A 54,268-nucleotide genomic window follows, 5' to 3' on the forward strand; every position below is an offset into this window, starting at 1 on the left:
GCCGAGATAGCAATCCTCGACATAGTCCTTCTCGACGCCGGCGCGCTTCACCGCGTGCTGGATGGCGTGGGCCGCGAGCGACATCGGCGGCGTGATGTTGAACCCGCCGCGGCCGGATTTTGCGAGGCCCGTGCGCGCATAGGAAACGATGACGGCTTCACGCATGTGTTTCTCCCTTGTCGAACGATTTTGAACGGAGCGTGGATACGAGGCGTTCTGGCCGCCATTGGTACACAAAGATTGGAGGCTACGGAAAACAAAAACGCCGCCTCCGGCGATGGAGGCGACGTTGTTCCGCGGGTCGGAATATATGATACGCGTCATTCCGGAAGGCGCGCCCCGCTCCATCCACCCGTCATGCCCGGGCTTGTCCCGGGCATCCACGTATTCATTGGCGGATGCGCGTGGATGGCCGGATCAAGCCCGGCCATGACGACGGAGAGACCTTGGTCAGAACGTCAGCGCCTTGGCCTGCTTGACCTGCGGCAGCGCCTGCACCTTGGCGAGGAGGTCCGCCGGCACCGCACCGTCGACCTCGACGAGGGCAATGGCATCGGCGCCGGGGGCGACGCGGCCGAGATGGAAGGTGGCGATGTTGAGCTTGGCATCGCCAAGCAGGCTCGCGAACTTGCCGATGAAGCCCGGCTTGTCCTCGTTGGTGATGTAGATCATCGACTTGCCGAATTCGGCGTCGACGCGGATGCCCTTGATGTCGACGAGCCGCGGCTTGCCGTCGGCATAGACGGTGCCAGAGACCGAACGCTCCTGCCGCTCGGTGGTCACCGTGACGGTGATCAGGCTCTCGTAGTCGCTCTGGGCGGCGCGCACGATCTCATCCACCACCATGCCGCGCTCCTTGGCGATAACAGGCGCGGATACCACGTTGATCTCACCCAGCATCGGCCGCAGCAGGCCCGACAGCACCGCGGAGGTGATCGCCTTGATCTTCATCTCGGCGACATGGCCCTCATAGGTGATTTCGACCTTGAGGATGCCACTCTCGGTGAGCTGTCCCGCGAACGAGCCGAGCTTCTCGGCGAGCGAGATGAACGGCTTCAGCTTCGGCGCTTCTTCCGCCGTGATCGAGGGGAAGTTGACCGCGTTCGAGATCGCGCCGGTGAGCAGGTAATCCGACATCTGCTCGGCGACCTGGAGGGCGACGTTCTCCTGCGCTTCGGTGGTGGAGGCGCCGAGATGCGGCGTGCAGATCACGTTGGGATGGCCGAACAGCACGTTCTTGGTGGCGGGCTCCTCGACGAAGACGTCGAAGGCGGCGCCCGCAATGTGCTTGGAATTGAGCGCGTCGACCACCGCCTGCTCGTCGACGAGGCCGCCGCGGGCGCAGTTGATCAGGCGCACGCCCTTCTTCATCCTGGCGATTGCGGCCGCATCAATGATGTTTTTGGTCTTCTCGGTCAGCGGCGTGTGCAGCGTGATGAAATCGGCGCGTTTGAGCAGATCATCGAGCTCGACCTTCTCGACGCCGATGTCCTTGGCGCGCTCCGGCGACAGGAACGGATCGAACGCGATCACCTTCATGCGCAGGCCGAGCGCACGGTCGGCGACGATCGAGCCGATGTTGCCGCAGCCGACGACGCCGAGCACCTTGCCGGTGATCTCGACGCCCATGAAGCGGTTCTTCTCCCACTTGCCGGCCTGGGTCGAGGCGTCGGCCTGCGGGATCTCGCGCGCGAGCGCCAGCATCAGGGTGATGGCGTGCTCGGCGGTCGTGATCGAATTGCCGAACGGCGTGTTCATCACGATGATGCCCTTGGCCGTGGCGGCGGGAATCTCGACATTGTCGACGCCGATGCCGGCGCGGCCGATCACCTTCAGCTTCGCCGCCTTCTCCAGGATCTTGGCGGTCGCCTTGGTCGCGGAGCGGATCGCGAGGCCGTCGTAATTGCCGATGATCTCGGCGAGCTTGTCCTTGTCCTTGCCGAGGTTTGGCTGGAAGTCGACCTCGACGCCGCGGTCCTTGAAGATCTGCACGGCAGCGGGCGAGAGCGCGTCGGAAATGAGAACTTTGGGTTTGGTCATGGGAATGATCCGTGGTGCGTGCTGCAGTTACGGGACGTCATCCGCGGGTAAAAGCGCGAAGCGCGTGTTCGCGCTGGAGACCCGCGGATCCATTCTTTCGATGGATGGCCGGGTCAAGCCCGGCCATGACGAGATGAGGTGACGAGCGAAGCCTGCTTACGCCGCCTTGGCGAGCGTGGCCTTGGTCTCGGCGAAGGCCCAGTCGATCCACTGCGTCAGGATCTCGACGTCCTTGGCCTCGACGGTGGCGCCGCACCAGATCCGCAGGCCGGCCGGCGCATCGCGATAGTACGCGAAGTCGTAACCGGCGCCTTCCTTCTCGACGAGGGCAACCAACTTCTTGGAGAAGTCAGCCTGTGCGTCATCCGAGAGCGAGGTGATCGCGGGATCGGTGAACTTCAGGCACACCGAAGTGTTGGAGCGGATCGCGGCGTCCTTGGCCAGGAAGTCGATCCACGGCGTCTTCGCCTTCCAGTCGGCGAGCACCTTGGTGTTGGCGTCGGCACGCGCGATCAACGCCTTGAGGCCGCCGATCGATTTGGCCCAGTTCAACGCATCGAGATAATCCTCGACGCAGAGCATCGACGGCGTGTTGATCGTCTCGCCGACGAAGATGCCTTCGTTGATCTTGCCGCCCTTGGTCATGCGGAAGATCTTCGGCAGCGGCCAGGCCGGCTTGTAGGTCTCGAGCCGCTCCACCGCGCGCGGCGATAGGATCAGCATGCCATGCGCGGCTTCGCCGCCGAGCGCCTTCTGCCAGGAGAAGGTGACGACATCGAGCTTGGCCCAGTCCAGCGGCTGCGCGAATGCGGCCGAGGTGGCGTCGCAAATGGTCAGGCCTTCGCGGGTCGCGCTGATCCAGTCAGCGTTCGGCACCCGCACGCCGGAGGTGGTGCCGTTCCAGGTGAAAACGACGTCGCTGTTGGGATCGACCTTCGACAGATCGGGAATCTCACCATAAGCAGCGTTCAGCTTGGTGACGTCCTTGAGCTTCAATTCCTTGACGATGTCGCTGACCCAGCCTTCGCCGAAGGATTCCCAGGCGAGGGTGGTGACGGGCCGCGCACCGAGCAGCGACCACAGCGCCATCTCGACCGCGCCGGTATCCGACGCCGGCACGATGCCGATGCGATAATCGGCCGGCACCTCGAGCACTTCGCGCGTCAGATCGATCGCGAGCTTGAGCTTGGTCTTGCCGACCTTCGCGCGATGCGAACGGCCGAGGGCTGCATCCTTGAGATTTTGGGCGTTCCATCCGGGGCGCTTGGCGCAGGGGCCGGAGGAAAAATGCGGCACGTTCGGCCGCGAAGCGGGCTTCGCTACAGTCATATTCTACCCTTCCAGATAGTAAGCCTCCCGTTGGGGGGAGGTGTCCCGCCGCGGCTGATACGGGAAACGGGAAGAGTCGTCAAGGAAGTTCCGGGGCCTCACGCGCGAGTGATGGCTGATCCGGTGCAATATCGGGGGATTCGACGGCGGCAACCGCATTCAGCAAGCCGGTGGCTTCGCTGATTAACTGCGCGGCACGACGGCGGCTGCCGACTTTCAAAATGCATTTGTCATTGGCCTGCACAACGTAGTCGTTGCCGACCTTGATCATCGAATAGCTTGTCATCGAAATCCCCGAACCGACCGAGCCCGGTTTGCAGACGCTGGCGTAGCACCGTTCGTTCCCGGTTCCACGTGAACGAGGGCTGGGTAGTTTACCCACTCTTAATATGAACGAACGCGCGATCCGATTTCCCTGATCGCGCAACAGCCGCGAGGTGTTGGCTCAAAAGCGAACAGTCATACCGACATGGCTCGATGCAAATCCGAGCCGCTTGTAAAAGCGCTGCGCGTCGACGCGGCTCGCATGCGTCAACAATTCGACCAGATTGCAGCCGCGCGTCTTGGCTTCCGCGATCGCCCATTGCACCAATCGCTCGCCGATGCCGCGACTGCGACAATCGGCGGCAACGCGAACGTCTTCGAGCAGGCCGCGCACGCCGCCTTGCGAGCTGATGCCCGGCAGGATCGCGAGCTGCAGGCAACCGACCACCCTGCCCTCGCTCTCGGCAACCACGAGCGTGAGATTCGGATCGCGCTCGACCCGGGCGAAGGCATCGTAGTAGGCGGCGGGCAACGGATCCTCGACGCGCTCGCGCGCGCGGCCGAGATGATCGTCGGCGAGCATCGCCACGATTGCTGGAACATCGTCGCGGCGCGCGCGACGAATGGAGACGGATTCGGCGGTCATGTCAGACTACTCCAACCTCATTGCGCCGGCGGGAGGCCGAGAAACGCTTCGACCTCGCCGATCCAGCGTCGGAGGGCGGCATAACGGCCGAGATCGAAGCCGCCTTCATGCGCCAGGCGGGTATAGGCGAGCAGCGAGACGTCGGCGAGCGAAACCTCTTCGCCGGCGAAGAAACGGCTGGCCGCAAGATGCTGCTCCATGCGGTCGAGCGCCGCATAGCCGCGCTTGACCTTTTCGGGGTCGAGCTCGGATGCGTCCTTGCCGAGATAGACCAGCTGGAAGCGGCATACCGCGATATGGGGCTCGTGGCTGTACTGTTCCCAGAACAGCCATTCGTCCATCTTGGCCGCCGTGAAGGCGTCGCGAGGAACGAGCGCGCTGTCGCGGGCGAGATAGCGGATGACGGCATTGGACTGCGCCAGCGTGCGGCCGTCGTCGAATGCGACGGTGGGCACCTGGCCGGTGCCGTTCATCTTCAGGAATTGCGGCGTGCGCGTCTCGCCCTTGCGGGTGTCGATCTCGATCCACTGGTAGGGCAATGCGAGATGATCGCAAACCCATTTCACCTTCAGGCAATTGCCGGAATTGCTGTCGCCGTAGATCTTCATCGCTGCCACCCCCGCTTCTGGAGCGGCAGAGCATCAGGGCTCGCGGGCGCTGTCAATCGGCGCCATGCGCGCCGGTCAGAACTTGTAGCCGAGCCCGGCGCGGACGGAATTGACGTTCGACTCGATGTCCGACGTCACCCGCTGGTATTCGTATTCGGCACGGAGGAACAGGCCGCCGACCACCATGACGTCGACGCCGAGGCCGGCGGAGTATCCATAGACCAGCTTGCTCTTGCTAGCGAACGTCGTCGCCGGCTGCACCGGCGACGGAGACGCCGAAGCATAGCGATCGACGGTCTGGCTGCCGACCCCGCCGCCGATGAAAGCGTAGGGCAAGAAGCATCCCCAGGCATAGCCGGCCCGCGCGCGCAGCGATCCGAAGTCGGACACGCCGACCACCGCGGATGTCGCGGCGGTGGCAATGACCGCATTGGCGCCGTTGAAGGTCTGTCCGACCGAATTCGACGTCGACTTGAAGCCACCGTGAATGTAGTTCGCCTCGATACCGAGCACGACATCGTCCCATTGCCCGTTATAGCCGGCAAACGCGCCATAGCCGGCGCTGTTGCTGTGCGCAAACGCGAGCGATTGCCAGTTGTAGGCCGGTCCCGGCGAAACGAAGGTCGACTGGATGTCGCTGTTGATGCCGGGAGCGACCTTCGACGTGATCGCGCCGTACTCGCCCTGGCCGCCGACATAGTAGCCCTGCCAGTTGACGCTGGAGTTGCTAAGCCCGTCTGTGACGCTGCCGCGCAGGATCGGCAGATCCGGCATGTCGGCCGCATGCGCGGCAGACACCGTCCCCAACATCGCCGCCGCCAACAAAAGCCCACGCATCGCAACGCTCCATCGAACTCGAACTTTCACCCGTGATCATGGCTTGTTAACCTTAACCAATGGTTGCGCCGGGCACTTTCATCGCTACTCGCCATGAAAAATACGCACAGCAAAACGGCGCGGGATGATCCCGCGCCGTTAAGAAGTCTTAACCGATCAGCCTGCCGATCAGCCCTTGGTGACGAGCGGGGGCATGTAGGCGGGCGGGCTGTTGAGATCCCAGCGCACGCCGATCTTGACGTCGTGCGAGGTGATGTCCCTGACCTTGATCGAGGTGGGGCCCGAAGCGCTGTTGTCGAACAGACGGTAGTTGCCGGGCGCGCCGTCGCCGAGATTCATGTAGCTGTAGGCCAGTTCGACGGTGAAGCCGGGATTGACCTTGTAGGCGAGACCAGCGTGGGCGGCCCAGGCCAGGTTCCACTTTCCGTTGTCGGCGAAGTAGGCGACGCTGTTGTTCAGACCGGGGCTGTACGACACGCCGTCGTCGCGGAAGCCGCTGATCTTGTTGTAGGAGCCACCGACACCGGCGCCGATGAACGGGGTGATGCACCACCAGGTGCCGAGGTCGACGTAGGCGTTGGCCATCACGACCCACTCGGACTTGCTGCCGGTGTAGTTGTTGACGCCGACGAAGCCGGGACCGACGACGTTGTCGCTGCCGTGCAGATTCGATTTGCCACGGTACTGGCCGATCACGTCAGCGCGGAACCAGTTGTTGAAGCGATAGCCGACGCCGAGATCGAACAGTCCTGCCGAGTCGAAGCCGAGGCCCTCCGTCGTCTTCGAATATCCAGCCGGCAAGGCGCTTTCGATGCGCTTCGCGCTCTGGTTGGTCATGCCGACGTCGCCGCGCAGATACCAGCCGCCGAAATCGGCGGGCGGAGCCGGCGGCGCGTACATCGGAGGGGGCGCCGCGATCGGCATGTCGGCGGCGAACGCCATCGACGAGATCAGGGTTGCCGCACCCGCGGCAAGGAGAGACTTAACGCTACGCATTGGCTTCGTCCTTTTGGCCGGTGAGGCAAATACACAGGCCTCACGTTCTGGAAACTCACGAAGCGGACGATGCCAGCAAATGTTTAAGCGCCACTTAACCCTAATTTTTAAGGTTGATTTTTCCTGACTGCACGTACGCATGGACGGCAAGCGTTGCAAAAATGCAGCGCCTCGCCGCAATTGCTAACGATGCGTAAAGCCGCAATGCAGCGGAAGAGATTCCGTTAACGCGCGTGCCGCGGCAGCTTGGGCAGGAACACCGCGAGCAGGCCGATCGCCGGCAAATAGGCGCAGACCTGGTACACGAACTCGATCGAGGTGTGGTCGGCGACCTTGCCGAGCACGGCGGCGCCCAAGCCACCGATGCCGAACGCAACGCCGAAGAACACGCCGGAGATCATGCCGAATCTGTGCGGCACCAGCTCCTGCGCGAACACGATGATCGACGACGTCGTCGAGGAGATGATCAGGCCGATGACGACTGAGAGCACCGCGCTGCCGACGAGCCCGGCATAGGGCAGCGCCAGCGTGAACGGCAGCGCGCCCAGGATCGAGATCCAGATCACGATCTTGCGGCCGAAGCGATCGCCCAAGGGACCGCCCAGAAATGCGCCGACTGCGTTCGCCGCGAGGAAGATGAAGAGATACATCTGCGCGGCCTGCGTCGACACGCCGAACCGGTCGATCAGGTAGAAGATGTAATAGCTCGACAAGCTCGAGACGTAGAGCTGTTTCGAGAACAGCAGCGCCACCAGCACGAGCAGCGCCACGACAACGCGGCGCGAGCTGGGCGCGTCGGGATGGGCCTGCACCGCCGCCGTCTTCTTCGCCTTGATCTGCGGCGCGTACCAGCGGCCGATGCGCCAGAGGATGAGGATCGCGAGGAACGCGATCGAGGAGAACCAGGCGATGCTGCCTTGCCCGAACGGCACAACGATCAACGCTGCCAGCACCGGCCCCATCGAGGTGCCGAAACTGCCGCCGAGCTGAAACACCGATTGTGCAAAACCGTGGCGCCCGCCGGAGGCAAGCCGCGCGATGCGCGCGGACTCCGGGTGGAACACCGCCGAGCCGAGGCCGACCAGCGCGGCGGCGACGAGAATGACGAGATATTGGTGCGCGGCGCTGAGCAGCAAGAGGCCGAAGAAGGTCGAGGCCATGCCGATCGCCAGCGAATAAGGCTGCGCCTTCTTGTCGGTGTAGTGCCCGACCACCGGCTGCAGCAGCGAGGCCGTGAACTGGAAGGCCAGCGTGATCATGCCGATCTGCGCGAAGTCGAGCGCGTAGGTGTCCTTCAAGATCGGATACACCGAGGCGATCAGCGATTGCATGGTGTCGTTGAGGAAGTGCGAGAAGCTGATGCCGGCGAGCACGACATAGGCGGGCCCGGCGGCCTTCGCAGCAACAGGCGCCACGTCGTCGACGACGACGACGGGCTCGGTCAGCGTTTCCTGGGAGACGACGACGGATTTGTTCACTGCAGCGATCCCGGCGCGGCAGATTGCCGCGACCTGCTCAATACGATGCAGGCGGCGGTGGAACCACCGTCAATCGCAAATGGCTGGGATGCGTGTGTCCGCGAGTCCAGTTTCGTAGGTGGGCAAAGGCGCACTTGCGCCGTGCCCACGACCTGTTCGATACGGCAACATAAGCGTGGGCACGCTTCGCTTTGCCCACCCTACAGGACTGTGGTTGCCGCTACGCCGCGGCTTGGCCCAGCGCCGAGACGATGGTGTCGACGACGTCCTCGACCAGGATGCGGTCCTCGCCCTCGCCCATGACGCGGATCACCGGCTCGGTGCCGGAGGAGCGGATCAAGAGGCGGCCGTGGCCGTTGAGGCGCTTCTCGCCGTCGGAGATCGCCGATTTGACGTCGGAATCGTCGAGCGGCTTGCCGCCCTTGTGGCGGACGTTCTTGAGGATCTGCGGCAGCGGATCGAAGCGGTGGCAGACCTCGGAAACGGGCCGGCGCAGCTTCTGCACCACCGCGAGCACTTGCAGCGCAGCGACAAAACCGTCGCCCGTGGTGGCGTAGTCGGAGAGGATGATGTGGCCCGACTGCTCGCCGCCGAGATTATAGCCGCCGTTCAGCATCTGCTCGAGCACGTAGCGATCGCCGACCGGCGTGCGCACCAGATCGAGCCCCTGCCCTTTCAGGAAGCGCTCGAGCCCGAGATTGGACATCACGGTGGCGACGATGCCGGGACGCGACAGGCGGCCGTCTTCCTTCCAGCTCTGCGCGATCACCGCCAGCAGCTGGTCGCCGTCGACGACATGGCCGCGCTCGTCGACCAGGATGACGCGGTCGGCGTCGCCGTCCAGCGCGATGCCGATGTCGGCGCGCATCTCGCGCACCTTCCGCGACAGTGCTTCCGGCGAGGTCGAGCCGCAATCCTTGTTGATGTTGAAGCCGTCGGGCTCGACGCCGATCGGCACCACGTCGGCACCCAGTTCCCACAGCGCTTCCGGCACCACCTTGTAGGCGGCACCATTGGCGCAATCGATCACGACGCGCAGGCCATCGAGCGAGAGGTCGCGCGGCAGGGTACGCTTGGCGAATTCGATGTAGCGGTCATGCACGCCGTCGATACGGCGGGCGCGGCCCAAGCTCGCACTTTGTGCGAGCCTCTTCTCGATGGGCTCGTCGAGCAGTTGCTCGATCTGCTTCTCGACGTCGTCGGAGAGCTTGAAGCCCTGCGGGCCGAACAGCTTGATGCCGTTGTCCTCGAACAGATTGTGCGAGGCCGAGATCATCACGCCGAGATCGGCGCGCATCGACTTGGTCAGCATCGCGACCGCCGGCGTCGGCATCGGCCCGACCAGCAGCACGTCCATGCCGACCGAGGTGAAGCCGGCGACCATGGCGTATTCGATCATGTAGCCGGACAGACGGGTGTCCTTGCCGATCACGACCCGGTGGCGGTGGTCACCGCGCTGAAACGCAAGGCCTGCGGCCTGGCCGACCTTGAGCGCGAGCTCCGGCGTGATCAGTCCGTTGGCGCGGCCCCGAATCCCGTCCGTCCCGAAATATTTGCGGCTCATATCGTCCCCCAAGCAACAACCAGGGGATCCCCTCTACAACCACGGGCTGCCCGAACGGGGCCCGCATCCCTGATTTGCTGGGATCTTATAAGCCTTGCGCGGCTAACTTGGCTTCAAAAAATATGATGAATCATTACGGAACCGGGGGTGCCGCCGCTCCGGTAAGATCTTGTTAACATTATATTTCCCGCCCATGGCGCCAAAACAGGGCGGAACCCGCTTCAACCGCTGCGCTTCACATGGCCGTCGCCGCGGCTCGGAGCCGGCTGGGTGACGTTGACGGGATCGGAGCCGGGAAAGGTCTCTTCCAGGCCCTCTTCCAGGGCTTCTTCGAGATCATGCTTCTCCTTGATCTCTTCCGGCGAAGGTCCAGCGTGCGGCTTCGTCATGACGCCCTCCTGCAAAACGGTCTGCAAACGGATTTGGCTGTGCAGCCAACCATGCTAGATGACGCCGAAATCTTCCGATGCAAGACTCTGGGTAGAAGACGGGCCGGGGAACGATCATGAAGCATATCACCTGTATCGACGATCTTCGCGCGCTGCATAAGCGCCGCGTGCCGAAGGCGTTCTTCGACTATTGCGACCGCGGCTCCTATGCCGAGGAGACGTTACGGGCCAACCGCGAGGACATGCAGGCGATCAAGTTCCGCCAGCGCATCCTGGTCGACGTCTCCAGGCGCGACACCTCGACCACGATCCTCGGCGAACCCTCGACCATGCCGCTGATGCTGGCGCCCGTCGGCCTGCTCGGCATGCAGCATGGCGACGGCGAGATCCACGCCTGCCGCGCCGCGCAAGCCGCCGGCATCCCGTTCACGCAATCGACCATGTCGATCTGCTCGATCGAGGACATCGCCGCCAATGTCGAGAAACCGTTCTGGTTCCAGCTCTACGTCATGAAGGACCGCGGCTTCATCAAGGAATTGATCCAGCGCGCGATGGCGGCCAAGTGCAGCGCGCTGGTGCTCACCGTGGACCTCCAGGTGATCGGCCAGCGCCACGCCGACATCAAGAACGGCATGACCGTGCCCCCCGAGTGGTCGCTATCGAAACTGCTGGATTTCGCCAGCAAGCCCGCCTGGGTCTCCGGGGTGCTGCAAGGCAAGCGCCGCACCTTCGGCAACATCGCCGGCCACGTGAAGAATACCGAGGATCTCAATCGCCTCGCCGAGTGGACGGCCTCGCAGTTCGACACCTCGCTGAACTGGAAGGACGTCGAGTGGGTCCGCAGCATCTGGCCGGGCAAGCTCGTCATCAAGGGTATCCTGGACGTCGAGGACGCCGAGGAAGCCGCCAAGACCGGCGCGCAGGCCCTCGTCGTCTCCAACCATGGCGGCCGTCAGCTCGACGGCGCGCCGTCCTCGATCGAGGTGCTGCCCGAGATCGCGGATGCGGTCGGTGACAGGATGGAGATCATGTTCGACGGCGGCATCCGCTCCGGCCAGGACGTGATGCGCGCGCTCGCGCTCGGCGCAAAGTCCTGCATGCTCGGCCGCGCCTACGCCTACGGCCTGGGCGCCGGCGGCCAGGCCGGCGTCGCCAAGGCGATCGACATCATCCAGAAGGAGCTGCTCACCACCATGGGCCTGTGCGGCGTCAACCGGATCGACGAGATCGACGATCACGTCATCGCGATGTGAGGCATTGCGTAGGACCGTAGGGTGGGCAAAGCGAAGCGTGCCCACCACCTTTCGCAGCGCTTGAGAAGCAAGGTGGGCACGGCGCAAGAGCGACTTTGCCCGCCCTACGAGTTCTTCGCTTGTCCGGGACGACAGCGAGAATGTGGCGGCCGTAACCGCCTCACATCGGCGGCGTAATTCCATCGCGGCCGACATTGATGCGGTTCGCTTCCAGCGTTCCATCATCCTTTTTCGCCGCGCCGAAGATGATCAGCTTGGCGCCCGGCTTCACTTCCGATTTGTCGGTGGCGATGAAGGTGACGATCGGCGTGTCCGGCGGCACCACCACTTTTTTCTCGCCGTCCTTGTATTTGACCGTGACGTTCTGGCCGTCGGTGCCCTTCACCGTCTGCGCCACGGTGGCATTGGTCATGGTCGAATTGGCACGCGCGTCCCAGGGACGGAAGCCCTCGGCGGCGCCGCGCTGGTTCTCCGGGAAGATGTGGACCGCGATCGCCTTCTGGGTGCCGTCGGGCTCGGGCATGCCGGTAACGCCGATGTAGGAGCCATCCTTGATCTCGGACAGTGAGGTCTTCACCACAGCGAAGACGGCGACGTTATCGGTCATCCTCACCTTCACATCGGTGCCCTCGCGGGTCTTGATGGCCAGAGTGTTGCCGTCAACGCTCTCGATGGTGCCGCGGATGCGGACCGCTGGCGCCTGCTGCGCGAAGGCAGATGACGCGAGAACGCACGCGGCGAATGCCGCCACGACAAGACGTGACACACGATTGTTCGACTTCAGCATGACTGTTCCCTTCAGGGCGTGGCGGCGGTCAAACATGGCAACCCCACCCACCCCCAGCTATTCCAGGCCGCAGCGATCACATCGGCGGCGCGAGGCCGTCGCGACCGACGCTGACGCGGTTGGTCTCGAACGAGCCGTCCGGCAATTGCTTCATGAAGGCGATGACCTTGGCGCCCGGCTTCAACTCGGATTTGTCGCTCGGCACGAAGGTCACCACCGGCGTGTTGTCGGCGACGAAGACTTTCTTCTCGCCGTCCTTGTACTTGACGAGCAGCGTATGCCCGTCATTGCCGACGACGCTTTCCGCCACCGTCGCATTGGTCATGCTCGAATTCGGCTTGAGGTCCCAGGGCCGCGAGCCCTCGCCGGTGCCACGCATGCTCTCCGGAAAGACGTGCACCTCGACGGCGTTCTGGCCGCCGTCCGGCCCCGGCACCGTGGTCGCACCGATGAACGAACCCGGCTTGATGTCGGCGAGTGAAATCTTGGTAATGCCTGACACGTTGACGTCAGGCGCGATGCGCAGCTTGACGTCCTCGCCGCTGCGCGACTTGACCTGCATGGTGTCGCCATTGACGGCTTCGATGGTGCCGCGCACCCGCGTCGGCACCGGCGCCCTTTGGGCGAAGGCGCAGTAGGTCGAGACGGCCACCATCGCAACGGCGATCAGTGGACGTGTGAAAGTTGCACGTTGAACAGACATGACGGTCTCCGATTGTCCCACGACGGTAGAACTCCGGAGATGGTGCGCTATTCGCCGCGCCCCGCTCAAGTCTTTGTGAGATCGGCTTCGACCAATGCGCGCAGCTCGGCGGTGACCTCCGGCCTCCGGCCGAACCAAAGCTCGAAGCCGCGCACCGCCTGATGCAGCAGCATGCCGAGCCCGTCGGCGGTGTTCAGGCCACGCGCATTTGCGGCGGCGAGCAGCGGCGTCACCAACGGCACATAGACGAGGTCGGCCACCACCGCCGCCTGCGGCAGGCGCGCGACATCGACATCGAGTGAGGGCTGACCGTGCATGCCGAGCGAGGTCGTATTCACGAGAAGTTTTGCGCGCGGCAGCACGTCGTCGATCCCCTCCCACGTCACGGGATGCACGTTCGGCCCGAACTGTCCTGCCAGCGTCTCGGCCCGCGCGATGGTGCGATTGGCGAGATGGATGCGCTTGATCCCGCGCTCGAGCAAGCCGAACACGACCGCCCGCGAGGAGCCGCCGGCGCCGAGCACCAGCGCCTCCTCAGCGACATCCCAGCCGGGCGCGCTGGCGTCGAGATTGCCGATGAAGCCTTCGACATCGGTGTTGGTCGAGCGCAGCTCGCCATCGGCAAACCACAGCGTGTTCGCCGCGCCGACGGCCTTGGCGCGCGCGTCGGGCGCCGACAGCGCCAGCACGCCTTCCTTGTGCGGGATGGTGACGTTGGCCCCGACGAAGCCGCGCAGCGACAGCCGCAGCACGAAATCCCTGAGATCCTCGGGCGGCACCGCCTCGATGACGTAGCCGCCCTCGATGCCCAACGTGCGCAGCCAGTAATGATGGATCAGCGGCGAGCGCGAATGCGCGGCCGGCCATCCGATCAGACAGGCTGCAGGAGCTTTGAGCACGGTCATCGTTTCCTCGGGGTCGTATCCGAGGCGATCCATTTCGCGTCGCGCCCGCTCTGTCAAGCGCGCCCGTCAGCTCGCGGCAGTCTCCTCGCCCGCGCCGCCCTTGATGTCGGCAATGGCCCGTTCGAGGCTCTGGCGATAGCGCGCCCGCGGCGGCGTCACGCCATGGGTGAGCAGCGCGCGGCGAACCGTGGGCGAGGCCCCCGTGATGAACAGCCGGATGCCCTGCCGGTGGGCCTTGGCGGCGACGCGGCCGAGCACGTTGGCGGCCGTCGAATCCAGGAACGGCACCGCGGCGAAATCGACCACGAAGGCCTTGCGCTTGTCGGCGACCTCGTCGAGCACGCCTCCGATCGCGGAGGCCGCACCGAAGAAGAACGCGCCGGTGATGCGGTAGACCAGCACGTCGCGATCGACCGCAAGCGCGGGATCGTAGCGAACGCGATCGCCGTTGCCGTCGTCGGGACGATCGCCGGCGACCAGTGGCGAGCGTTCCTCGATGCCCGTCATCTCCGCCATGCGATGGATGAACAACACCGCGCCGAGCGCGAAGCCGACCAGGATGCCTTCGGTCAGATCGCGGAAGATCGTCAGCAGGAAGGTCGCGAGCAGCACGACGGCATCGCCCCATGACGAGCGTACGAGCGTGGCGAATTCGTGCTTCTCCGCCATGGTCCAGGCTACCACGACCAGCACCGAGGCGAGCGCGGCCAGCGGAATGTAGCTTGCGAGCGGCGCCGCGATCAGCATGAACAGCAGCAGGAACACGGAGTGCAGCATTCCTGCCAGCGGCCCGCGCGCGCCGGCGCGGATGTTGGTGGCAGTGCGCGCGATCAGGCCGGTGACGCAGATGCCGCCGAACAGCGCCGAGCCGATATTGGCGGCGCCTTGCGCCACCAGCTCGCAATTGGAGCGATGACGGCGCCCGGTCATGCCGTCGGCCACCACCGCCGACAACAGCGATTCGATCGCGGCCAGCAGCGCGAACGAGATCGCATCCGGCAGCACGGCGGTCGCCTTCGCAACCGAGAAGGCCGGCAGCGCCGGCGAAGGCAATTCGCGCGGAATGCCGCCGAAGCGCGAGCCGATGGTTTCCACCGGCAGCGACAGCACGGCACAGGCAACGGCGGCGAGCACGACCGCGATCAGGATGCCGGGCCAGGACGGCCGCCAGATCCGCAGGGCCGCGATGATGGCGATGCTGACGATGGCGATCGCGACGGCGGATGGATTGATGGTGTTGAGGCCGCTGGCGAGCGCGACCAGCTTTGGAACGAACTCGCTGGGCTCTTTCCCCGCGAGCGTGATCCCGCCGAGATCACGGAGCTGGCTAGCGAAGATGATCACGGCGATGCCGGCGGTGAAGCCGACCGTCACCGGATAGGGAATGAACTTGATGTAGGTGCCGATGCGCAGCAGGCCCGCGGCGATCAGGAACAGGCCCGCCATCAGGGTTGCGAGAATGACGCCGTCGGCGCCGTGGCGCTCCGCGGTCGCTGCGACCAGAACGATGAACGCGCCGGCGGGTCCGCCGATCTGGAACCGGCTGCCGCCGAGCAGCGAAGCGATGAAGCCGCCGACAACGGCGGTGTAGAGGCCGCGGTCCGGCGTCACGCCCGAGGCGATCGCGATTGCCATCGACAGCGGCAACGCCACGATCGCAACCGTCAGGCCCGCGAAGACGTCGGCGCGGAAGTCTGCGACGTCGTAGCCTTCACGCCAGACGGTGACGAGCTTGGGCAGATAAAGCTCGGTAAAGCTCGGTTGACGAAGCTGGTGCAGCTTGCCTGCGTGTTCGCCCGTGATGCTCATGTCCACAATGCTCCGATACATCGTGCGGCCGCGTGCTTCGGCGCGACGGTGCGTTATTTCAACCTGCTCCGAAGCATGATCATCGCGGGATCACGCTCCCACCCGACGCGGTGGCCCCGGCTCTTTCAGCCGAACGCCGCGGCCGCCGCTTTCGCTGCGAGCCTGTTCGCCGATCAACTCGACGCCGGCCCGCTCGAACGCATCGACCACCTTGATCAGGGTCTCGACCACGCCGCGCACATTGCCGGTCGAGGCCTCCATCCGCTGGATGGTCGGCAGCGAAACGCCGGCAAGTTCGGCCAAGGTTCTCTGGTCAATGCCCAGCAGCGCGCGGGCCGCCCGCATCTGGAACGACGTAATCACCGTGGCCTCACGTATCAACGGTTATAAGTGATATCTGGAACATGTACAATGATGTATAATACATCATCTTGAACCAAGCGCAATCGTCCTCCTCCGTCATTGCGAGCGCAGCGAAGCAATCCAGACTGCCTCTGCGGAAACAGTCTGGATTGCTTCGTCGCTTCGCTCCTCGCAGTGACGGTGGGGAGGAAGCTGCGTGAGGTCAACTTTCACTAGTCGTCCGGACACGTCGCCTCACCGCTCCCTCTCTCCGTGAAGAACGGGGAGAGGGAGGCAGAGAGTTGTGCCTCACTTACGAACTCACGCCGCGTGCTGATGCGCGGCGATGATCTGGTCGGCGGCGCGGCCGGTGACTTCGGCCATGTGATCGAACGTGCGGGTGAAGCTGCCGGCGCCGGCGGTGGCCGAGCGCAGCTCCACGATCAGCTCGCCGATCTCGGCTTCCGGCATCATGGCGCGGACGCAGTCCCAGCCGCCCCAGCCGTCACGCGTGTCGAAGCCGAGGATCTGGCCGCGCCGCGCCGACAGGATCGCGTTGATCTTGGCGGTGGCCTCGGTTGGACAGACGATCTCGACCACGTGGATCGGCTCCAGCAGCACCGACTGGCACTGCGGCAGGCCTTCGTTCAGTCCGATCCGCGCCGCCGTGCGGAAGGCGAGGTCGGAGGAATCGACGCTGTGATAGGAGCCGTCGGTCAGCGTCACCTGCAAATCGGTGACTGGGAAACCGAGCGGACCTCGCGTCAATCCGTCGACGACGCCTTCCTCGACCGCGCCGATGTAGTTGCGCGGCACGGCGCCACCAACGACCCTCTCGGCGAACTTGAAGCCCTCGCCGCGCGGCAACGGCCTGATGTCGAGCACGACGTCGCCGAACTGGCCGTGGCCGCCGGACTGCTTCTTGTGTCGGCCGCGCTGGACGATCTGCTTGCGGATGGTCTCCTGATAGCCGATGGCGGGTGGATGCGAGGTGATCTTGACGCCGAAGCGGTCGCGCAGCCGCTCGCCGGCGACACGCAGATGCATTTCGCCCTGCCCCCACAGCACGGTGTCGTGGGTCTGGGCGTTCATCACGATGACGAGCGAGGGATCCTCCTCGTGCAGCCGCGTCAGCGCCTGGCCGAGCTTGACGTCGTCCTTGCGATCGGTGGCCGCGACCGAGATCGCGAGCACCGGCGGCGTCGGCTCCGCGACCGCGAGCGCCGCCGGCGGGGTCTTGCCGCTCGAGACCGTGTCGCCTGTCTTGATCGGATCGAGCTTGGCCAGCGCCACCGTGTCGCCGGCTTCGGCCGCGGCACGCTTGGTGTCGTAGGCGCCGTTGACGGCGAGGATGCCGGAGATGCGGCCCGCCCCTCCGGAAGCGGATTGCAGCGTGGCGCCGTCGTCGAGATGACCGGCGAGCAGCCGCGTCAATGACAGCTTGCCGCCATGCTGCGAATGCAGCGTCTTGAACACGAAGCCGAGCGCATCCCTGGTCTCGGCAACGCCGAGACGCTTTGCGGTCTCCGCTATTCCCGGCGCCTCGTGGCGCAGCGCCTTCATCAGGCGCAGGACCCCGTTCTCGCGCGCGGCAGCGCCCAGCAGCACGGGGCAGATCAGCCCCTCGCGCAATTCACGGGCGAGATCGTCGAACACGGCATCACGCGGCGGCTGGATGTCTTCGAGCAGCTGCTCCATCAGCGCGTCGTCGTGATCGGCGAGCTTCTCCAGCATCGAGAAGCGGGCTTCCTTCTCGCGATCGAGATCGCCGCCTTCGAGCGCGACCACCTCGGAGGCCTTGTGCTCGCGATAGACGAAGGCGCGTTCCAGCGCGAGATCCACGAAGCCCTCGATCAGCTCGTCCTTCCAGATCGGGATCTGGCGCAGCACCAGCGGCACGCGCGAGGCGGGCTGGAGCGTTGCGAGCGTCTCGCGGATGCGCTTGTTGGCGCGGTCGATCTTGTTGAGGAACAGGAAGCGCGGGATCTTCATCTCCTCCAGCTCGCGCAGGATGATTTGAAGCTGCGGCAGCTTCTTCTCGTCGGCCTCGCAGACCACGATCGCGGCATCGACCGCGGGCAGCGCGGCGCGCATATCGTGGGCAAACTCGACGGAACCGGGACAATCGAGGAAGGTGTAGCTGTCGCCCATGAAACTCGTGGTGGCGGCAGTCAGGCCGACGCTCATCTTGTGATGACGGGCCTCGGGCGTGGCGTCGCCAACAGAGGTTCCGGCATCGACGCTGCCGGCGCGCGGGATTGCGCCCGTTCGCGCCAGTATTGCTTCGAGAAGTGTGGTTTTACCGCTTTGGAAAGGGCCCACCAGCGCAATGCACCGTGGACCTCGGGGACTTCTGACGTCTTGTCCCATTCGCCGCCTCCTTGGTGTGGAGCTCGGCCCATGATTGGGTCGGCAAGCGCAGATGCTCTGCCCGTCCCCGAGATTTGGCAAGCGTCAAAAATCGCTGCGGTGCGTCGTCAATTGGATCAAGTCTTATAATGCCGCGATCGCATGGCGTTCCACCTCTCCTCCCGGGAGAGATGGAAAGAGCCGAGCTCGCAAATCCTCAACGGCCCGGGCGAAGTTCCAGGCTCTCCAGACCGGCGGCGACGTTGATGCCGACCTGGCCCTGCAGGCTGAGCGGCTGGAGCGAGATCGAATTGTTGGAGCCGCCGACCAGCACGTTGCCGCCACCGCCGACGCCGAGCGAGGCGCTGCCCTGCGCACCCGCATAATTGCCGGCGAGGTCGCCGGGGCCGAGCCGGTCGACGGGTGCGAACACGCCCCATGCCAAAGCCGTCTCCTGGGTGATGCCGATGTCGAGACCGACCTTGCGGATCGTCGCGACGTAACGATCGTCGGGCAGGCCGTCGGCACGCAGCACGCAGCCGAGATGGGTCACCGATCCCACGATGAAGCCGACGCTGGCGCCGCCGCGGCATTCGAGCACGCCGACCCGCGCCATCCGCTGCTGCGCATTGCCGCCCACGCTGGAGGCAACGAGACTCGCGGCGGCGAGCCCGGCGAAGATGAACGAACGGCGCATGACATATCTCCGGCAATGATGGGCATGGAGGGCGCGGCAGACGCCGCGCGATGGTCTATGCCACAACCGTTCGGGTGGCGCCAGATCGCGCAAGCGTGAAAGAAAAAGGGCCCGCGTCGCGCGAGCCCTTTCACGTCCCGTCGTTGCTGCACGCCTACCGCAAATTACCGCAAAAACGCTGGATGCGCTTGCAGGCGTCTTCGAGGTCCGAGGTCTTCGTCGCGTAGGAGATGCGGAACGCAGGTCCAAGGCCGAAGGCCGAACCCTGCACCACTGCGACGCCTTCGGTCTCGAGCAGTTCGGTGACGAAGGTCTCGTCATTGTCGATCACCTTGCCCGACGGCGCGGTCTTGCCGATCGTGCCCGCGCAGGACGGATAGACGTAGAAGGCGCCTTCGGGACGCGGGCACTCGATGCCCTTGGCCTGGTTGAGCATGGAGACGACGAGGTCGCGGCGCTCCTTGAACACCTTGTTGTTGGCGGGGATGAAGTCCTGCGGACCGTTCAGCGCTTCCACCGCGGCCCACTGGGCGATCGACGACGGGTTCGAGGTCGACTGCGACTGGATCGTCGCCATCGCCTTGATCAGATGCGCGGGGCCGCCGGCATAGCCGATGCGCCAGCCGGTCATGCAATAGGCCTTCGACACGCCGTTCACGGTGAGCGTGCGGTCGTAGAGCTTCGGCTCGACCTGCGCCACGGTGGTGAAGACGAAATCGTCATAGACGAGGTGCTCGTACATGTCGTCGGTCATCACCCAGACATGCGGATGCTTGACCAGCACGTCGGTGAGCGCCTTTAGCTCGGCCCTGGTGTAGGCCGCTCCCGTCGGGTTCGACGGCGAGCACAGGATGACCCATTTGGTCTTCGGCGTGATCGCGCGTTCGAGCGCCTCGGCCTGGAGCTTGAAGCCGGTCGCGGCGGTGCAGACCACCGGCACCGGCTCGCCGCCGGCGAGCGCTACCATCTCGGGGTAGCTGACCCAATACGGCGCGGGAATGATCACCTCGTCGCCCGGATTGATGGTCGCCATCAGCGCGTTGTAGAGCACCTGCTTGCCGCCGGTGCCGACGATGATCTGGTTCGGCTTGTAGGTGACGCCGTTCTCGCGCTGAAACTTCGCGATGATGGCTTCCTTCAGCTCGGGAATGCCGTCGACGGCGGTGTACTTGGTCTTGCCGGCTTCGATGGCGTGGATTGCCGCCAGCTTGATGTTGGCGGGCGTGTCGAAGTCGGGCTCGCCGGCACCCAGGCCGATGACGTTGCGGCCCGCCGCTTTCAGCGCACGTGCTTTATCCGTGACCGCGATGGTCGCGGACGGCTTCACACGGTCGAGCGCAGCGGCAAGGAAGGACATCGTCATCTCCTGACAAGCGTCGAAAAGCCCTGGGCCTCACGACTCTGATTGTGGGAATGAGACACCCTAAAACGTGTGCCGCTGCACCGCAAGAAACTTCGGCCCGATCCCGGGAAAACTTACGCATCTGGGGCGGTTCAAGCAGCCATTTCCGGCAATTTTCCGCAACTTTGCCGCGGGAATCGCTCATATTTCGGAAGGCTTGTCCTCGGAGCAATTTTTGCGCGTTGCGTGCCGTCCTGAAATCGATCGCCGTCATGCCAATGCTTATCCTGGCCATGGCGAGTTCAGACACATATCGTCCAACCGCACACGATCACGCGAAGCGATGCGTCGCATGTTGACGCAAGCGTGAACTGCGTTGCATGGCCGCACGGAAATGAACTTCCGCCGCATTGCAGTGCGGTAGGGTTTTCGAGTTTTTCTATTGGCCGGCCCTTGCGGCGGATTCGCATCGGCATCATTGTTTAGCCGCGTCGCGGGGCAACAAGCGCCGCCCCTCCCCGTCTTCCGGAATCATTCCCAGAATGTACAAGCTCTATTCGATGCAACGCTCGGGCAACAGCTACAAGGTCCGCCTTGCGCTGGCGCTGCTGAACCTGCCTTACGAAGCGATCGAGGTGGACATTCTGCGCGGCGAGAGCCGCACGCCTGACTTTCTGACCAAGAACCCGTCGGGACAGGTGCCGCTGCTCGAGGTCGGCGACGACCGCTTTCTCGCCGAGTCCAACGCCATCCTCTGGTACGTCGCCGTCGGTACGCCGCTCGCACCGGAGAACCGCATCGACCGCGCCGAGGCGCTGCAATGGATGTTCTTCGAGCAGCACGCACTCGAGCCGAATATCGGCGCAGCCTATTTCTGGCTGTCGCTGGTCAAGGGCGGCCGCGACCTCCAGACCCATTCGCTGGAGGACTGGATGGAGCGCGGCTATGGGGCGCTCCAGGTGATGGAGAACCACCTCAAGACCAACGCCTATTTCGCCGCGCGCCAACTGACCGTCGCCGACATCGCGCTGTACGGCTACACCCACCTCGCCGACCGCTGCGACTTCGATCTTTCGACCTTCCCGGCGATCCGGGACTGGCTGAAGCGGGTGGAGGCTGCGCCAGGCTTCGTGTCGATGGACTGGCGGCCGGCCGACGTCGACGACCGCGCCAGCATTGCCGCCGGCGCCTGAGTAGGCCACGCGCTCCTGCGAATAGCGGGTACAAAGGTAACATTTGCCGCAATCCCGCCATTTTCGGGGCGCTAGCCGCCGCAATATTGCCGGTTGAAACTGGGAAATTCCAGACGGTCGCGGGTGATTCGCTCGCGCGTTGAAGGATTTAGACCATGATACGGGCGTCCGGCACGGCAGGCTTTCAGGGCCAACCCGCACCCGTCGCATCCTCCCGGTTAACTCATGCCGTCGCGGCGTCGCTAGCCGTCGCCGCGCTCTCGCTGTGCCTGATCGTCACCCTGACGGTGCTCTCGACCAAGGCGACCATGGCGATGGGCCTGCCGGTCTGATTTCCGTTTCATCCTGGTTGAGCCTTCAAAGCGCCGAGCGACCCGCGCCGAACGGCATCGTAACGGGACGTCGATGAAGTCACCTGTGGTAGTCGTTGCAATCGCGCTGACTGCGGCCATTCTGGTCGCGGCATCGCTCCTGATCGTCGTCGGCACCCGCAAGGGTCCGGGGACGTCGACGCTGAATGCGCCCGCGCTGCAGCAGCCCCTCAAGCACGCGCATCTGGTCTAAAATCCTCTGAAAGCCTTACGCTTGTGCGCAAGCCCGGCTTAAGCACATCGCGCGAAAACGCATCGCATTGGCGGAACGTTCAGCCAGTGTTGCCGCCTTAGCTCGTTCGGGGAGGAGCGAGACTGGTCGATGCGATTCCGATGGCGTGCGATCTCCGGTCCAGTGCTGACGGCAGCAACCCTGCTGCTGGCGATGGTGTTCGATCGCTTTATTCCCGCAGTCTCGCCCGCACCGCTGCTCGTCGGCATCGTGGCGTTCGCCGGCGCGTTGTCGGGTCTCGCCTCCGCCGTCACCAGTGCGGCCATCGCTGTGGTCGGCGCGGCGCTGCTCCTCCTCGGCCGCCACGGCGTTTCCACCGCCGATCTTGTCCCGCTCGGCCTCGTGGCGATCGCGGCTGCCGCCACCGCCGGGATCACCGGCGTGATGCGCGCGCGGCTGCTCGGCACGTTCGCGACCGAGCGCCGGAGCCACGCCACCGCGGCGCGGTTGTCAGCCGCGCTCGACCAGGTCGATATCGGCATCGTACTGCTCGATGCCGAAACGCGGGCCGAGTTCATCAACCGCGCATTCCGCGATTATTTCGCGGTGCCGGACGAGATCGCCGACGGCAAGCCGCCCTTCGTCGCGCTGATGTATCACGGCCGCGACACCGGCGCGTTCGAGCTGCCCGCGGACGAGCTCGGCACCTTCATCGCACAGCGCATGGAGATGGTGCGGATCGGCGATGCCACGCCGATCAACATCGCACTGCGCACCGGCGAGGTGCTGCGATTCGTCTGCACGGCACTGCCCGACGGCGGGCGCATGCTCAGCTACACACCGGTGACCGACCTCGTACGCCACACCGACTCGCCTTCACGCGCCGACTATTACCGCTCGCTGCGAGATCCCGCCGGCCGCAGGCTGATCCGGTATCTGCGCGTCGCGGAGTGATGCGACCCGCGATTGATCGGCACGCCCGTCTTCACGTATGAAGGACGTCCCATCGTTCGCAGGAAATCCACATGTCGCTCACCATTCGCGCCGTCACCAGGCAGGACTATGATCAATGGCTGCCGCTGTGGGACGGCTACAACGCCTTCTACGGCCGCTCCGGCCCGACCGCGCTGGCGGGCGAGATCACCGCGGCGACGTGGCAGCGTTTCTTCGATGCTTACGAGCCGGTCCATGGGTTGGTCGCCGAGAGCGACGGCAAGCTGCTCGGCATGACGAACTACCTGTTTCATCGCAGCACCACGGCGATCGAGCCGTCGTGCTATCTGCAGGACCTGTTCGCCTCCGAGGGGGCGCGCGGCAAGGGCGTCGGCGCGGCGTTGATCCACGGCGTGTATGAGCGGGCGAAACTGGCGGGATCGCCGCGCGTCTACTGGCAGACGCACGAGACCAATGTCACGGCGCAGCGACTGTACGACAAGGTCGCGGAGCGTTCCGGCTTCATCGTCTATCGCAAGCTGTTCTGACGCCAGCGCGCACCCTGTGGATAACTCCGCCTGTCACCCGCGCGTAACATAGCGGGACTACGCTGCACCTGCGTCTGATCAAGCCCCCGTCACCGATCAAGCGCCCCAAGCGGTCCCCGTCAGTCGCCGCGTCTGACAGGGGCCGCATTTTTTTGTCCGCCCTGTCGGCATGGCAGCAGCGCGGCGCGCGCCTTGCTGCTGCGGCGCACGATGGTCACAATGGGTGGCTGCTCTCTCTGACAGGATCCACCATGGAAATTCGAAATCTCGGCGCCTCCGGCCTTCGTGTGTCCGCGGTCGGGCTCGGCTGCAACAATTTCGGCCAGCGCACGGATCTGGAGACCTCGCGCAAGGTGATTCATCGCGCGCTCGATCTCGGCATCACGCTGTTCGACACCGCCGACATCTATTCGAACATGGGCGGCTCGGAGACCGTGCTCGGCGCCGTGCTGGGCGATCGCCGCAAGGACATCGTGCTGGCGACGAAATATTCCAAGCCGATGGCCGAGGACGGCACCAGGCAGGGCGCCTCGCGCCGCTATATCATGGACGCCGTGGAAGCGAGCCTGAAGCGGCTCAAGACTGATTACATCGATCTCTACCAGCAGCACGACTATGACCCGCTGACGCCGATCGAGGAGAGCCTGCGTGCGCTCGACGATCTCGTCCGCCAGGGCAAGGTGCGCTACATCGGTAATTCGAACTTTCCGGCCTGGCGCGTCGCTGAAGCCGAGTACGTCGCGCGCGCAATGAATGTCAGCCGCTTCGTCTCCTGCCAGGACGAATACTCGCTCGTCGTGCGCGACATCGAGAAGGACCTGCTGCCGGCGGCAACGGAATACAAGCTCGGCCTGTTGCCGTTCTTCCCGCTCGCGAGCGGACTTCTGACCGGCAAGTACCGCAAGGGCGAGGCCGCGCCCGGCGATACCCGCTTCGGCAAGGTAGAACGGCTGCGCGACCGCTACGTCACGCCGCGCAACGAGGACATCGTCGAGAAGCTCCAGGCCTTCGCCAAGGCCCGCGGGCACAGCATGCTCGAGCTCGCCTTCTCCTGGCTCGCCGCCCGCCCGCAGGTGTCGAGCGTGATCGCCGGCGCCACCCGCGTCGAGCAGATCGAGCAGAACGTCAAGGCCATCGCCTGGAAGCTTAGCGCCGAGGAGATGGCGGAGATTGACAAGATCACCCTGGGCTGATCTTACGGAGCCACGCGTTACTTCGCGCCGCCCACCGTCTGTATCACCTCGAAGCCCTCAAACTGGGGATGGCCGAGATAGGTCGGCTTGGTGTCACCCGCCCGCGCATGCGCCGCGCGAAACGCCTCTGACTTGGTCCACGCCTCGAATACAGCGTGGTTCGCCCAGATCGTGTGCGAGGCATAGAGCGTGTGGTCCTCGAGTTCGGGCCCGCGCAGCAGATGGAATTCGACGAAGCCCGGCACCTTGTCCAGATGCGTGTCGCGCGTGAGCCATATCTGCTCGAAGTCGGACTCGGAGCCCTTGGCGACGCGGAAGCGGTTCATGGCGATGTACATGGGTGGTTTCTCCTGATGCGGCTCATCATGTCGTCATTCCGGGACGCGCCGCAAGGCGCGCGCCCGGAATCCATTTGGCAACAGAACATGTGGAGGGATGGATTCCAGGTTCGCGCTGCGCGCGCCCCGGAATGACGGCTAGGCAACCAGCCCCTGCATCGGCCGTGCTCCCGCGCTGTCCGGAAACACCGTCTCCGCCAACACGCGGTCGGACAGGCCGAACTGTCCTTGCAGCACGCCCTTGATCACGGAACGCAGATCGGCGGTGGGCTTGAGGTCGCGCCCTTCGTAGAGATTGGCGAGCTTGAGACCCGGCCAGTCGGAGATGACGCGGCCGCCTTTCACGGCGCCGCCGGCGAGCAGCGCGATCGTGCCGGTGCCGTGATCGGTGCCGTCGGTGCCATTGATGCGCGCGGTACGGCCGAATTCGGTGGCGACGACGACGACGGTGTCGCGCCAGCGCTCCCCCAAACCGCTTTCGAATTCGGCGAGCGCGCCGTCGAGCCCACCGAGCAGGAAGGCGAGACGACCGACCGGGCCGCCCTCGTTGGCATGCGTGTCCCAGCCGTCGAAGGCGAGCGCGGCGATGCGCGGACCGTCATCGGCCGCCATCAGCTTGGCCGCGCCGCGCGCGACCTGGCGCATCTGCGCCACCGCATTGCCGGGCTTCGGCTTCATGTCGTCGCCGCTCGCGGCCTTGTCGAGCTGAAGGCCTTGCGACAGGGCCATGGCCAGCGCGGGATCGCGATGACGGTAGAGATCGACGAGGCGCATCGCGGTATCGTCGTCCGCCTGCGGCAGCGCCACCGGCGCCCAGCCGACGGTCGGCGCATTGCCGCGCAGCACCAGCGGCGTGGTCGGCCCGACCGCAAGAGCGCTCGATACCCGCTCGCCGCGCGGTAGCGCTTCGAGCGCGCGATTGAGCCAGCCGGACTGCACGCGGCCCGGCCCGGCATAGCCGCTTTCGAGCACGTCCTGACCGTCGAAATGCGAGCGGTCGCGATAGGGCGTCGCCACCGCATGGATCACCGCGGCATGCTTGTCGCGATACATGCGCGCAAATTCCGGCATTGCCGGATGCAGCGCAAAAAAGGAATCCAGCATGATCGCGGGATGCGCTCCATCCGCCGCGAGCGCGATCGCGCCGTGCAGCCCGGCATAGTCGGGATCGCCGATCGGCGCGACGGTCGAGAGACCGTCGAGCGCGCCGCGCAGGATCACCACGATCAGCCGGGGATCGCGGCCATCGGCGGCACGTGCGAATTTCGGCAAGTAAGCCCAGGCTGCAAACGAGGCGCCGCCGAGCAGAAGGCTACGACGCGAGGTGATGAGGCGGTTCTCGACGCAGTCGATCATCGTCATCTCCGCTGCATTTCCGGCGACATCAGCAGCAGCGCCAGGGCCTGCTGGCGCGACTCCGCGCGCTCGACGGCTCGCCGCGTTTCGATGGAGGCCGCATCGGCCGCCGCGAATTCCAAGAGGTCAAGCGGATCGATGTTGGTGCCGAGCCGCGCCCCGATCTGCGCGGCGATATCGAGCCTGAGTTTCATGCCCTCGGGTGCGGCCCAGGCGGCATTTGTATCGGCGAAGCCGTTGGGGCCCGACGGTGACCATAACGGTTGGCCGAGCAGGTTGAGACCATTGAGATAGCGGCCGGGATCCTCCGGCACGCGCGCGAGCAGCCGCCCGCTCGCGACCAGGAAATCGTAAGGACTGCGCATCTTGGTCAGCGGCGCCTTCCAGGCCTCGTCGGAATCGACCAGTGCCGTCGCAAGCGCCTTGAGGTCACCGTCCGTCTTGACGAAGATGTCGCTCAATCGCGCGACCAGCGCCGGCGGCGGCTCGTCGGCGACGAAATGGCGGACGAATTTGGTGGCGATGAAAATCGCGGTCGACGGATGGCGTGCGATGTCGGCGAGCGCGGTTTCGCCTTGCGCAAGGCCCGTCGCCTCGTAGCTCTTGCCGAGCAGCATCTGCGCGCCGGGCTGGTGCGCATTGGTGTTGAACACGAAGGAGCCCGGCGTGCCGAGCTGCCCCTGCCGTCCGGCAAAGGTCCAGCCGGTGATGATGCGTGCGAGCGCGGTGACGTCCTCCTGCGAATAGCCACCGCCGACGCCAAGCGTGTGCAGCTCCATGATCTCGCGCGCGAGATTTTCGTTGAGCCCGCGCTTGCGATTCTGGCCCGCGCGCGAATCCGGCCCGAGCGATTGCTGGTTGTCGAGGAAGAACAGCATTGCCGGATGCTGCTCGACCGCCTTCAGCATGTCGGCAAAGCGTCCGAGCACATGCGGCCTGATCGCCTCGCGCTCGAACGCGCCGGCCCAGATCCTCGCCAGTTCGCCCTTGGTCGCGGAAATGCAGAAATGGTTGGACCAGAACACGACGAGGCGCTCGGTGAAGCCGCATTCGACCAGCGTCGCGCGCTGCAACCGCGCCAGCGCCTCGGTGCGGAAGGTCTTTTGAATCACGTTGAGCGGCTGTGGCGCGGGCTTTGCGGCCGGCGGCGCGGCCGCGTTGGGCTGCATCGTCTCCGGCTTTGCCGCATTGTCGGCCGGTTTCGCCTCTGCCATCTGGCCGGCGATCTCGGTCGCGGCCCCGTTGAGCGAGAGATTGCGACGCAAGACCGGCTTCTGTTCGCCGGTCGGCTGAGCCTCGATCGGCGCGGCAGCCTTCGCCGCGGCGTCGCGCGCCTGCTTGACCTGATCCTGATAGGCGAATACGGCCCGGCCGAGCTGCGGCGTGGACTGCAGGCCCGGCGCTTCCAGCAGCACGCCGTTCGGGCGACCGAGCTCCGCCTTGACGAAACCTCTGGGATCGGAGGCGGCGTTGACGAGATCGCCCGAGGCCCCGCCGCGGGCGCCGAGGCCGAAGCGGTTGAGCGCGACGAGCGCGGCTTGCGAATCGCGGGCCATCAATTTGTCCTTCGCGTGCCGGGAGCCGCTTTCGGAGTCCGCGCGCGACGTCTAATATACCGCAGCGACTGATGAACCCGACATGAAAATCACGGCGAAGCTTCGACGTAAATCATGACAAATCCGCAAGACTCCCCGCCGCCGGAACCGCGCCGCCTCACCTGCGCGCGCTGCGGCACCGAGTTCGGCTGCGACCTCTCGGGCAGCTGCTGGTGCACGGAGGAAACCGCGAAACTGCCGATGCCGGTCAAGGGAGAAGATTGCCTGTGCCGGGAATGTTTGAGGAAAGCGGCGGAAGAAGCCCGGAGCCCGGATGGAGCGCGAGCGTAATCCGGGAAGCGTTCCGTAGGCGGAGGCCCCGGATTTCGCTGCGCTCATCCGGGCTACGAAACTAGACTGCATGCCCCGGCGATTTCCGCGCCATGCCGTCGAACGCGTCGAGCAGTTTCTCGCGCCAGGCATAAACCGGATCATCCGGCTCGAGCAGCTTGAACGGGCTGACCACGCGCGCCCATTGAAAGCCGCCGAACACGATGTAGTCGGCATAGTTCGGCGCAGCACCGCCGATGAAAGGCTGCTTCTTGACGGTCTGCCGCATCACCTCCAGCGATTTGCGGAACGCGACCACGCCGGTGTCGCGGCTCGCCATGACCTGTTCCAGGCTCCTGCCGCCGAAGCGCGCCTCGCGCGACTGGCGAAAATAGGCGGCATCGACCTCGGCGAGATTGTTCGGGATGTCGGCAACGATCAGCGGGAAGATGCCGCCGACGATCGCGATGTCGCCGAAGGCGTTGATCATGCGCGCCAGGGCGCGGCCGCCCTCGCCGCCGAAGAGCGACGGACGGTCCGGGAAATTGTCCTCGAGATAATCCGCGATCGTCCAGGAATCGACGATCGGCTCTTCGTCATGCAGCAGCACCGGGACCTTCTCCGAGCCGTGCGGCGCGATCGCGCTCTTCTCGGTGAAGCGCCAGGGCAGCGATTGCGCGGACAGGCCTTTATGCGCCAGCGCCATCCGCGTGCGCCAGCAAAACGGGCTGAACGGGCGCGAGGGATCAATGCCGACGAGTTCGTAAAGCTTGAGTGACATGGTGGTCTTTCGTCATTGCGAGCGCAGCGAAGCAATCCAGATTGCCGCCGCGAAAGACATTCTGGATTGCTTCGCTCGCGCTCGCAACGACGATGTGGAGACGTTACCGCCCGTTGGTTCGCAAAAACCTTTCGCCGCCTTCCGTCACTGCGATGATCAGCCCGATGCCGGGCAGCGTCTCGCGCGCGACATAGCCGTGCTCCGCGGCGTCCTCCCAGATGGTGAGGCGCGGGCACGAGGTCTTCCAGGTCGCAATCACCTCGGCATAGGCGCGCGGCTCGCGCGCGACCCATTCGACGAAGTCCAGCACCAGCGGATCGGCAATCTCGCTCATTGCAAACCTCCCTTGTCGAAGGCGGCCAGCACGGGTGTGCGAACCATCAACCAGCCGCCATAGGCGATGTAGTAACAGGCGATGGTGGTGATCAGCTTGTTCGACCAGGCCACGAATTGCTGGTCGGTCATGGCTTCGAGGATGCGCCGCGCCAGCGTGGTGCCGAGCATCGAGGCAAGGATGGCGACGCCGGCGAGCACGGGGTCGAGGCTCGCCGCCTGGTCGATGATGCCGCCGAAATAGAGCAGCTTGGTGAAATGGCTGACGAGCTGGCACATCGCTTTGGTCGCGACCTTCTCGCGCCGGCCAAAATCGCCGCCGAGGAAGAAGGTGTCGAGCAGCGGGCCCGACACGCCGGTCATCAGCATCAGTCCCATGCAGATTGTGCCATAGACGGTGCCTTGCCAGAGGCTGTCAGGATTGGGCTTGATGTTCGCTGGCAACAGCCGTGCCATGAACGGGGTGATGCCGAGCAGCAGCAGCGCCATCGGCTTGTCAGGTACGTAGCGGGTGAGCGACCAGGCCGCGAGCGCGACGGCAGCGCCGACCATATAGTTCGCGACCGGCCGCCAGCGGATATGCGCACGCCAGAGAAACGCGCGCCAGCCGTTCGAAGCCATCTGCGTGATCGCATGCAGCACCATCGCGGTCGGCAGCGGCATCAGCGCCAGCAGCACGCCGATCAGGATCAGCCCGCCCGCCATGCCGAACAGCCCCGACAGGAACGCGGTGCCGACCATCAGCAATCCAAGGGCAGCTATCATGAAGGGCATCAAGAGAGGAATCTCCTGCAAGTGAGTAAGGGACGAAGGCTGCTTCACTCCCTCGCCCCGCTTGCGGGGAGAGGGGTGGGGTGAGGGGAGTCTCCGCAGGGACAGCGAGAGTTGGACTCGTGGAGAGTCCCCCACAGCCGCCACGCTACGCGTGTCGGCCTCTCCCCGCACGCAGGGAGAGGCGAAAGGAAACGTGCCTCGCTTGCCCCGGCTTCGCAAACTGAGTTATCTTGCCCTGGCATCAGCTTTCCTGAGGGTGAGACAATTGCGGCGTCTGCTGTTTCTCAACGGCATCAAGGCGTTCGAGGCGGCGGCGCGGACCGGCAGCTTTGCTGCGGCCGGGCTCGAATTGAACGTGTCGGCGGCCGCGGTCAGCCGCATGGTGCATCTGCTGGAAGAGCGGCTCGGCGTTGCGCTGTTCGAGCGCAAGGCCAACAAGCTGGTGCTGACCCAGGCCGGCCGCGCCTATCAGAGCGGGCTGACGCCGATCTTCGACGCGCTGGCCAGCCTCACCGCGCAGGTGACGGCGCCGGCAAGCGTGCGCGTGCTCACCATCGGCGTCGGCCACACTTTTGCGATGCGCTGGCTGATCCCGCGCCTGTCGGAGTTTCGCACCGAGGAGCCCGACATCGAGGTGCGCTTCACCACCGGCGGCGCATCGGTGCCGTTCGGCGAGGACTGGAGCTGCGGCATCAAGCTCGGCACCGGCGACTGGCCCGGGCTGGTCGCCGAGCCGCTGTTCGCCGGCGATCTCACCCCGGTCTGCGTGCCGCGGCTGGCGACCGGCCTGAAGCGCCCGGCCGACCTCAAGGGCCCGAGCCTGATCCGGGTCGAACATTCACCCGAGGACTGGCCGATCTGGCTGAAGGCCGCGAACCTCCCTCGCATCAATCCGCGCGGGCCCGAGTTCCAATTCTACGGCCAGGCGCTGCAGGCCGCTGCCGACGGGCTCGGCATCGCCATGGGCATCCGCCCCTATATCGACGACGACCTCGCCGCCGGTCGGCTGGTCGCCCCGTTCGACCTCTCGGTGCCCAAGGGCATGCGCTGGTATCTGGTCTATCGCAGTTTCCAGACCGAGCAGCGCGACTTCGCCGCGTTCCGCCGCTGGATCATGCGCGCGGCCTCGGAACCCGCCGCCCGCCCCGTCAAGCGGACGGGCCGTGTCACCGGGCGGAACTGACGCCAACAGGCAAAAAAGCTCGCCGCTTGTGAACGGCTTCACATTTCGCAATCCGCAAATGTGGTCCCCTGACCCTCCGAAAAGAAACGTGGGACCGACTGGAATGACGACCCTTTACGACGGTTTTGACATTGAATCCTTCGAGGCCGGCAAAGGCCTCTGGCACGCCCGCATCCGCCGCGCCGACCTCAGCCCCGTCGCCATCGACGGCGTGCTGTTTCCGGCGATGGAAGTCGGTTTCGCCTGGCCCGATCAGAGCGCCGCGATCGCCGATGCCAAGCACCATATCGACCGCTTCCGTCGCCGGGCCGACAGCGACGACGAATAAGCGGGCGGGACAGCAAGCAAACCAGGGACAACGCAGCGTCGAGGGGGGAACCGGGTCATGTCAGTCATCGAAATCGAAGACAGGTCGCGACCGAGGATCTACAGCCGCGATGTGTTGTCGACATGCCCGGAATGCAGCGGCGATCTCACGGTGCTCCGTGTGATCGGCAGCCGCACCGGATGCGAGTACTGGGCCATGCGCTGCGACGAGTGCGGCGGCATCCACCTCGATATCCTCGAGCCAAATCTGGCGAGCGGGGATGAGGATCCGCTGCCGGCGGCGTGAGCCCTGCCCTGCTGCCAACATGCTGTCAGCAGGCTGCATGGCGACGGTCATTCGCCCTTTTCTGAGGGGCAGACTCGCCCCATATTCGCCCCATGGCTAAGAAACCTGGTCCCCCGAAATCCCCCAAATCCAAGGCCCCGAACTCGAAGGCACATCGGCCCGATGTCCAGCCGATCGGGCCGGCGCTGGCTGAACTTCTGAATCCCGCGATCAATCGCGGCGACGCCGGGCTTGGATCGGGCACCGGGCTGCAGCCGCCGCCGGACAATTCGCGCGACCGCCGCTCGGGCGGCGAGGCTGCGGCGCATCGCGCGCGGGCTTCGACGCCCAAAGACCTTCAAAAGCAATTTCCGCAGGACAATGCGCGGCCGATGTCGCTGCGGCCCAACCCGCAGCCGGCTGGCGCCCGCGCCTCCGAGAGCGGTGGCTTCGACGAGGCGCCGCAGGCCAATTACGGCACCGCGGCCACGATCCCGACGCTCGATCCGGAACTGGCGCGGCAGCTCGGCCTGCCCACCGAGGAGGACGATGCCGAGGCGCTGGCGCGTCCGCCGCGCAGCAAGATGGAGGCGCTCGGCGTCAAGGCGACCGCCGACGCGCTGGAATCGCTGATCCGCGAGGGCCGGCCGGAGTTCCGCAAGAACGACGGCTCCACCAAGGTGTGGACCCCGCACCGGCCGCCGCGGCCGGAAAAGTCCGAAGGCGGCGTGCGCTTCGAAATCAAGTCGCCCTATGAGCCGCGCGGCGACCAGCCGACCGCGATCAAGGAGTTGGTCGAAGGCATCCAGCGCAACGACCGTTCGCAGGTGCTGCTCGGCGTCACCGGCTCCGGCAAGACCTACACCATGGCCAAGGTGATTGAGGCGACGCAGCGCCCCGCCATCATCCTGGCGCCGAACAAGACGCTGGCCGCCCAGCTCTATGGCGAGTTCAAGAGCTTCTTCCCGGACAACGCGGTCGAATATTTCGTCTCGTATTACGACTATTACCAGCCGGAAGCCTATGTTCCGCGCACCGACACCTACATCGAGAAGGACTCCTCGATCAACGAGCAGATCGACCGGATGCGCCACTCTGCGACGCGCGCGCTGCTCGAACGCGACGACGTCATCATCGTCGCTTCGGTGTCCTGCATCTACGGTATCGGCTCGGTCGAGACCTACACCGCGATGACCTTCGCGTTGAAGAAGGGCGAGCGCATCGACCAGCGCCAGCTGATCGCCGACCTCGTCGCACTGCAGTACAAGCGCACCCAGCACGATTTCACCCGCGGCACGTTTCGCGTGCGCGGCGACGTCATCGACATCTTCCCGGCGCATTATGAGGACCGAGCCTGGCGCGTGAACCTGTTCGGCGACACCATCGAGACCATCGAGGAATTCGATCCGCTCACCGGCCACAAGCAGGACGAGCTCGAATTTATCAAGATGTACGCCAACTCGCACTATGTGACGCCGCGCCCGACGCTGGTGCAGGCGATCAAGTCGATCAAGGCGGAGCTGAAGCAGCGGCTCGACCAGCTCCACGACCAGGGCCGCCTGCTCGAAGCGCAGCGGCTGGAGCAGCGCACCACATTCGACCTCGAGATGATGGAGGCGACAGGGAGCTGCGCCGGCATCGAGAACTATTCGCGCTATCTCACCGGGCGCCTGCCCGGCGAGCCACCGCCGACGCTGTTCGAATACGTCCCCGACAACGCGCTGGTGTTCGCCGACGAGAGCCACGTCACGGTGCCGCAGATCGGCGGCATGTTCCGCGGCGACTTCCGCCGCAAGGCGACGCTGGCCGAATACGGCTTCCGCCTGCCGTCGTGCATGGACAACCGCCCGCTGCGCTTCGAGGAATGGGACATGATGCGGCCGCAGACGGTCGCGGTGTCCGCGACGCCGAGCGGCTGGGAGCTGAACGAGAGCGGCGGCGTGTTCGTCGAGCAGGTCATTCGCCCCACCGGACTGATCGATCCGCCCGTGGATATCCGCCCGGCCCGCACCCAGGTCGACGATCTCGTCGGCGAGGTGCGTGCCACAGCCCAAGCCGGCTACCGCTCGCTGATCACGGTGCTGACCAAGCGCATGGCGGAGGACCTCACCGAATATCTGCATGAGCAGGGCATCCGCGTTCGCTACATGCACAGCGATATCGACACCATCGAGCGTATCGAGATCATCCGGGACTTGCGCCTCGGCGCGTTCGACGCGCTGGTCGGCATCAACCTGTTGCGCGAAGGCCTCGACATCCCCGAATGCGCGCTGGTCGCGATCCTCGACGCCGACAAGGAAGGTTTTCTGCGCAGTGAAACGTCCTTGATCCAGACCATCGGCCGCGCCGCGCGCAACGTTGACGGCAAGGTGATCCTCTATGCCGACCAGATGACGGGTTCGATGGAGCGTGCCATCGCCGAAACCAACCGCCGCCGCGAAAAGCAGGTCGAGTACAACACCGCCAACGGCATCACGCCGGAGAGCGTGAAGAAGCAGATCGGCGACATCCTCAACTCCGTGTACGAGCGCGACCACGTGCTGGTCGAGGTCGGCGGCCACGACATGACCGACGACGTCATCTCGATCGGCCACAATTTCGAAGCCGTGCTCGGCGATCTCGAAACCCGCATGCGCGAAGCCGCCGCCGACCTGAACTTCGAGGAGGCCGCCCGCCTGCGCGACGAGGTCAAGCGCCTGCGCGCGACCGAGCTTGCGGTGGTGGACGACCCCACCGCCAAGCAGCGCACCGTGCAGGGCAAGGCAGGCGCCTATGCCGGCAGCAAGAAATACGGCGATGCCGCGAATTTGCCGGTCAGCGCGATGAAGAAGAAGACCGTGAGCTCCGCGCTGAAGGCGAGCGGTGGCGGCAGCGGCTCGAAGGTGCACAAGCCGCATCTCGACGAGATGCACGGGCCGGAGTCGCTGCCCTATCGCGAGAAGCAGACGCTGCCGGCAAAGCCGTTCGGCAGCACGAGCCGGATCATCCAGCCGACGGATTCAAGGCAGTCGGGGCCGGAGTTCGGCCCGGCGCCGAAATCGAGTGGCGGGATGCCGGGGCGGCGCGGGGGGTGGAAGAAGAGGTAGGTTGCGCGGTATCAACCGCGCCATTCGTGGCTATGGATTCTCAGATGCGTAATTGCGCATCATAGCTCGCCGCGTTGCTGCGCCCCGGAATGACAAGTAGCCCTCACCCCACACTCACGGCCAGCAGCGACAGCAGAAGCACTGAGGCCACGAGCTGCACCGACGTCGCGGGCCTGACGCGCCAGCGGGCGATCTTCTCGGAGAGAGACAGGCTCGCGTCGAAAAAATTTTTCTCGTAGCCGTTGTTCAATTTCGGGAATTTTGTTCCGAGCCAGATGACGAGGACGCTGTAGAGCAGCGTCGCCATCACAACGGTGAGCACGCGATGGCCTCCGCGATCATCGCCAAGCAGCTTCACCATCAGCGATGCTGCCGCGAAGATCGGAAAGCCCTGTAGAGTCGCAGTCAGCGCAAAGCCTTCGAGCCAGTTGAGCGGACCAAATTTCGGCGCGGTGATCGAGGTCATGATGCCCTCACCCCACGCTCGCCGTCACCACCGCCATCACCGACAGCAGCAGCACGATGGTCACGAGCTGGAGCGAGGCGACGGGCTGGGTGCGCCAGGCCGTGATCTTGTCGGACAGCGACAGATGGGCCTCGAAGAATTTCGGCTCGTAGACGGTCTTGAACAGGTGCGGCAAGCTCGGGCCGAACGTTACCGCCAGCATCGCGTGGGCGAGCGAGGCGATGGCGACGAAGATGGCGACGCCGGGGTCGCCGGAGAGATCGTGGTTGCCGGCGAGCTTGAGCAGGAAGGCGGCGGCGGCGAAGGTCGGGAAGCTCTGCAGGATCGCGGTCAGCACGAGGCCTTCGAGCGCGTTGTGCAGGCGGGACTTTCTGGCAGTGGCGATGGTGGCCATGGCACGTCTCCCTGATGACATGCGAATGACGTTAGCTGCGGCGGGACGGGCGTGATGTGAGGTGGGTCACGCCTGCCGAGAAACTGCGCTGGACGGTGGGCGACGGCGTCAGAGCTGACGGAAGAATACGAGATAAATGATCAGTCCGACCGTTGCGAACGACAGCACAACGCCGAGCCGGCTATACTTGACGCCCGGCGTACGGACTGCACTTTTTCTGAAACGAACGAGGAAATAGAGGAACAAAATGGCGAGGACGACGCCCCACAAGAACTTCCCGACCGCCATCGTCCCCTCGCCCGACTCAACCCAAGCGTTTGCGGCTGGAACTTACCATCCGGGCGTGGCGGACAGAAGCACAATGGGCGTGAAGTTTTTCGTACCCCTACAGCTTCCCCTGCCCGTTCACCTGGCTCTGCTGCTGGCGCTGCTTTTCCTGCTCCTTGGCGTGGTGCCGGCCGTAGAGGCAGCCGGCGGCGGCGCCGAGCACGCCGTGATGGCCGGCATAGTGGCCGGCGACGCCGCCGACGATGGCGCCCTTGATGCAGCCCTTGGCGTTGGCGGCGGAAGTCGCGCCCAGCATGAGCAGCGCGGCGGTGACGGCGAGAAGCGGCGATTTCATGGGTGGATGTCTCCGGATGCGGCGTTGGACCCTCAACGAGCGGGGGAGGGTCCGGGTTCCTCATCCGGACAAGGCGCGCCCGCCGTAGGCCTGCGGCGTCTTGCATGGTACAGAGGTTGCGCAACCCGCAATTGCACCCATGAACGCGGCATGGCGCTAGCGCGTCAAACTCGGCATGCCACCTGTGTTTTTGCGGATTGATGGACCCGCGACGCCCACGGTAGCGTTTGCATTCCACAACCAATGAGGGCGGGAGCGGCATGACGGTTGAAAAGCTCAACAGGCAACGCGTGCTGCATTTGCTCGACGCCTTCGCGCGGGGCGATCTCGAGGCCGCGCTGGCGTGCTGCACCGAGGACGTCGACTTTCTCACCCATGCACCGATCGACGTGCTGCCGCACATGGTGCCGCGCCACGGCAAGCAACAGCTGCGCGAGCTCTGGCAGACGATCTGGTCGCGCTATTCGGAGGTCCGCTACAAGGCGCGGCACATCGTTGCCGAGGCCGACGAGGTCGCGACCTACATGCACACCTACTTCAGGAAGCGCAGCAACGACCGCATCGTGCAGTTCGACATGGCGGTGTTCTACAGCTTCCGCGGCGGGCTGGTGGCCGAAATCCGCGAAATCATCGATTCCTACGATCTGGTGCAGCAGGTGCTGGAGCGCGAGATCGGGCCGCTGATCACGGGGGCGCCGGTGGACTGAGCCCCCGCCCTGGAACCCGGCCACAAGCCGCCGAGACCCGGGAGATTACGGGGTTGTATTGCAAATTTCACATATCGCCATCAATTGTGCATTGCAAAAACGTGAATTGCGTTTTGGCCGAAACCACCTATTTTGTTTGCATACAAATGAGTTGAGCCCCACCGCCTGACCGCGCTGGGGTCGTTTTCCGTTTTATCGCAAAGCCAGCGTCAGGACTGCCCAAAATGACAGAGCACAGCCTCTGGCGTTTCTCGCGCGCGTTGCACCGCGCGATCAACGACCGGCATTTCGAGGACATCGAGGCCCTGATCGACGAGGACGTCGAATGGGCGCTCTACGGCCCTATCGACATGTTTCCGTACCTCGGCGCGCGCCAGGGCAAGGATGCCGTGCTCGACGTCATCCGCCAGCTCGCCGACAATTTCCAGGTGCGCCGCTTCGACCGCGAGAGCATCATGCTCGGCGTCGATTCCGCCGCCTCGATGCTGCGCTACTCGCTGACGGCACTGGATTCCAACAAGCCGATCAGCTTGCGGGTCGCGCAGTTCGCCCAGTTCAAGGCGGGCAAGCTCATCAGCATGCGCGTCCTGATCGACACCTTCGACCTGGTCGAGCAGGCACTCGGCCGCGCCATTCATCTGCCGAAGATGACCAGCGTCGGTTGAGGGGGACACCAACGGGCCCCGCTGTTCGGGACCGATGACGATGCCTGACGCGACGTCCTGGCCTCCAGCCCCGCCGGATGCCGTCGCATCAAGAGCTGTCGTCGGGCGCGCGCCTCTCGCGCGGCCCGTTGGTTCGCGTCCCCCACGCGAGTTGCCACAATTTCGCAACGATAAATCCGCATTGATGCAAGCAGACCGAATGGCGCATGGTCATCACCAGGGACCGCCTTATATTGGCGGACAACATGCGCCGGGGTTCGCGGGCAGGACGATGGAATTCTCGACAGGTTTTGGCTGGACCAGGCTGCCGGTGCTGGCGGCGGCGTTCATCTTGGGCTCGGTGCTGACGGCTTCTGCGCAAATCATTCCACCCTTCTCTCCACCCGCCACCGTAACCGACGACGAGGAGACCGAGGCGGCTGAGGCCCCCGACGTCAACGACCCCGACGTGATGAAGGGCATCGACGTCGACAAGCTCGACTGGAGTCAGCTTGCGGTCGACGCCGGCACCGGCATCGATCCCATGGCCGCCAGGAAGCGCGGCCAGGCTGCCGCCAAGGACGGCCTCGACTGGTCGTCGAACGCCAATGCCAACGGCTCCTCGGCGGTGACGGTGAAACAATCCGTGTTCTCGTTCTGGGATACGCGGATCGGCGCCGACATGACGGTGGCGAGCGAGCCGCGGACGATGTCCGAGTTGCTGGCGCAAAAGGCCACCAATGGCGGCAACCTGCCGCAATCCTCCGGCAGCGCCTGGGCGACGGCAACTGCGCCCGGCGCGGGCGTGATCTGGGACAAGACCGCGGTGGAAGCCCGCGTCGATCCCGGCTCGGAACAGAGCAGGCTCGGGGCCTCGCTGATCAAATCGGTGCCGCTGTCCGGCGACACCTCGCTGACGCTGCAGAACGGCTACAGCGTCAACCAGCAGGGCACGAGTGCGGTCCCCGGCCTCGGCGGCCACGTCACCCGCAATTACGAGACCGACCAGTCCGCCAAGGTCACCCTCACCGACACCGGCACCAGCGTCACCGCCGGCCAGACGCTGTCGACCACCGACGACAAATGGCTGCGCAAGGTCGGCGCCGAGCAGAAGCTGTTCGACAACGTCACCGTCTCAGGCTCGGTCGGCGAGACGTCGCAAGGCGCGATCAACAAGAGCGTGACGGCGGGTTTCAAGAAGAGCTGGTGAGTTCTTCGCCTCTCCCCGCAAGCGGGACGAGGGGGTCGAGTACCTTCCGAGCCGCGCATTCGCCTTGCATCGACGGCGTTCAGACTCTCGTAACCATACGCCACGGCAAAACCCCCGAATGGTCCGCCCTTGCCGCATCTCGGACAATTTGCGGTCAAAATCGGACGTCCAGATGAGCAAGCCTCACAGAATTCGTCGTGCGGGGGACACTCGCGCTGCGCTCAACGCGAACAGGGGAATAACGATGAACGCCATGCGTCCGGAAAAGACCGAAGCCGCCGAGACCGAGACGGTCGACACCAACCTCGCCGCAGTCACGGAAGTCGAAGCCGGCATCCGCGATTTCGTCCGCAACGATATCGCCTATCTGCGCCGTCCGGCGGCAACAACCACCGACGCGCCGCCGCTCGACCCGAGCGCGGAAGCCACCGTCACCAACGTCAACTCGCTGATCCAGCGCGTCGCCGGCACGTCGCTCGCCGAGATCGAGAATCTGATCTCGGAGCTCGAGAGCCTGCGCGACCTGCTCCATGCCGAGGGCCAGCGCGTCCAGCGCGAGATCTCCGGCTACGCCCAGCTCAGCCAGGCCGCGATGAAGTCGACCCGCATGATCGCCGACAACGTCGCACAGTGGAAGCGCGCCGCCGACGGCCTGCGCAACAGCTGATCGCAAGCACCACCGATCATCAGCCGCCGCGTTCCGAAAGGGGCGCGGCGGTTTTGATTCGTGTCTCGTGCCCCGGACGCGGTGCGGCACGCAGTGACGCGCCGCTGAGCCGGCGCCCATGCCAATACGGAATGCGCGGCGCCATGAGTCCCGGCTCTGCGCAAAAGCGCAAGAGCGCTGCGGCGCGTCCGGCGAGACCGGTCCCCTGCTTTGAACCCTCTGCCGCTCTCCAACGACCAATGCCGAGCGCCCGTGCCGCTACGGCCGGGCTTGGGGACATTCAGATGGAAAGCATTCGGCCCGATACCACGGACCCGATACCCTTGCGGCCTGCGCCGAACCAGTTCGGCACGATCATGCTGCGCTTCGTGGGATTGCTGGCGGTTGCGATCGCAATATTGGCGTTCGTCTATAGCCGCTGAGGGCGGAGGCCGCTTTGCGGCCCCGCGAAGTTAACGAACGCTTACCGGCTCGCGTCGACGACCGAGGCTTCCAGGGTGTAGGCGCCATCGGCATAGCCCTTCACCACCATGCCGGCGACCAGCATCACGGCCAGCGTCGCGGTCGCGAAGAGAAATCCAACAAACTTGAGTGCGCCGCGATCAGCCATGGTCCTCGTCCCCTGTCGTCTGCCCAGTACGTTTCAAATAGGCAGCGACAGGTTCATAATTAGTTAGCAACTAACTAGTTCCGCAAAACTGCTTCGCGGTAACCATCTTGCGCAGGCTTATGGCAGCCGGCCGGAATCGCGTCCATAGCGCGCGTGCAACACTCGCGCATCATTCGCCGCGTTCATCTTGGAACAGCTCTAACCGCTCTTCGCACGCATCGGCACGAAGGCGCTGGCGGTGATGGAATAGACGTCCTCGCCGCGCTGGTTGGTGCCAGTGGTGCGGGCAGTCAGGATGCCCCAGCCGGGGCGCGAGGCGGACGTGCGCTTGTCGATGACGACGTTGACGTAAGCGACGGTGTCGCCGGCGAGCACCGGCCGGATCCAGCGCAGGTCGCGAAAGCCCGGCGACGGCCCCCACACCGCGACCTCCTCGCCGCGCGATGCGGCCTCGCGCGCCAGGCGCTGGCCATCGGCGACAAGCAGGCTCATGCAGGCCGAGCCGACATGCCAGCCCGAAGCCGCGAGCCCGCCGAACAACGAGTTCTTGCCCTCTTCCTCGTCGAGATGGAAACGCTGCGGATCGAATTTCGCTGCGAATGTCTTGATGGATTCAGCCGTGAAATTGTAGGTGCCGATCTCGCGGCGGTGGCCGATCTCGATGTCGTCGAAGAACCGCATCAGACCGCCCCCTCGCGCCGCTTGATCAGGATCGGCGAGGTCATCTCGGCAAGCGCCTCCCCCTTGGCGTTGCGCACGGTGCCTTTGAACTTGACGATGCCGAGATCGGGCCGGCTCTTCGAGGCGCGCGCCTCCAACACGTCGACGTCGAGCATGAGATCGTCGCCGGGCCGGAGCGGCGACAGCCAGCGCACCTCGTCGACGCCGGGCGAGCCCAGCGAAGCTGCACGGGTAATGAAACCGTCGGCCATCATCCGCATCATCAGCGAACACAGGTGCCAGCCCGAGCCGGAGAGGCCGCGCAACATGCTCTCGGCTGCGGCCTCCTCGTCGAGGTGCATCGGTTGCGGATCGAACTCGGCGGCGAAGGCCAGAATCTCGTCGCGGGTGACATGGCGCGGGCCGAATGTTCCGAACCGGCCGGGCGGGAAATCTTCGAATGTCAGGGTCATCTTGGGAAAGCTTTGAGGGAATGACAGATTGTGGCCGCACTTTGCGGCAATCTCAACCCGCCGCTCCGCATGGCTCGTGCTACATAGGGGGTGGCAGCGTTGGTCTTGAGCCGGATCAACCGAGGGCCAAGATCCATTTGCCGAGGCCCGATGCCCTGGGGAGAGCAATGTTTTCATTCAGCGATCTGTTTCAGTGGGACCGCTTCATCACGCCGACGATCATCAAGACCTTCTATTGGCTGGTGATCGCGCTGATCTGCCTGTTCGGCCTCTCCGGCATCTTCTCAGGGCTCGCTGCGATGGCGATCAGCCCGTTCGGCGGTTTCCTGGTGCTGCTGTCGTCGATCGCGAGCGTCGTCGTCGGAATCGTGTTCTCGCGCATCCTCGCCGAGCTGATCCTGATCGTCTTCCGCATCAACGAGCATCTCGGCGCGATCCGCGACCAGGGCGGCGGGCTGCGGTGAGGCAGCGCAGGTGCCGTAGGGTGGGCAAAGCGAAGCGTGCCCACCTCTTCCGTCGCGATACCGGACAGATGGTGGGCACGGCGCGATGCGCCTTTGCCCACCCTACGAGAGCGCAGCCAGCGTCTTACGTATTGAACCGGAAATGCATCACGTCGCCGTCGGCGACGACGTATTCCTTGCCTTCGAGGCGGAGCTTGCCGGCATCGCGGGCGCCGGCTTCGCCGCCGAGTGCCACGTAATCCTCATAAGCTATCGTCTCGGCGCGGATGAAGCCCTTTTCGAAGTCGGTGTGGATCACACCGGCCGCGCCCGGAGCCTTGGTGCCGCGGTAGATGGTCCAGGCGCGCGCTTCCTTCGGACCCACCGTGAAGTAGGTGATGAGGTCGAGCAGCGTGTAGCCGGCGCGGATCAGTCGGTCGAGACCGGCCTCTTCGAGACCCAGCGTCTCCAGGAAATCGGCGCGCTCCTCGCGCGAAATGGTGGCGATCTCGGATTCGATCTTGGCCGAGATGACGACGGCGACGGCGCCTTCCTTGGCGGCCTGCTCCTGCACCGCCTTGGAGAACGCATTGCCCGTCGCGGCCGAGCCTTCCTCGACGTTGCAGACATAGAGCACGGGCTTGGACGACAGCAGGCCGAGCATTCCGAAGGCGCGCTCCTCCTCCGCCTTGCGCTCGACGAGGCGCGCGGGCTTGCCCTCGCGCAGCAGCACCAGGGTGCGGTTGACGAGGTCGAGCTGCTCCTTGGCGTCCTTGTCGTTGCCCTTGGCCTTCTTGGTGAGGTTGTCGACGCGCTTCTCGAGGCTGTCGAGGTCGGCGAGCATCAGCTCGGTCTCGATGGTCTCGATGTCGGCGAGCGGAGCGATCTTGCCCTCGACATGGGTGATGTCGGAATCCTCAAAGCAGCGCACGACATGCGCGATGGCGTCGACCTCGCGGATGTTGGCGAGGAACTGGTTGCCGAGGCCTTCCCCCTTGGAGGCGCCGCGGACGAGGCCGGCGATGTCGACGAAGGTCAGCCGGGTCGGGATGATCTGGCCGGACTTGGCGATCGCCGCGAGCTTGTCGAGCCGCGGATCGGGCACGGCGACCTCGCCGACGTTCGGCTCGATGGTGCAGAACGGATAGTTCGCAGCCTGCGCCGCGGCCGTCTCGGTCAGCGCATTGAACAAGGTCGACTTGCCGACATTGGGCAATCCGACGATCCCGCATTTGAATCCCATGGTGATCCTGGCCTCCGCGCTCCGCGCGCAAATGTCTTCCGCATTCGTCATGCGCGGGCTTGACCCGCGCATCCATCGACTTCGAAGGATGGATCGCCGGATCAGGTCCGGCGATGACAGGTGTTATTCCTTGCCGTTGTCGTCCTTGGTCAAAAATCCCTTCGCCTGCATCGCAAGATGCACCCTGTTGGCGAAGGTCGCGTCCGTGCCCTTGGCAACCAGGCCTGCGTGCTCGGCCACCGCCTCGCACAGCGTCGTCACCCAGTCGTTGTCGGCCTTTGCGAAGTCCGACAGCACGTGGCCGTGCACCAGTTCCTTGACGCCGGGATGACCGATGCCGAGCCTGACACGGCGATAGTCGTTGCCGATATGGGCGGAGATCGAGCGCAACCCGTTATGGCCGGCGATACCACCGCCGATCTTCACCCGCACCTTGCCCGGCGGCAGCTCGAGCTCGTCATGAAACACGGTGACGTCGCCCATGGCGATCTTGAAGAAGCTTGCGGCTTCCTGAACGCTGCGGCCGGAATCGTTCATGTAGGTCGTTGGCTTGAGCAGGATCACGCGCTCGGTGCCGAGCGTGCCTTCCGAGGTCTCGCCCTGAAAACGACGGCGCCATGGTGCGAAACCATGACGCCGCGCGATCTCGTCGACGGCCATGAAGCCGATATTGTGCCGGTTACGTGCGTATTTCGCGCCGGGATTGCCGAGCCCAACAAACAGTCGCATCACGCGGCGCGCCCCTCGCTCGGCGCGCGATCAGAGACCGCGCGCCAGCTTTGAGAGATTACTTCTTCTTGTCGCCGCCGGCGGGAGCCTTGGCAGCGGCCGCCGGAGCAGCAGCACCCGCAGCCGGAGCAGCACCAGCCGCCGGGGCAGCCGCAGCAGCGCCAGGAGCCGCAGCCGCCGCAGCAGCCTTCTGCTCTTCGGCGTAGCCGGACGGCGGCACGATGGTGACGAGGGTTGCGTCCTCGCGGGTCAGCGCCTTCACGCCGGCCGGCAGCTTGACGTCCGACAGATGCAAGGAGTGACCGATTTCGAGCGAGCCGACATCGGCCTCGATGTACTGCGGGATGCTCTCCGCGCCGCATTCGATCTCGATCGCGTGAGCCACGATGTTGACGGCGCCGCCACGCTTCACGCCGGGCGAGCCTTCCGCCTTCACGACATGCAGGGGAACGCTGATGCGGATGGTGGCGCCTTCGCCGAGCCGCATGAAGTCGACGTGGATCGGGAAGTCCTTGACCGGATCGAGGTGATAGTCGCGCGGAATCACGCGGTGCTTCTTGCCGTCGAGGTCGATGTCGACCAGCGTGGTCAGGAACCGGCCGGCGAGGATGCGCTGGCGCAATTCGCGATCGTCAACCGAGATCGGGAGCGGGGGTTGCTTGTTGCCGTAGATCACTCCGGGCACTTTCCCGGCGCGACGCTCAGCCCGGGCGGCCCCCTTGCCGCTCTTCGGACGTGCGGTCGCCTTCAATTCCTTGACGGTCGTCGCCATGTCGTTAAGTCCTTGTTTTTGCAAAAGTTAATGGGCCGCAGCGCGGCCCATGGCATCGTTCGCAGCAAGCCTCCAGGGGTGCGGGGGCCACGAACTGGCCGGCTTTTAGCCGGAAGACGCGGAAATGACAAGGAAATGCGAGGATTTTTTGCAGCCGATGTGGCCCGGAACACCGTCATGGCCGGGCTTGTCCCGGCCATCCACGTCTTGCGGGACTGGAGGTGAGAACGTGGATGCCCGGGACAAGCCCAGGCATGACGACCTCAGCTAGCCGTTCCGCCGAGCTTGGCCTCCAGCGCCGAGATACGCGCCTTCAGCGCCTCGTTCTCCTCGCGCGCCAGGCGGGCCATGTCCTTGACCGCCTCGAACTCCTCACGCTTGACCAGATCCATGTCGCGGAGGAATTTTTCGGCCTGGGTGCGCATCACCGTGTCGAACTCGCGCTTGACGCCCTGGGCGGCGCCGGCGGCATCGTTCATCAGGCGGCCGATCTCGTCGAAAAACCGGTTGTTGGTCTGGGTCATTTCGGTCTCCTGGCGGCCTCAACTTTGCGCGAACTCTCGAAAAGACAATGGCAATCCGAGCGGAACGGTTCAAGGCCCGATCGGCGGTATCCTTGTCATGAACCGGTTTCCTTGCAATCGTATTCAACGTCCCTGCATAAGAAGAATCACAAGGCGACAAGAGATGATCGACCAGCAGATCCCGATCCCCACCAGGGACGGCCACACCGCAACCTTCATCTCCCATCCCGAACGCGGCGGGCCGTTTCCGGTCATCCTGTTCTACATGGATGCGCCCGCGATCCGCGAAGAGCTGCGCGACATGGCGCGCCGGCTCGCGACCTCAGGCTATTACGTGATGCTGCCGAACCTCTATTACCGCTCCGGCGTAATGGAGCTCGGTGCGCTGCCGGCCGATCCGAACGCGCCGGAACGCAAGCGCATGTTCCAGCTGATGGGCTCGCTCACCATTCCCATGATCATGGACGACACCAGAGCGCTGCTCACCTATGCCGAGGGCCAGGCAGCCGCGAACACCAAGCTGATCGGCACCGTCGGCTATTGCATGAGCGGCCGCTACGCCGTCAACGCGGCCACGCATTTCCCTGATCGCGTCAGGGCGGCCGCCTCGGTCTACGGCGTGCAACTGGCAACGGATCAGGACGACAGCCCGCATTTGGCCGCGGCCAAGACCAAGGCCGAACTCTATTTTGCCTGCGCCGAGACCGACGTCTATGCGCCGCCGGAGATCATCGAGAAGGTCAAAGAGGGCATGAAGGGTGCGAAAGCCGAGGTCGAGATCTATCCCGGCACCCATCACGGCTTCGCCTTTCCCAAGCGCCCGGTCTACGACCGCGACGCGGCCGAGCGGCATTGGGAGCGTCTGCTGGCGCTCTATCGCCGCAACCTCGTCCACATATAGAAGGCGCGATGCTCTTTCTTCTCATCGACTTCCCCGCCTTCAAGCCGATCGCGCTCGAGATCGGACCGTTCGCGATCCGCTGGTATGCGCTGGCCTATATCTGCGGCATCGTGTTCGGCTGGCTCTATGCCCGCTCGCTGCTGAAGAAAGAGCGCCTGTGGGGCGGCCCCGCGCCGATGTCGCTGCTGCAGATCGACGATTTCATCCTTTGGGTGACGCTCGGTATCATTCTCGGCGGCCGCACCGGTTACGTGCTGTTCTACAATCTGCCTTTCTTCATCGAACATCCCGCCGCGATGTTCAAATTGTGGGAGGGCGGCATGTCCTTCCATGGCGGCTTCCTCGGCTGCGTCGTCGCCGTGATGTGGTTCGCCTATCGCAACAACATCTCGATCCTGTCGCTCGGTGACATCACCACCGCGGTCGCCCCCGTTGGGCTGCTGCTCGGGCGCATCGCCAACTTCATCAACGGCGAATTGTGGGGCCGCGCCACCGATGCAAGCCTGCCCTGGGCCATGATCTTCCCCCACGATCCCACGCAGCTGCCGCGCCACCCGAGTCAGCTCTACGAGGCCGGCATGGAAGGCATCCTGCTGTTCACCGTGCTCGCGGTGATGATCCGGCTCGGCGCGCTGAAGCGGCCGGGCATGATCCTGGGCGCCTTCATCCTGATCTATGGCCTGTCACGGATCGCCGGCGAGCACTTCCGCGAACCGGACGCGCAGCTCGGTTTCCTCTGGGGCGGATTAACCATGGGCATGCTGCTGTCGATCCCGATGCTTATCGTCGGCCTCATACTTATTGTATTGGCAGTCAGGCGCGGTGCGCCGAAGCCCGCAGGCGCCATTCGTTAATTCATTTCGAGAAGATCACCCGTGACCGAACAGCCGCTACTCAACGAGATCAAGGCGCTGATCAAAGCCTCAGGCCCCATGCCGGTCTGGCGGTACATGGAACTGTGCCTGATGCATCCGCGCCATGGCTATTACGTCTCGCGCGACCCGCTCGGGCGTGAGGGCGACTTCACCACCGCACCCGAAGTCAGCCAGATGTTCGGCGAGTTGCTCGGACTATGGACCGCCTCGGTGTGGAAGCAGATGGGCTCGCCGCAATTCCTGCGGCTGATCGAGCTCGGCCCCGGCCGCGGCACCATGATGGCGGACGCGTTGCGCGCGCTTCGCGTGCTGCCGCCGCTCTACCAGGCGCTTCATATCCACATGGTCGAGGTCAATCCCGTGCTGCGCGAGCGGCAGGGTGCGACGCTGTCGGGCGTGCGCAACATCGCCTGGCACGACAGCATCGACGATGTGCCGGAGGGACCGAGCATCATCCTCGCCAACGAATATTTCGACGTGCTGCCGATCCACCAGATGATCCGCCACGAGAACGGCTGGCATGAGCGCGTAGTCGAGATCGACGGCAACGGGAAACTTCAATTCGGTGCGGCATCCGAGCCGACGCCGCGCTTCGACGTTCTGCTGCCGCCTTTGGTGCGCGCCGCGCCGGTCGGCGCCGTGTTCGAATGGCGGCCCGACGGCGAGATTATGAAGCTCGCCACGCGCGTGCGCGACCAGGACGGCGCCGCGCTGATCATCGACTATGGCCATTTGCGCAGCGATGCCGGCGACACTTTCCAGGCGATCGCGCGCCACACCTTCACCGATCCCTTGAAGGCGCCGGGCCAGGCCGACGTCACCGCCCATGTCGACTTCCAGGCGCTGGCGCGCGCGGCCGAGGATGTGGGCGCGCGCGTGCACGGGCCGGTCACGCAAGGCGACTTCCTCAAGCGCATCGGCATCGACACCCGCGCCGCCGCCTTGATGCAAAAGGCGACGCCGGAGGTCGCCACCGACATCTCGATCGCGCTGAAGCGCCTGACGGACACGGGGCGCAGCGGCATGGGCTCGATGTTCAAGGTGCTCGGCATCTCCGAGCCGCGGCTGACGGCCATTGCCGGCCTCAGCGATCTCGAACAGGCCGGAGCCAATTGATGACCCTCACCTCGTCGCTGCTGGCAGCTGTGCCCGGCCTGCGCCATGCCTTCTTCACCCGCGAAGGCGGTGTCTCCGGCGGCATCTATTCCGCGCTGAACGGCGGGCTCGGCTCCAACGACGATCAGACCCTCGTCGCAGAGAACCGCCGCCGCATGGCCGAGCATGTCGGCGTCGCCCCCGACCGTTTCCTCAGCCTGCACCAGATCCATTCGCCCGACGTGCTGGTCGCCGGGACGCCGTGGCCGAACGGGCCGCGGCCGAAGGGCGATGCGCTGGTGACCAATACACCCGGCATCGCGCTCGGCGTCTCCACCGCCGATTGCGGGCCGGTGCTGTTCGTCGACCCCAATGCGCGCGTGATCGGCGGCGCGCATGCCGGCTGGAAAGGCGCGCTGACGGGCGTGCTGGAATCCACGATATCAGCGATGGAAAAACTCGGCGCCACCCGCAGCGGCATCATTGCGGCGATCGGCCCGCTGATCCGCCAGGACAGCTACGAGGTCGGCAACGAGTTCGTCGCGCGCTTCATCGAGGCCGATGCCGACAACGCAATCTTCTTCATCCCGTCGGTGCGCGAGGGACACGCGATGTTCGACCTCGCCGGCTTCATTCGCAACCGGCTCGAGGCCGCCGGCATCCTGATGATCGACGATCTCGGCCTCGACACCTACGCCGACGAGCGTTTCTTCAGCTATCGCCGTTCGGTGCATCGCAAGGAGCCGGATTACGGCCGTCACGTTCACGCGATCGCGCTCGAAGCGTGAACACAAAGGCAACCCCGTGTCATTCCGGGGCGATGCCCTGATGCGATGACGGTGGCCTGTGTCGCCGCCGCCCTAGACCTTAATCGATTTTAACGATATCGCTGCCCTCCATAATGAGGGACGCGTCATTCATCCTGGGCCGTGCGGGGTCGCGCGTGCTGGCGGTCGTGCTGCTGACGGCGGCGACCGCGCTTGGCGGCTGCGCCGGCGGCGGTGGGGCCGCCAACTCCTATGCGATGGCGCCGAGCGCCGGCAGCGGTGCGACGGTCGCGTTCGAATCGATCGACGGACCGCCGCCGCAGGTGTTCGACCGCATGGTCGGCGTGCTGGACAGCGAGTCCAAGCTGCGCAGCCTGTCCGTCGTCTCCCGCGAGGGGACGGCTGCCTACCGCGTGCGCAGCTACCTCTCCGCCCAGGTGGTGCGGGGCAAGACGGTGATCGCCTGGGTCTGGGACGTCTACGACGCCAACCAGCAGCGGGCGCTGCGGGTCTCGGGCGAGGAACCGACCTCCGCCAAGGGAGGGCGCGATCCCTGGTCAGCCGCCGACGACCTTGTGCTGCGCAAGATCGCCCAGGCCGGATTCAGCGGACTTTCCAACATGATCAACGGAACCCCGGATGCACCGGGCACGGCTCCGGGCCTTCGGGGACCGGCGGTCGCGAGCGTCGCTCCGATCGCACCCGCACCCGAGATGCCGGCCACGGCACTCGGCTATGCCGAGCGATAACCCCCGCTAAACCACGGCCTCAAGTTGCGGCCAAGCCGTTGGCCGGACTCGGGATTTTCGAAGGGAAAACGTGCCTCCCGGGTTGCCATTGCAGCCCCCGGCCTGATATTTCCTCGCCCGTCGTAACCGTGCTTCCAGTGGGATCTGAGATGTTGAACGTCGTATCCAGCAAAGCGCGGGAGGAAGCATCCATGTCGGGCAAGAACGGCTCCATCAAGCTCGTCGCCGGCAACTCCAACCCGGCCCTCGCGCAGGCAATCGCGCAGGGCCTGGACCTGCCGCTGACCAAGGCGGTGGTGCGGCGCTTCGCCGACATGGAGATCTTCGTCGAGATCCAGGAGAACGTCCGCGGCTCGGATGCCTTCATCATCCAGTCGACCTCGTTCCCGGCGAACGACCATCTGATGGAATTGCTGATCATCACCGACGCGCTGCGCCGCTCCTCGGCGCGCCGCATCACGGCGGTGCTGCCCTATTTCGGCTACGCCCGGCAGGACCGCAAGTCGGGCTCGCGCACGCCGATCTCGGCCAAGCTGGTCGCCAATTTGATCACGCAAGCCGGCGTCGACCGCGTCATGACGCTCGACCTGCACGCCGGCCAGATCCAGGGCTTCTTCGACATCCCGACCGACAACCTCTACGCCGCGCCATTGATGGTGCGCGACATCAAGGAGAGGTTCGACCTCTCCAAGACGATGGTGATCTCGCCCGACGTCGGCGGCGTGGCCCGCGCGCGCGGCCTCGCCAAGCGCATCAACACCCCGCTCGCGATCGTCGACAAGCGCCGCGAGAGGGCGGGCGAATCCGAGGTCATGAACGTGATCGGCGACGTCGCCGGCTACACCTGCATCCTGATCGACGACATCGTGGACTCCGGCGGCACGCTGGTGAACGCGGCCGACGCGCTGATCGCCAAGGGTGCCAAGGACGTTTACGCCTACATCACCCACGGCGTGCTCTCCGGCGGCGCGGCCGCCCGTATCACCAACTCCAGGCTGAAGGAGCTCGTGATCACCGACTCGATCCTGCCGACCGACGCTGTGAGCAAGGCGCCGAACATCCGCACGCTGCCGATCGCCAGCCTGATCTCGGATGCGATCGCGCGCACGGCGGCGGAAGAGTCGGTGTCGAGTCTGTTCGACTAGTTTTCCGATCACGGGAGATCTCGTAGGGTGGGCAAAGGCGCGATGCGCCGTGCCCACCTTTCTTGTGACCATGAAGACGGTGGGCACGCTTCGCTTTGCCCACCCTACAGGGCTGACGCTCCGCAGCCCCCCGCGCCACCCCCACGGGTTGTTGCCGCCCGCCGCCCGTGACATCATCCGGATACCGAGTCATGTCTGCCCTCTGGATTCCTGATGCCAAGCCGGAAATTTGCCTGGGAGAAGCTGTCGGATGACGAGCTGCTCAATCAGCGCCTATCCAGCCTGAGGGTGACGGTCAAAGGCACCTGGCTCGAGGACTGCGTCAGCACGCTTCATGAGGAGCTCGAAGAGCGGGGCATCCGGCTGCGACCGCACACATGGATCTCGAGCGAGTGGTTCAGTCCGGGCGGTGTGCCTGGCATCGCAATCCCCTTCTATCTCGCCCATCCCCGTCTGATGAAGCTTGAGAAGAAGATGATGTTCGACGTCGAGGGCGGAACCTGGCGCGAATGCATGGCGATCCTCCGTCACGAGGCCGGCCATGCCATCCAGCACGGCTACCAGTTGCAGCGCCGGCGGCGCTGGCAGCAGCTGTTCGGCCCGTCGTCGAGACACTATCCGCGCTACTACCGGCCCAATCCGGCGAGCCGGCGCTACGTCCAGCATCTCCGGCTGTGGTACGCGCAGAGCCACCCGGACGAGGATTTCGCCGAAACATTTGCGGTGTGGCTGCGGCCCCGCTCCAACTGGCGGACGCGATACGCCGGCTGGCCGGCGCTGAAGAAGCTCGAATATGTCGACGAGCTGATGAGCGAGATTGCGGGAAAGCGGCCGCTGATCACGACGCGAGAACGTGTCGACCCGCTGGGTCGGCTGAGCCAGACGCTCGAAGAGCACTACAAGAAGAAGCAGGCATTCTACGCCTTCACACCGCCGAAGACCTACGACCGCGATCTCTCCCGGCTGTTTTCAGCCGATCCGCGGCATCACCGGTCGAAGTCGGCTTCGGCCCTGATCAGGCGGCACCGCGCCCACATCAGGCAACTGGTCGCGCGATGGACGGGCGAGAACCAGCTTACGCTCGATGCCGTGCTCGACGAGATGATCTCCCGCTGCCGCGAGCTCGACCTGCGCGCCGTCGGCCCCGAACAGAAGCTCGTTCTCGATTTCACCGTCCTCGTGACCGCCAAGACGATGCACACGATGTTCGGCCCGTCCCGGCGCAAATGGATCGCGCTATGAGACGCCTTCGCATTCTGGTCCTGATGCATCCGGACTTCCTGCCCCCGGACTCCTCCGAAGGATACACCGCGCAGGAGATCAACAATTGGAAAACGGAATACGATGTCGTCAGCACCTTGCGCGCGGCCGGCCACGACGTCCGCGCGCTGGGCGCGCAGGAGGAAATCAAACCGGTCCGCGAAGCAATCGAGCAATTCAAGCCACACGTGGTCTTCACGCTGCTGGAGGAATTTCACAACAACGTCGCCTACGACCAGCATATCGCGAGCTATCTCGAACTGATGAAGGTGCCCTATACCGGCTGCAACCCGCGCGGCCTGATCCTGGCGCGCGGCAAGGACCTGTCAAAGACGCTGGTGCATCACCGGCGCATCGCGGTGCCGGCCTTCGCCGTCTTCCCGATGCGACGCAAGGTCATCAAGCGGCCGAAGCATCTTGCGCTGCCGCTGATCGTCAAGAGCCTGAACATGGATGGATCTGCCGGCATTTCCCAGGCCTCGATCGTCGACACCGACGAAAAGCTCGCGGAGCGCGTCGCCTTCATCCACGATCGGAGCGAAACCGCCGCCATCGCCGAGCAATTCATCGAGGGCCGCGAGCTTTACGTCGGCGTGATCGGCAACAATCGTCTGCGCGTCCTGCCGGTCTGGGAACTGAAATTCGGCAGCATGGGCGGGCGCAGGTCTCGGCACATCGCCACCGAAAAGGCCAAGCACGACACCGACTATCAGGAGAAGGTCGGCATCGTCGACGGGCCGGCGAAAGACCTCTCGCCCGAAGTTACCGCGCGCATCCAGCGCGCGGCGAAGCGCATCTATCGGGCGCTTGGCCTCGACGGCTACGCGCGCATCGATTTTCGTCTCACCGCCGACGGCACGCCGTATTTCATCGAAGCCAATCCCAACCCCGAGATCGCCAAGAGCCAGGAGTTCGCCACGGCGGCTCAACATGCCGGGCTCGAATATCCGGATCTCCTGCAGCGCATCCTGACGCTCGGCATCAGCCGAGCCAAGGCGGGGGTGTCATTGGGGTGATGCAAGGTGACAGCGATCGTCGAATGGCCCCTCATCCTACGAGACGCGCTACGCGCTCCTCGGGATGAGGGGTAGTGGTCGTTGCACTGCGTTACACAATTCCCGCCGCGACCTGGCCGCGCAGGCGCTCCAGGCCGAGCAGCGTCTCCGCACAGGCGGCCGCGACCTCGACGCCCTTGATCGCAAAATGCTTGCGGAAGAAGTCGTAATGCACCTCCGTCTCGTGGAATTGCTGCGGCGTGAGCACCGCGGAGAAGACCGGCACTTCGGTGCGCAGCTGCACGTCCATCAGCGCCTTGATCACGGTGTCGGCGACGAACTCGTGGCGATAGATGCCACCGTCGACGACGAGGCCGGCCGCGACGATGGCGGTGTAGCGCCGCGTCTTGGCGAGAACCTGCGCATGCAGCGGGATCTCGAACGAGCCCGGCACCTCGAACACGTCGACATGGGTGAGGTGGCGCGCCTCGGCCTCCTTGATGAAGGCGATGCGGGCCTCCTCGACCACGTCGCGGTGCCAGCAGGCCTGCACGAAGGCCACCCTCTGCGGCTTTGCGAAACGCGGGTGGTCGGGCGCCGGGTCATGCGGAACCGGCGGTTGGGTGACTTCGGAAGTTTCGGTTTTGGGGTCTTGCAGCATCTGATTCATGGCTTTCCTCGGTTTAAGGACCAGAATCAGGGCACACGGAACGACAAACAGCCGCACCTTGCGATGCGTCTGTCACCGACCGTTCTCTTTCATCCGGACTTTAACCGTCGGCTTCGGAGTTGCACCGAATCTGCTGACCCTTCCCCTCAGGAGAATCCTCTTCAGGACATCCCTCGCGGAAGGCGCTCGCGGGCTTGGGCCTTTCGGCCCTTACCGCCGGTGGGGACTTTCACCCCGCCCTGAGAACATCGGCCGCCCGGGATGAGCGGCCTGACCGGAAATATGACGCCGCCCGGCGGCCACAGCAAGCGTGTTCCTCATGGGGATAACGCATGGTCCCATGCCGCCACCGAGGTCCTCTTGGCGGCGCGGCCCTCGCGGGGCGGAATTAACGATTGGCGCGGGTCCTGGAATCCGATTCCGGTTTGTTCTCGTCGTTAAGAATTGTGGCCGAGAGATGAGCTGTGGACGAACGAGTCCTGACTTGTGGACGGACTCGGCAGCCAGTTGCGCAGATTCCGCAAATCACATCACTTGATCCGCGACAGGCCCGCACCGATCCGAGGGGATCGCAAGAGCGACCCCGAGGGG

Annotated in this window: 63 protein-coding genes and 1 riboswitch (1 of these 64 only partly in view); of the genes, 26 read left to right on the forward strand and 37 right to left on the reverse strand. The window is 64.9% G+C overall.

The window, feature by feature from the left end; translation table 11 throughout:
- The 11 genes from C7G42_RS11170 to C7G42_RS35250 all read right to left on the reverse strand — a co-directional run.
- On the reverse strand, positions 1-165 hold the beginning of the coding sequence (locus tag C7G42_RS11170) for a thiolase family protein (RefSeq protein WP_094895070.1). The gene continues 1,008 nt to the left of window position 1, outside the view; 165 of the gene's 1,173 nt are visible here — the first part of the coding sequence; it begins with the start codon at positions 163-165; the stop codon falls past the left edge of the window.
- Positions 166-450: 285 nt separating this feature from the next.
- Positions 451-2,040 carry a phosphoglycerate dehydrogenase gene (gene serA, locus C7G42_RS11175; RefSeq protein WP_106949056.1) on the reverse strand — a complete coding sequence of 530 codons (1,590 nt, stop codon included), beginning with the start codon at positions 2,038-2,040 and terminating at the stop codon, positions 451-453.
- Positions 2,041-2,196: 156 nt separating this feature from the next.
- Positions 2,197-3,369: a phosphoserine transaminase gene (locus tag C7G42_RS11180; RefSeq protein ID WP_106949057.1), complete on the reverse strand. Its 1,173-nt coding sequence runs from the start codon at positions 3,367-3,369 to the stop codon at positions 2,197-2,199.
- A gap of 79 nt (positions 3,370-3,448) precedes the next feature.
- Positions 3,449-3,655, reverse strand: coding sequence for a hypothetical protein (locus C7G42_RS11185; protein WP_106949058.1), 207 nt, complete (start codon positions 3,653-3,655; stop codon positions 3,449-3,451).
- Between the two features lie 159 nt (positions 3,656-3,814).
- Entirely contained in the window at positions 3,815-4,279 is a 465-nt protein-coding gene (locus C7G42_RS11190) for a GNAT family N-acetyltransferase (protein ID WP_106949059.1), read from the reverse strand.
- 17 nt (positions 4,280-4,296) lie between these two features.
- Positions 4,297-4,887, reverse strand: a complete 591-nt coding sequence (locus C7G42_RS11195) for a glutathione S-transferase family protein (protein ID WP_106949060.1) — start codon at positions 4,885-4,887, stop codon at positions 4,297-4,299.
- Positions 4,888-4,962: 75 nt separating this feature from the next.
- Complete coding sequence (locus tag C7G42_RS11200) at positions 4,963-5,724, reverse strand: outer membrane protein (protein WP_199580839.1); 762 nt, start codon at positions 5,722-5,724, stop codon at positions 4,963-4,965.
- Positions 5,725-5,892: 168 nt separating this feature from the next.
- Positions 5,893-6,720 carry an outer membrane protein gene (locus C7G42_RS11205; protein ID WP_106949061.1) on the reverse strand — a complete coding sequence of 276 codons (828 nt, stop codon included), beginning with the start codon at positions 6,718-6,720 and terminating at the stop codon, positions 5,893-5,895.
- A gap of 224 nt (positions 6,721-6,944) precedes the next feature.
- Positions 6,945-8,198 (reverse strand): MFS transporter, encoded by a 1,254-nt coding sequence (locus C7G42_RS11210; RefSeq protein ID WP_199580840.1) that lies wholly within the window; start codon positions 8,196-8,198, stop codon positions 6,945-6,947.
- A 220-nt stretch (positions 8,199-8,418) separates the two neighbouring features.
- The gene (gene glmM / locus C7G42_RS11215; RefSeq protein ID WP_106949063.1) at positions 8,419-9,762 is read right to left on the reverse strand and encodes a phosphoglucosamine mutase; all 1,344 of its coding nucleotides are present in this window, start codon (positions 9,760-9,762) and stop codon (positions 8,419-8,421) included.
- Between the two features lie 221 nt (positions 9,763-9,983).
- Entirely contained in the window at positions 9,984-10,151 is a 168-nt protein-coding gene (locus C7G42_RS35250; RefSeq protein WP_199580841.1) for a hypothetical protein, read from the reverse strand.
- Positions 10,152-10,267: 116 nt separating this feature from the next.
- Between C7G42_RS35250 and C7G42_RS11225 the strand changes: the two genes are divergently transcribed.
- A complete protein-coding gene (locus C7G42_RS11225) occupies positions 10,268-11,404 on the forward strand; it encodes an alpha-hydroxy acid oxidase (RefSeq protein WP_106949065.1) in 1,137 nt (378 codons plus the stop codon).
- 160 nt (positions 11,405-11,564) lie between these two features.
- Here the strand turns inward: C7G42_RS11225 and C7G42_RS11230 are convergent, their stop codons facing one another.
- The 8 genes from C7G42_RS11230 to C7G42_RS11265 all read right to left on the reverse strand — a co-directional run bounded on the left by C7G42_RS11230 (position 11,565) and on the right by C7G42_RS11265 (position 20,353).
- Positions 11,565-12,191, reverse strand: a complete 627-nt coding sequence (locus C7G42_RS11230) for a single stranded DNA-binding domain-containing protein (protein ID WP_199580907.1) — start codon at positions 12,189-12,191, stop codon at positions 11,565-11,567.
- Positions 12,192-12,267: 76 nt separating this feature from the next.
- Positions 12,268-12,894, reverse strand: a complete 627-nt coding sequence (locus C7G42_RS11235; RefSeq protein ID WP_199580842.1) for a hypothetical protein — start codon at positions 12,892-12,894, stop codon at positions 12,268-12,270.
- A gap of 65 nt (positions 12,895-12,959) precedes the next feature.
- Entirely contained in the window at positions 12,960-13,799 is an 840-nt protein-coding gene (locus C7G42_RS11240) for a shikimate dehydrogenase (RefSeq protein WP_106949682.1), read from the reverse strand.
- A 66-nt stretch (positions 13,800-13,865) separates the two neighbouring features.
- Positions 13,866-15,608, reverse strand: coding sequence for a SulP family inorganic anion transporter (locus C7G42_RS11245; RefSeq protein ID WP_106949068.1), 1,743 nt, complete (start codon positions 15,606-15,608; stop codon positions 13,866-13,868).
- Between the two features lie 90 nt (positions 15,609-15,698).
- Positions 15,699-15,971: a helix-turn-helix domain-containing protein gene (locus C7G42_RS11250; RefSeq protein ID WP_106949069.1), complete on the reverse strand. Its 273-nt coding sequence runs from the start codon at positions 15,969-15,971 to the stop codon at positions 15,699-15,701.
- Positions 15,972-16,271: 300 nt separating this feature from the next.
- Positions 16,272-18,320 (reverse strand): elongation factor G, encoded by a 2,049-nt coding sequence (locus tag C7G42_RS11255; protein ID WP_106949070.1) that lies wholly within the window; start codon positions 18,318-18,320, stop codon positions 16,272-16,274.
- A gap of 196 nt (positions 18,321-18,516) precedes the next feature.
- Entirely contained in the window at positions 18,517-18,996 is a 480-nt protein-coding gene (locus tag C7G42_RS11260; protein WP_106949071.1) for a DUF992 domain-containing protein, read from the reverse strand.
- Positions 18,997-19,150: 154 nt separating this feature from the next.
- The gene (locus C7G42_RS11265; protein WP_106949683.1) at positions 19,151-20,353 is read right to left on the reverse strand and encodes a pyridoxal phosphate-dependent aminotransferase; all 1,203 of its coding nucleotides are present in this window, start codon (positions 20,351-20,353) and stop codon (positions 19,151-19,153) included.
- Between the two features lie 527 nt (positions 20,354-20,880).
- Here C7G42_RS11265 and C7G42_RS11275 point away from each other — a divergent pair.
- The 6 genes from C7G42_RS11275 to C7G42_RS11295 all read left to right on the forward strand — a co-directional run bounded on the left by C7G42_RS11275 (position 20,881) and on the right by C7G42_RS11295 (position 24,748).
- Complete coding sequence (locus tag C7G42_RS11275; protein WP_106949072.1) at positions 20,881-21,531, forward strand: glutathione S-transferase family protein; 651 nt, start codon at positions 20,881-20,883, stop codon at positions 21,529-21,531.
- A 155-nt stretch (positions 21,532-21,686) separates the two neighbouring features.
- On the forward strand, positions 21,687-21,863 hold the full coding sequence (locus C7G42_RS35255; RefSeq protein ID WP_199580843.1) for a hypothetical protein: 177 nt from the start codon (positions 21,687-21,689) through the stop codon (positions 21,861-21,863).
- 73 nt (positions 21,864-21,936) lie between these two features.
- The gene (locus tag C7G42_RS11280; protein WP_106949073.1) at positions 21,937-22,095 is read left to right on the forward strand and encodes a hypothetical protein; all 159 of its coding nucleotides are present in this window, start codon (positions 21,937-21,939) and stop codon (positions 22,093-22,095) included.
- A 129-nt stretch (positions 22,096-22,224) separates the two neighbouring features.
- Positions 22,225-23,028, forward strand: coding sequence for a PAS-domain containing protein (locus C7G42_RS11285; protein ID WP_106949074.1), 804 nt, complete (start codon positions 22,225-22,227; stop codon positions 23,026-23,028).
- A gap of 71 nt (positions 23,029-23,099) precedes the next feature.
- Complete coding sequence (locus C7G42_RS11290) at positions 23,100-23,555, forward strand: GNAT family N-acetyltransferase (protein WP_106949075.1); 456 nt, start codon at positions 23,100-23,102, stop codon at positions 23,553-23,555.
- 251 nt (positions 23,556-23,806) lie between these two features.
- Positions 23,807-24,748, forward strand: a complete 942-nt coding sequence (locus tag C7G42_RS11295) for an aldo/keto reductase (protein WP_106949076.1) — start codon at positions 23,807-23,809, stop codon at positions 24,746-24,748.
- A 17-nt stretch (positions 24,749-24,765) separates the two neighbouring features.
- Here C7G42_RS11295 and hmuQ read toward each other — a convergent pair whose 3' ends face one another.
- The 3 genes from hmuQ to C7G42_RS11310 all read right to left on the reverse strand — a co-directional run bounded on the left by hmuQ (position 24,766) and on the right by C7G42_RS11310 (position 27,998).
- Entirely contained in the window at positions 24,766-25,086 is a 321-nt protein-coding gene (gene hmuQ / locus C7G42_RS11300; protein WP_106949077.1) for a heme-degrading protein HmuQ, read from the reverse strand.
- A gap of 138 nt (positions 25,087-25,224) precedes the next feature.
- Positions 25,225-26,442 (reverse strand): DUF1501 domain-containing protein, encoded by a 1,218-nt coding sequence (locus tag C7G42_RS11305; RefSeq protein ID WP_502694199.1) that lies wholly within the window; start codon positions 26,440-26,442, stop codon positions 25,225-25,227.
- A 2-nt stretch (positions 26,443-26,444) separates the two neighbouring features.
- The gene (locus tag C7G42_RS11310; RefSeq protein WP_106949079.1) at positions 26,445-27,998 is read right to left on the reverse strand and encodes a DUF1800 domain-containing protein; all 1,554 of its coding nucleotides are present in this window, start codon (positions 27,996-27,998) and stop codon (positions 26,445-26,447) included.
- Positions 27,999-28,112: 114 nt separating this feature from the next.
- On the opposite strand from C7G42_RS11310, the gene C7G42_RS35755 reads away from it, so the two are divergent.
- Positions 28,113-28,328, forward strand: a complete 216-nt coding sequence (locus C7G42_RS35755) for a cysteine-rich CWC family protein (RefSeq protein ID WP_106949080.1) — start codon at positions 28,113-28,115, stop codon at positions 28,326-28,328.
- Positions 28,329-28,389: 61 nt separating this feature from the next.
- On the opposite strand, the gene C7G42_RS11320 is transcribed toward C7G42_RS35755, so the two are convergent.
- The 3 genes from C7G42_RS11320 to C7G42_RS11330 form a co-directional block, all read right to left on the reverse strand.
- The gene (locus tag C7G42_RS11320; protein ID WP_106949081.1) at positions 28,390-29,088 is read right to left on the reverse strand and encodes a glutathione S-transferase family protein; all 699 of its coding nucleotides are present in this window, start codon (positions 29,086-29,088) and stop codon (positions 28,390-28,392) included.
- Between the two features lie 103 nt (positions 29,089-29,191).
- A complete protein-coding gene (locus C7G42_RS11325; RefSeq protein WP_106949082.1) occupies positions 29,192-29,422 on the reverse strand; it encodes a hypothetical protein in 231 nt (76 codons plus the stop codon).
- On the reverse strand, positions 29,419-30,198 hold the full coding sequence (locus tag C7G42_RS11330; RefSeq protein ID WP_106949083.1) for a sulfite exporter TauE/SafE family protein: 780 nt from the start codon (positions 30,196-30,198) through the stop codon (positions 29,419-29,421). The genes C7G42_RS11325 and C7G42_RS11330 overlap by 4 nt, the downstream gene beginning before the upstream one ends.
- 262 nt (positions 30,199-30,460) lie before the next feature.
- Between C7G42_RS11330 and C7G42_RS11335 the strand changes: the two genes are divergently transcribed.
- The 4 genes from C7G42_RS11335 (at position 30,461) to uvrB (ending at position 35,056) form a co-directional block, all read left to right on the forward strand.
- The gene (locus C7G42_RS11335) at positions 30,461-31,378 is read left to right on the forward strand and encodes a LysR substrate-binding domain-containing protein (RefSeq protein ID WP_106949084.1); all 918 of its coding nucleotides are present in this window, start codon (positions 30,461-30,463) and stop codon (positions 31,376-31,378) included.
- Positions 31,379-31,481: 103 nt separating this feature from the next.
- Positions 31,482-31,706, forward strand: a complete 225-nt coding sequence (locus C7G42_RS11340; protein ID WP_106949085.1) for a hypothetical protein — start codon at positions 31,482-31,484, stop codon at positions 31,704-31,706.
- 57 nt (positions 31,707-31,763) lie between these two features.
- Positions 31,764-31,991: a hypothetical protein gene (locus tag C7G42_RS11345; protein WP_106949086.1), complete on the forward strand. Its 228-nt coding sequence runs from the start codon at positions 31,764-31,766 to the stop codon at positions 31,989-31,991.
- Between the two features lie 92 nt (positions 31,992-32,083).
- On the forward strand, positions 32,084-35,056 hold the full coding sequence (gene uvrB / locus C7G42_RS11350; RefSeq protein WP_106949087.1) for an excinuclease ABC subunit UvrB: 2,973 nt from the start codon (positions 32,084-32,086) through the stop codon (positions 35,054-35,056).
- A 103-nt stretch (positions 35,057-35,159) separates the two neighbouring features.
- Here uvrB and C7G42_RS11355 read toward each other — a convergent pair whose 3' ends face one another.
- The 4 genes from C7G42_RS11355 to C7G42_RS11370 form a co-directional block, all read right to left on the reverse strand.
- Positions 35,160-35,522 carry a hypothetical protein gene (locus C7G42_RS11355; RefSeq protein ID WP_106949088.1) on the reverse strand — a complete coding sequence of 121 codons (363 nt, stop codon included), beginning with the start codon at positions 35,520-35,522 and terminating at the stop codon, positions 35,160-35,162.
- Positions 35,523-35,529: 7 nt separating this feature from the next.
- On the reverse strand, positions 35,530-35,916 hold the full coding sequence (locus tag C7G42_RS11360) for a hypothetical protein (RefSeq protein WP_106949089.1): 387 nt from the start codon (positions 35,914-35,916) through the stop codon (positions 35,530-35,532).
- A gap of 108 nt (positions 35,917-36,024) precedes the next feature.
- On the reverse strand, positions 36,025-36,204 hold the full coding sequence (locus tag C7G42_RS11365) for a hypothetical protein (protein WP_106949090.1): 180 nt from the start codon (positions 36,202-36,204) through the stop codon (positions 36,025-36,027).
- 97 nt (positions 36,205-36,301) lie between these two features.
- The gene (locus C7G42_RS11370) at positions 36,302-36,538 is read right to left on the reverse strand and encodes a hypothetical protein (protein ID WP_106949091.1); all 237 of its coding nucleotides are present in this window, start codon (positions 36,536-36,538) and stop codon (positions 36,302-36,304) included.
- A 260-nt stretch (positions 36,539-36,798) separates the two neighbouring features.
- On the opposite strand from C7G42_RS11370, the gene C7G42_RS11375 reads away from it, so the two are divergent.
- The 5 genes from C7G42_RS11375 (at position 36,799) to C7G42_RS35260 (ending at position 40,188) form a co-directional block, all read left to right on the forward strand.
- Positions 36,799-37,245, forward strand: coding sequence for a nuclear transport factor 2 family protein (locus C7G42_RS11375; protein WP_106949092.1), 447 nt, complete (start codon positions 36,799-36,801; stop codon positions 37,243-37,245).
- A 224-nt stretch (positions 37,246-37,469) separates the two neighbouring features.
- Entirely contained in the window at positions 37,470-37,910 is a 441-nt protein-coding gene (locus C7G42_RS11380) for a nuclear transport factor 2 family protein (RefSeq protein ID WP_106949093.1), read from the forward strand.
- A 271-nt stretch (positions 37,911-38,181) separates the two neighbouring features.
- A complete protein-coding gene (locus tag C7G42_RS11385) occupies positions 38,182-39,099 on the forward strand; it encodes a hypothetical protein (RefSeq protein WP_106949094.1) in 918 nt (305 codons plus the stop codon).
- A gap of 244 nt (positions 39,100-39,343) precedes the next feature.
- Positions 39,344-39,766, forward strand: a complete 423-nt coding sequence (locus tag C7G42_RS11390) for a hypothetical protein (RefSeq protein ID WP_028140177.1) — start codon at positions 39,344-39,346, stop codon at positions 39,764-39,766.
- Positions 39,767-40,050: 284 nt separating this feature from the next.
- Positions 40,051-40,188, forward strand: a complete 138-nt coding sequence (locus C7G42_RS35260) for a hypothetical protein (RefSeq protein ID WP_007614812.1) — start codon at positions 40,051-40,053, stop codon at positions 40,186-40,188.
- A 41-nt stretch (positions 40,189-40,229) separates the two neighbouring features.
- Here C7G42_RS35260 and C7G42_RS35265 read toward each other — a convergent pair whose 3' ends face one another.
- The 3 genes from C7G42_RS35265 to C7G42_RS11405 all read right to left on the reverse strand — a co-directional run bounded on the left by C7G42_RS35265 (position 40,230) and on the right by C7G42_RS11405 (position 41,509).
- Positions 40,230-40,376, reverse strand: coding sequence for a hypothetical protein (locus tag C7G42_RS35265; RefSeq protein ID WP_199580844.1), 147 nt, complete (start codon positions 40,374-40,376; stop codon positions 40,230-40,232).
- Between the two features lie 198 nt (positions 40,377-40,574).
- On the reverse strand, positions 40,575-41,057 hold the full coding sequence (locus C7G42_RS11400) for a MaoC family dehydratase (protein WP_106949096.1): 483 nt from the start codon (positions 41,055-41,057) through the stop codon (positions 40,575-40,577).
- Complete coding sequence (locus tag C7G42_RS11405) at positions 41,057-41,509, reverse strand: MaoC family dehydratase (protein WP_106949097.1); 453 nt, start codon at positions 41,507-41,509, stop codon at positions 41,057-41,059. The genes C7G42_RS11400 and C7G42_RS11405 overlap by 1 nt, the downstream gene beginning before the upstream one ends.
- Before the next feature lie 167 nt (positions 41,510-41,676).
- On the opposite strand from C7G42_RS11405, the gene C7G42_RS11410 reads away from it, so the two are divergent.
- Positions 41,677-41,973, forward strand: coding sequence for a DUF4282 domain-containing protein (locus C7G42_RS11410; RefSeq protein WP_094895030.1), 297 nt, complete (start codon positions 41,677-41,679; stop codon positions 41,971-41,973).
- Positions 41,974-42,097: 124 nt separating this feature from the next.
- Here the strand turns inward: C7G42_RS11410 and ychF are convergent, their stop codons facing one another.
- The 4 genes from ychF to C7G42_RS11430 form a co-directional block, all read right to left on the reverse strand.
- Positions 42,098-43,195 carry a redox-regulated ATPase YchF gene (gene ychF / locus C7G42_RS11415; protein ID WP_106949684.1) on the reverse strand — a complete coding sequence of 366 codons (1,098 nt, stop codon included), beginning with the start codon at positions 43,193-43,195 and terminating at the stop codon, positions 42,098-42,100.
- A 123-nt stretch (positions 43,196-43,318) separates the two neighbouring features.
- Positions 43,319-43,924 carry an aminoacyl-tRNA hydrolase gene (gene pth, locus C7G42_RS11420; RefSeq protein ID WP_094973038.1) on the reverse strand — a complete coding sequence of 202 codons (606 nt, stop codon included), beginning with the start codon at positions 43,922-43,924 and terminating at the stop codon, positions 43,319-43,321.
- A 58-nt stretch (positions 43,925-43,982) separates the two neighbouring features.
- On the reverse strand, positions 43,983-44,696 hold the full coding sequence (locus C7G42_RS11425; RefSeq protein WP_106949098.1) for a 50S ribosomal protein L25/general stress protein Ctc: 714 nt from the start codon (positions 44,694-44,696) through the stop codon (positions 43,983-43,985).
- A 263-nt stretch (positions 44,697-44,959) separates the two neighbouring features.
- A complete protein-coding gene (locus tag C7G42_RS11430; RefSeq protein WP_106949099.1) occupies positions 44,960-45,220 on the reverse strand; it encodes an accessory factor UbiK family protein in 261 nt (86 codons plus the stop codon).
- Between the two features lie 163 nt (positions 45,221-45,383).
- On the opposite strand from C7G42_RS11430, the gene C7G42_RS11435 reads away from it, so the two are divergent.
- From C7G42_RS11435 to C7G42_RS11470, 8 genes are all read left to right on the forward strand, one after another.
- The gene (locus C7G42_RS11435; RefSeq protein WP_106949100.1) at positions 45,384-46,121 is read left to right on the forward strand and encodes a dienelactone hydrolase family protein; all 738 of its coding nucleotides are present in this window, start codon (positions 45,384-45,386) and stop codon (positions 46,119-46,121) included.
- Between the two features lie 8 nt (positions 46,122-46,129).
- Entirely contained in the window at positions 46,130-46,975 is an 846-nt protein-coding gene (lgt, locus tag C7G42_RS11440; protein WP_106949101.1) for a prolipoprotein diacylglyceryl transferase, read from the forward strand.
- A gap of 21 nt (positions 46,976-46,996) precedes the next feature.
- A complete protein-coding gene (locus C7G42_RS11445) occupies positions 46,997-48,112 on the forward strand; it encodes a class I SAM-dependent methyltransferase (RefSeq protein WP_106949102.1) in 1,116 nt (371 codons plus the stop codon).
- Positions 48,112-48,879 (forward strand): peptidoglycan editing factor PgeF, encoded by a 768-nt coding sequence (gene pgeF / locus C7G42_RS11450; protein WP_106949685.1) that lies wholly within the window; start codon positions 48,112-48,114, stop codon positions 48,877-48,879. Before C7G42_RS11445 ends, pgeF begins: the two co-directional genes overlap by 1 nt.
- 113 nt (positions 48,880-48,992) lie before the next feature.
- Positions 48,993-49,607 carry a hypothetical protein gene (locus tag C7G42_RS11455; RefSeq protein ID WP_106949103.1) on the forward strand — a complete coding sequence of 205 codons (615 nt, stop codon included), beginning with the start codon at positions 48,993-48,995 and terminating at the stop codon, positions 49,605-49,607.
- Positions 49,608-49,798: 191 nt separating this feature from the next.
- Entirely contained in the window at positions 49,799-50,752 is a 954-nt protein-coding gene (locus C7G42_RS11460) for a ribose-phosphate pyrophosphokinase (protein ID WP_199580845.1), read from the forward strand.
- Positions 50,753-50,965: 213 nt separating this feature from the next.
- Complete coding sequence (locus C7G42_RS11465) at positions 50,966-51,994, forward strand: putative zinc-binding metallopeptidase (RefSeq protein ID WP_106949105.1); 1,029 nt, start codon at positions 50,966-50,968, stop codon at positions 51,992-51,994.
- On the forward strand, positions 51,991-53,028 hold the full coding sequence (locus tag C7G42_RS11470; protein ID WP_199580846.1) for a D-alanine--D-alanine ligase family protein: 1,038 nt from the start codon (positions 51,991-51,993) through the stop codon (positions 53,026-53,028). The genes C7G42_RS11465 and C7G42_RS11470 overlap by 4 nt, the downstream gene beginning before the upstream one ends.
- A 91-nt stretch (positions 53,029-53,119) precedes the next feature.
- On the opposite strand, the gene C7G42_RS11475 is transcribed toward C7G42_RS11470, so the two are convergent.
- Complete coding sequence (locus C7G42_RS11475) at positions 53,120-53,677, reverse strand: 6,7-dimethyl-8-ribityllumazine synthase (RefSeq protein WP_106949107.1); 558 nt, start codon at positions 53,675-53,677, stop codon at positions 53,120-53,122.
- A gap of 77 nt (positions 53,678-53,754) precedes the next feature.
- A riboswitch (FMN riboswitch) is annotated at positions 53,755-53,928 on the reverse strand.
- Positions 53,929-54,268: the final 340 nt, after the last annotated feature.

It is taken from the genome of Bradyrhizobium sp. MOS003, from assembly GCF_003020125.1.
Classification (GTDB): Bacteria; Pseudomonadota; Alphaproteobacteria; order Rhizobiales; family Xanthobacteraceae; genus Bradyrhizobium.

Bases quoted from the DNA above. Each gene is read 5' to 3' on its own strand.
- serA (WP_106949056.1), bottom strand. From the start codon at position 2,040: ATGACCAAACCCAAAGTTCTCATTTCCGACGCGCTCTCGCCCGCTGCC.
- C7G42_RS11180 (WP_106949057.1), bottom strand. From the start codon at position 3,369: ATGACTGTAGCGAAGCCCGCTTCGCGGCCGAACGTGCCGCATTTTTCC.
- C7G42_RS11185 (WP_106949058.1), bottom strand. From the start codon at position 3,655: ATGACAAGCTATTCGATGATCAAGGTCGGCAACGACTACGTTGTGCAG.
- C7G42_RS11190 (WP_106949059.1), bottom strand. From the start codon at position 4,279: ATGACCGCCGAATCCGTCTCCATTCGTCGCGCGCGCCGCGACGATGTT.
- C7G42_RS11195 (WP_106949060.1), bottom strand. From the start codon at position 4,887: ATGAAGATCTACGGCGACAGCAATTCCGGCAATTGCCTGAAGGTGAAA.
- C7G42_RS11200 (WP_199580839.1), bottom strand. From the start codon at position 5,724: ATGCGTGGGCTTTTGTTGGCGGCGGCGATGTTGGGGACGGTGTCTGCC.
- C7G42_RS11205 (WP_106949061.1), bottom strand. From the start codon at position 6,720: ATGCGTAGCGTTAAGTCTCTCCTTGCCGCGGGTGCGGCAACCCTGATC.
- glmM (WP_106949063.1), bottom strand. From the start codon at position 9,762: ATGAGCCGCAAATATTTCGGGACGGACGGGATTCGGGGCCGCGCCAAC.
- C7G42_RS35250 (WP_199580841.1), bottom strand. From the start codon at position 10,151: ATGACGAAGCCGCACGCTGGACCTTCGCCGGAAGAGATCAAGGAGAAG.
- C7G42_RS11225 (WP_106949065.1), top strand. From the start codon at position 10,268: ATGAAGCATATCACCTGTATCGACGATCTTCGCGCGCTGCATAAGCGC.
- C7G42_RS11230 (WP_199580907.1), bottom strand. From the start codon at position 12,191: ATGCTGAAGTCGAACAATCGTGTGTCACGTCTTGTCGTGGCGGCATTC.
- C7G42_RS11235 (WP_199580842.1), bottom strand. From the start codon at position 12,894: ATGTCTGTTCAACGTGCAACTTTCACACGTCCACTGATCGCCGTTGCG.
- C7G42_RS11240 (WP_106949682.1), bottom strand. From the start codon at position 13,799: ATGACCGTGCTCAAAGCTCCTGCAGCCTGTCTGATCGGATGGCCGGCC.
- C7G42_RS11245 (WP_106949068.1), bottom strand. From the start codon at position 15,608: ATGAGCATCACGGGCGAACACGCAGGCAAGCTGCACCAGCTTCGTCAA.
- C7G42_RS11255 (WP_106949070.1), bottom strand. From the start codon at position 18,320: ATGGGACAAGACGTCAGAAGTCCCCGAGGTCCACGGTGCATTGCGCTG.
- C7G42_RS11260 (WP_106949071.1), bottom strand. From the start codon at position 18,996: ATGCGCCGTTCGTTCATCTTCGCCGGGCTCGCCGCCGCGAGTCTCGTT.
- C7G42_RS11265 (WP_106949683.1), bottom strand. From the start codon at position 20,353: ATGTCCTTCCTTGCCGCTGCGCTCGACCGTGTGAAGCCGTCCGCGACC.
- C7G42_RS11275 (WP_106949072.1), top strand. From the start codon at position 20,881: ATGTACAAGCTCTATTCGATGCAACGCTCGGGCAACAGCTACAAGGTC.
- C7G42_RS35255 (WP_199580843.1), top strand. From the start codon at position 21,687: ATGATACGGGCGTCCGGCACGGCAGGCTTTCAGGGCCAACCCGCACCC.
- C7G42_RS11280 (WP_106949073.1), top strand. From the start codon at position 21,937: ATGAAGTCACCTGTGGTAGTCGTTGCAATCGCGCTGACTGCGGCCATT.
- C7G42_RS11285 (WP_106949074.1), top strand. From the start codon at position 22,225: ATGCGATTCCGATGGCGTGCGATCTCCGGTCCAGTGCTGACGGCAGCA.
- C7G42_RS11290 (WP_106949075.1), top strand. From the start codon at position 23,100: ATGTCGCTCACCATTCGCGCCGTCACCAGGCAGGACTATGATCAATGG.
- C7G42_RS11295 (WP_106949076.1), top strand. From the start codon at position 23,807: ATGGAAATTCGAAATCTCGGCGCCTCCGGCCTTCGTGTGTCCGCGGTC.
- hmuQ (WP_106949077.1), bottom strand. From the start codon at position 25,086: ATGTACATCGCCATGAACCGCTTCCGCGTCGCCAAGGGCTCCGAGTCC.
- C7G42_RS11305 (WP_502694199.1), bottom strand. From the start codon at position 26,442: ATGATCGACTGCGTCGAGAACCGCCTCATCACCTCGCGTCGTAGCCTT.
- C7G42_RS11310 (WP_106949079.1), bottom strand. From the start codon at position 27,998: ATGGCCCGCGATTCGCAAGCCGCGCTCGTCGCGCTCAACCGCTTCGGC.
- C7G42_RS35755 (WP_106949080.1), top strand. From the start codon at position 28,113: ATGACAAATCCGCAAGACTCCCCGCCGCCGGAACCGCGCCGCCTCACC.
- C7G42_RS11320 (WP_106949081.1), bottom strand. From the start codon at position 29,088: ATGTCACTCAAGCTTTACGAACTCGTCGGCATTGATCCCTCGCGCCCG.
- C7G42_RS11325 (WP_106949082.1), bottom strand. From the start codon at position 29,422: ATGAGCGAGATTGCCGATCCGCTGGTGCTGGACTTCGTCGAATGGGTC.
- C7G42_RS11340 (WP_106949085.1), top strand. From the start codon at position 31,482: ATGACGACCCTTTACGACGGTTTTGACATTGAATCCTTCGAGGCCGGC.
- C7G42_RS11345 (WP_106949086.1), top strand. From the start codon at position 31,764: ATGTCAGTCATCGAAATCGAAGACAGGTCGCGACCGAGGATCTACAGC.
- uvrB (WP_106949087.1), top strand. From the start codon at position 32,084: ATGGCTAAGAAACCTGGTCCCCCGAAATCCCCCAAATCCAAGGCCCCG.
- C7G42_RS11355 (WP_106949088.1), bottom strand. From the start codon at position 35,522: ATGACCTCGATCACCGCGCCGAAATTTGGTCCGCTCAACTGGCTCGAA.
- C7G42_RS11360 (WP_106949089.1), bottom strand. From the start codon at position 35,916: ATGGCCACCATCGCCACTGCCAGAAAGTCCCGCCTGCACAACGCGCTC.
- C7G42_RS11365 (WP_106949090.1), bottom strand. From the start codon at position 36,204: ATGGCGGTCGGGAAGTTCTTGTGGGGCGTCGTCCTCGCCATTTTGTTC.
- C7G42_RS11370 (WP_106949091.1), bottom strand. From the start codon at position 36,538: ATGAAATCGCCGCTTCTCGCCGTCACCGCCGCGCTGCTCATGCTGGGC.
- C7G42_RS11375 (WP_106949092.1), top strand. From the start codon at position 36,799: ATGACGGTTGAAAAGCTCAACAGGCAACGCGTGCTGCATTTGCTCGAC.
- C7G42_RS11380 (WP_106949093.1), top strand. From the start codon at position 37,470: ATGACAGAGCACAGCCTCTGGCGTTTCTCGCGCGCGTTGCACCGCGCG.
- C7G42_RS11385 (WP_106949094.1), top strand. From the start codon at position 38,182: ATGGAATTCTCGACAGGTTTTGGCTGGACCAGGCTGCCGGTGCTGGCG.
- C7G42_RS11390 (WP_028140177.1), top strand. From the start codon at position 39,344: ATGAACGCCATGCGTCCGGAAAAGACCGAAGCCGCCGAGACCGAGACG.
- C7G42_RS35260 (WP_007614812.1), top strand. From the start codon at position 40,051: ATGGAAAGCATTCGGCCCGATACCACGGACCCGATACCCTTGCGGCCT.
- C7G42_RS35265 (WP_199580844.1), bottom strand. From the start codon at position 40,376: ATGGCTGATCGCGGCGCACTCAAGTTTGTTGGATTTCTCTTCGCGACC.
- C7G42_RS11400 (WP_106949096.1), bottom strand. From the start codon at position 41,057: ATGCGGTTCTTCGACGACATCGAGATCGGCCACCGCCGCGAGATCGGC.
- C7G42_RS11405 (WP_106949097.1), bottom strand. From the start codon at position 41,509: ATGACCCTGACATTCGAAGATTTCCCGCCCGGCCGGTTCGGAACATTC.
- C7G42_RS11410 (WP_094895030.1), top strand. From the start codon at position 41,677: ATGTTTTCATTCAGCGATCTGTTTCAGTGGGACCGCTTCATCACGCCG.
- ychF (WP_106949684.1), bottom strand. From the start codon at position 43,195: ATGGGATTCAAATGCGGGATCGTCGGATTGCCCAATGTCGGCAAGTCG.
- pth (WP_094973038.1), bottom strand. From the start codon at position 43,924: ATGCGACTGTTTGTTGGGCTCGGCAATCCCGGCGCGAAATACGCACGT.
- C7G42_RS11425 (WP_106949098.1), bottom strand. From the start codon at position 44,696: ATGGCGACGACCGTCAAGGAATTGAAGGCGACCGCACGTCCGAAGAGC.
- C7G42_RS11430 (WP_106949099.1), bottom strand. From the start codon at position 45,220: ATGACCCAGACCAACAACCGGTTTTTCGACGAGATCGGCCGCCTGATG.
- C7G42_RS11435 (WP_106949100.1), top strand. From the start codon at position 45,384: ATGATCGACCAGCAGATCCCGATCCCCACCAGGGACGGCCACACCGCA.
- lgt (WP_106949101.1), top strand. From the start codon at position 46,130: ATGCTCTTTCTTCTCATCGACTTCCCCGCCTTCAAGCCGATCGCGCTC.
- pgeF (WP_106949685.1), top strand. From the start codon at position 48,112: ATGACCCTCACCTCGTCGCTGCTGGCAGCTGTGCCCGGCCTGCGCCAT.
- C7G42_RS11455 (WP_106949103.1), top strand. From the start codon at position 48,993: ATGAGGGACGCGTCATTCATCCTGGGCCGTGCGGGGTCGCGCGTGCTG.
- C7G42_RS11460 (WP_199580845.1), top strand. From the start codon at position 49,799: ATGTCGGGCAAGAACGGCTCCATCAAGCTCGTCGCCGGCAACTCCAAC.
- C7G42_RS11465 (WP_106949105.1), top strand. From the start codon at position 50,966: ATGCCAAGCCGGAAATTTGCCTGGGAGAAGCTGTCGGATGACGAGCTG.
- C7G42_RS11470 (WP_199580846.1), top strand. From the start codon at position 51,991: ATGAGACGCCTTCGCATTCTGGTCCTGATGCATCCGGACTTCCTGCCC.
- C7G42_RS11475 (WP_106949107.1), bottom strand. From the start codon at position 53,677: ATGAATCAGATGCTGCAAGACCCCAAAACCGAAACTTCCGAAGTCACC.